The 57,671-nt window shown below is 44.8% G+C and carries 52 protein-coding genes (2 of these 52 running past the window's edge); 27 read left to right on the forward strand and 25 right to left on the reverse strand.

Annotated elements, in window-relative coordinates:
* Positions 1-108, forward strand: partial view of a MarR family transcriptional regulator gene (locus H6G17_RS11795; RefSeq protein ID WP_106546265.1) — the final stretch only. It extends 360 nt beyond the left edge of the window; only the last 108 of its 468 coding nucleotides appear in the window; its start codon lies off the left edge, out of view; its stop codon occupies positions 106-108.
* 169 nt (positions 109-277) lie between these two features.
* A complete protein-coding gene (locus H6G17_RS11800) occupies positions 278-1,549 on the forward strand; it encodes an MFS transporter (RefSeq protein ID WP_192157279.1) in 1,272 nt (423 codons plus the stop codon).
* Between the two features lie 43 nt (positions 1,550-1,592).
* Here H6G17_RS11800 and H6G17_RS11805 read toward each other — a convergent pair whose 3' ends face one another.
* On the reverse strand, positions 1,593-1,973 hold the full coding sequence (locus H6G17_RS11805) for a hypothetical protein (RefSeq protein WP_192157281.1): 381 nt from the start codon (positions 1,971-1,973) through the stop codon (positions 1,593-1,595).
* A gap of 241 nt (positions 1,974-2,214) precedes the next feature.
* On the opposite strand from H6G17_RS11805, the gene H6G17_RS11810 reads away from it, so the two are divergent.
* Positions 2,215-2,745, forward strand: coding sequence for an orange carotenoid protein N-terminal domain-containing protein (locus H6G17_RS11810; RefSeq protein ID WP_192157283.1), 531 nt, complete (start codon positions 2,215-2,217; stop codon positions 2,743-2,745).
* Positions 2,746-3,030: 285 nt separating this feature from the next.
* On the opposite strand, the gene H6G17_RS11815 is transcribed toward H6G17_RS11810, so the two are convergent.
* The 5 genes from H6G17_RS11815 to H6G17_RS11835 all read right to left on the reverse strand — a co-directional run bounded on the left by H6G17_RS11815 (position 3,031) and on the right by H6G17_RS11835 (position 9,952).
* Positions 3,031-3,768: an ABC transporter ATP-binding protein gene (locus H6G17_RS11815; RefSeq protein WP_199316663.1), complete on the reverse strand. Its 738-nt coding sequence runs from the start codon at positions 3,766-3,768 to the stop codon at positions 3,031-3,033.
* Positions 3,769-3,859: 91 nt separating this feature from the next.
* Positions 3,860-5,065: an ABC transporter permease gene (locus tag H6G17_RS11820; RefSeq protein ID WP_192157285.1), complete on the reverse strand. Its 1,206-nt coding sequence runs from the start codon at positions 5,063-5,065 to the stop codon at positions 3,860-3,862.
* 65 nt (positions 5,066-5,130) lie between these two features.
* Positions 5,131-6,501, reverse strand: a complete 1,371-nt coding sequence (locus H6G17_RS11825) for an efflux RND transporter periplasmic adaptor subunit (RefSeq protein ID WP_192157287.1) — start codon at positions 6,499-6,501, stop codon at positions 5,131-5,133.
* A gap of 805 nt (positions 6,502-7,306) precedes the next feature.
* Positions 7,307-8,524 (reverse strand): ABC transporter permease, encoded by a 1,218-nt coding sequence (locus H6G17_RS11830; protein WP_192157289.1) that lies wholly within the window; start codon positions 8,522-8,524, stop codon positions 7,307-7,309.
* A 105-nt stretch (positions 8,525-8,629) separates the two neighbouring features.
* Positions 8,630-9,952: an efflux RND transporter periplasmic adaptor subunit gene (locus H6G17_RS11835; protein WP_192157291.1), complete on the reverse strand. Its 1,323-nt coding sequence runs from the start codon at positions 9,950-9,952 to the stop codon at positions 8,630-8,632.
* A 142-nt stretch (positions 9,953-10,094) separates the two neighbouring features.
* On the opposite strand from H6G17_RS11835, the gene H6G17_RS34050 reads away from it, so the two are divergent.
* Positions 10,095-10,226 (forward strand): hypothetical protein, encoded by a 132-nt coding sequence (locus H6G17_RS34050; protein WP_277875985.1) that lies wholly within the window; start codon positions 10,095-10,097, stop codon positions 10,224-10,226.
* Between the two features lie 146 nt (positions 10,227-10,372).
* On the forward strand, positions 10,373-11,269 hold the full coding sequence (locus tag H6G17_RS11840) for a tetratricopeptide repeat protein (protein WP_192157293.1): 897 nt from the start codon (positions 10,373-10,375) through the stop codon (positions 11,267-11,269).
* Between the two features lie 47 nt (positions 11,270-11,316).
* Here H6G17_RS11840 and H6G17_RS11845 read toward each other — a convergent pair whose 3' ends face one another.
* From H6G17_RS11845 to H6G17_RS11860, 4 genes are all read right to left on the reverse strand, one after another.
* On the reverse strand, positions 11,317-11,985 hold the full coding sequence (locus tag H6G17_RS11845) for a glycine zipper domain-containing protein (protein ID WP_192157295.1): 669 nt from the start codon (positions 11,983-11,985) through the stop codon (positions 11,317-11,319).
* 216 nt (positions 11,986-12,201) lie between these two features.
* Positions 12,202-12,588 (reverse strand): hypothetical protein, encoded by a 387-nt coding sequence (locus H6G17_RS11850; protein WP_192157297.1) that lies wholly within the window; start codon positions 12,586-12,588, stop codon positions 12,202-12,204.
* On the reverse strand, positions 12,585-13,475 hold the full coding sequence (locus H6G17_RS11855; RefSeq protein WP_192157299.1) for a TIGR02587 family membrane protein: 891 nt from the start codon (positions 13,473-13,475) through the stop codon (positions 12,585-12,587). The genes H6G17_RS11850 and H6G17_RS11855 overlap by 4 nt, the downstream gene beginning before the upstream one ends.
* A 172-nt stretch (positions 13,476-13,647) precedes the next feature.
* Positions 13,648-15,933, reverse strand: coding sequence for a transglycosylase domain-containing protein (locus H6G17_RS11860; RefSeq protein WP_192157301.1), 2,286 nt, complete (start codon positions 15,931-15,933; stop codon positions 13,648-13,650).
* 107 nt (positions 15,934-16,040) lie between these two features.
* Here H6G17_RS11860 and H6G17_RS11865 point away from each other — a divergent pair, with 107 nt between their 5' ends.
* Both H6G17_RS11865 and H6G17_RS11870 read left to right on the forward strand, forming a co-directional pair.
* Positions 16,041-16,178, forward strand: coding sequence for a hypothetical protein (locus tag H6G17_RS11865; protein WP_192157303.1), 138 nt, complete (start codon positions 16,041-16,043; stop codon positions 16,176-16,178).
* A 213-nt stretch (positions 16,179-16,391) separates the two neighbouring features.
* A complete protein-coding gene (locus tag H6G17_RS11870) occupies positions 16,392-16,979 on the forward strand; it encodes a hypothetical protein (protein WP_192157305.1) in 588 nt (195 codons plus the stop codon).
* A gap of 95 nt (positions 16,980-17,074) precedes the next feature.
* Here the strand turns inward: H6G17_RS11870 and lspA are convergent, their stop codons facing one another.
* Together lspA and H6G17_RS11880 are read right to left on the reverse strand one after the other, a co-directional pair.
* Positions 17,075-17,542 (reverse strand): signal peptidase II, encoded by a 468-nt coding sequence (gene lspA / locus H6G17_RS11875; protein ID WP_106547790.1) that lies wholly within the window; start codon positions 17,540-17,542, stop codon positions 17,075-17,077.
* Positions 17,543-17,648: 106 nt separating this feature from the next.
* Positions 17,649-18,236: a biotin transporter BioY gene (locus H6G17_RS11880; RefSeq protein ID WP_192157307.1), complete on the reverse strand. Its 588-nt coding sequence runs from the start codon at positions 18,234-18,236 to the stop codon at positions 17,649-17,651.
* Between the two features lie 413 nt (positions 18,237-18,649).
* On the opposite strand from H6G17_RS11880, the gene H6G17_RS11885 reads away from it, so the two are divergent.
* The 7 genes from H6G17_RS11885 to tilS all read left to right on the forward strand — a co-directional run bounded on the left by H6G17_RS11885 (position 18,650) and on the right by tilS (position 27,002).
* Positions 18,650-19,732, forward strand: coding sequence for a PstS family phosphate ABC transporter substrate-binding protein (locus H6G17_RS11885; RefSeq protein ID WP_192157309.1), 1,083 nt, complete (start codon positions 18,650-18,652; stop codon positions 19,730-19,732).
* A gap of 143 nt (positions 19,733-19,875) precedes the next feature.
* Positions 19,876-20,808, forward strand: coding sequence for a phosphate ABC transporter permease subunit PstC (gene pstC / locus H6G17_RS11890; RefSeq protein WP_192157311.1), 933 nt, complete (start codon positions 19,876-19,878; stop codon positions 20,806-20,808).
* Positions 20,805-21,740 (forward strand): phosphate ABC transporter permease PstA, encoded by a 936-nt coding sequence (gene pstA / locus H6G17_RS11895; protein WP_192157313.1) that lies wholly within the window; start codon positions 20,805-20,807, stop codon positions 21,738-21,740. The genes pstC and pstA overlap by 4 nt, the downstream gene beginning before the upstream one ends.
* A gap of 63 nt (positions 21,741-21,803) precedes the next feature.
* Positions 21,804-22,607, forward strand: a complete 804-nt coding sequence (pstB, locus tag H6G17_RS11900) for a phosphate ABC transporter ATP-binding protein PstB (protein ID WP_192157315.1) — start codon at positions 21,804-21,806, stop codon at positions 22,605-22,607.
* A gap of 340 nt (positions 22,608-22,947) precedes the next feature.
* A complete protein-coding gene (locus tag H6G17_RS11905) occupies positions 22,948-24,630 on the forward strand; it encodes a DUF3352 domain-containing protein (RefSeq protein WP_192157317.1) in 1,683 nt (560 codons plus the stop codon).
* A gap of 134 nt (positions 24,631-24,764) precedes the next feature.
* A complete protein-coding gene (ccsB, locus tag H6G17_RS11910) occupies positions 24,765-25,883 on the forward strand; it encodes a c-type cytochrome biogenesis protein CcsB (RefSeq protein WP_192157319.1) in 1,119 nt (372 codons plus the stop codon).
* 24 nt (positions 25,884-25,907) lie between these two features.
* Positions 25,908-27,002, forward strand: a complete 1,095-nt coding sequence (gene tilS, locus H6G17_RS11915; RefSeq protein ID WP_192157321.1) for a tRNA lysidine(34) synthetase TilS — start codon at positions 25,908-25,910, stop codon at positions 27,000-27,002.
* 105 nt (positions 27,003-27,107) lie between these two features.
* Here tilS and hmpF read toward each other — a convergent pair whose 3' ends face one another.
* Positions 27,108-28,694 carry a pilus motility taxis protein HmpF gene (hmpF, locus tag H6G17_RS11920; RefSeq protein WP_192157323.1) on the reverse strand — a complete coding sequence of 529 codons (1,587 nt, stop codon included), beginning with the start codon at positions 28,692-28,694 and terminating at the stop codon, positions 27,108-27,110.
* 366 nt (positions 28,695-29,060) lie between these two features.
* Here hmpF and H6G17_RS11925 point away from each other — a divergent pair, with 366 nt between their 5' ends.
* From H6G17_RS11925 to H6G17_RS11945, 5 genes are all read left to right on the forward strand, one after another.
* Entirely contained in the window at positions 29,061-30,290 is a 1,230-nt protein-coding gene (locus tag H6G17_RS11925; protein ID WP_192157325.1) for a response regulator, read from the forward strand.
* A gap of 651 nt (positions 30,291-30,941) precedes the next feature.
* Positions 30,942-31,316: a response regulator gene (locus H6G17_RS11930; RefSeq protein ID WP_041462305.1), complete on the forward strand. Its 375-nt coding sequence runs from the start codon at positions 30,942-30,944 to the stop codon at positions 31,314-31,316.
* Between the two features lie 5 nt (positions 31,317-31,321).
* Positions 31,322-31,852, forward strand: coding sequence for a chemotaxis protein CheW (locus tag H6G17_RS11935; protein ID WP_015152229.1), 531 nt, complete (start codon positions 31,322-31,324; stop codon positions 31,850-31,852).
* Between the two features lie 24 nt (positions 31,853-31,876).
* Positions 31,877-34,213, forward strand: coding sequence for a HAMP domain-containing methyl-accepting chemotaxis protein (locus tag H6G17_RS11940; protein ID WP_192157328.1), 2,337 nt, complete (start codon positions 31,877-31,879; stop codon positions 34,211-34,213).
* A 360-nt stretch (positions 34,214-34,573) separates the two neighbouring features.
* Positions 34,574-40,372 (forward strand): hybrid sensor histidine kinase/response regulator, encoded by a 5,799-nt coding sequence (locus H6G17_RS11945; protein WP_192157330.1) that lies wholly within the window; start codon positions 34,574-34,576, stop codon positions 40,370-40,372.
* A 171-nt stretch (positions 40,373-40,543) separates the two neighbouring features.
* Here H6G17_RS11945 and H6G17_RS11950 read toward each other — a convergent pair whose 3' ends face one another.
* The 3 genes from H6G17_RS11950 to H6G17_RS11960 all read right to left on the reverse strand — a co-directional run bounded on the left by H6G17_RS11950 (position 40,544) and on the right by H6G17_RS11960 (position 42,372).
* On the reverse strand, positions 40,544-41,902 hold the full coding sequence (locus tag H6G17_RS11950) for an FAD-dependent oxidoreductase (protein ID WP_192157332.1): 1,359 nt from the start codon (positions 41,900-41,902) through the stop codon (positions 40,544-40,546).
* A 127-nt stretch (positions 41,903-42,029) separates the two neighbouring features.
* Positions 42,030-42,206: a hypothetical protein gene (locus H6G17_RS11955; protein WP_192157334.1), complete on the reverse strand. Its 177-nt coding sequence runs from the start codon at positions 42,204-42,206 to the stop codon at positions 42,030-42,032.
* A 1-nt stretch (position 42,207) separates the two neighbouring features.
* On the reverse strand, positions 42,208-42,372 hold the full coding sequence (locus tag H6G17_RS11960; RefSeq protein WP_192157336.1) for a hypothetical protein: 165 nt from the start codon (positions 42,370-42,372) through the stop codon (positions 42,208-42,210).
* Positions 42,373-42,549: 177 nt separating this feature from the next.
* Between H6G17_RS11960 and H6G17_RS11965 the strand changes: the two genes are divergently transcribed.
* From H6G17_RS11965 to H6G17_RS11980, 4 genes are all read left to right on the forward strand, one after another.
* Positions 42,550-44,280 (forward strand): ABC transporter ATP-binding protein, encoded by a 1,731-nt coding sequence (locus H6G17_RS11965; RefSeq protein WP_192157337.1) that lies wholly within the window; start codon positions 42,550-42,552, stop codon positions 44,278-44,280.
* Positions 44,281-44,340: 60 nt separating this feature from the next.
* Positions 44,341-44,883 carry a GNAT family N-acetyltransferase gene (locus H6G17_RS11970; protein ID WP_192157420.1) on the forward strand — a complete coding sequence of 181 codons (543 nt, stop codon included), beginning with the start codon at positions 44,341-44,343 and terminating at the stop codon, positions 44,881-44,883.
* Between the two features lie 164 nt (positions 44,884-45,047).
* The gene (locus H6G17_RS11975; protein WP_192157339.1) at positions 45,048-46,103 is read left to right on the forward strand and encodes a fatty acid desaturase; all 1,056 of its coding nucleotides are present in this window, start codon (positions 45,048-45,050) and stop codon (positions 46,101-46,103) included.
* Between the two features lie 236 nt (positions 46,104-46,339).
* Entirely contained in the window at positions 46,340-46,477 is a 138-nt protein-coding gene (locus H6G17_RS11980; RefSeq protein ID WP_039714828.1) for a photosystem II reaction center protein K, read from the forward strand.
* Between the two features lie 127 nt (positions 46,478-46,604).
* On the opposite strand, the gene H6G17_RS11985 is transcribed toward H6G17_RS11980, so the two are convergent.
* Both H6G17_RS11985 and H6G17_RS11990 read right to left on the reverse strand, forming a co-directional pair.
* The gene (locus tag H6G17_RS11985; RefSeq protein WP_192157342.1) at positions 46,605-47,168 is read right to left on the reverse strand and encodes a glutathione S-transferase family protein; all 564 of its coding nucleotides are present in this window, start codon (positions 47,166-47,168) and stop codon (positions 46,605-46,607) included.
* A gap of 37 nt (positions 47,169-47,205) precedes the next feature.
* Entirely contained in the window at positions 47,206-47,670 is a 465-nt protein-coding gene (locus H6G17_RS11990; protein WP_192157344.1) for a hypothetical protein, read from the reverse strand.
* A 42-nt stretch (positions 47,671-47,712) separates the two neighbouring features.
* Between H6G17_RS11990 and H6G17_RS33135 the strand changes: the two genes are divergently transcribed.
* Together H6G17_RS33135 and H6G17_RS11995 are read left to right on the forward strand one after the other, a co-directional pair.
* Complete coding sequence (locus tag H6G17_RS33135) at positions 47,713-47,868, forward strand: hypothetical protein (protein ID WP_206757156.1); 156 nt, start codon at positions 47,713-47,715, stop codon at positions 47,866-47,868.
* 239 nt (positions 47,869-48,107) lie between these two features.
* The gene (locus H6G17_RS11995; protein WP_192157346.1) at positions 48,108-48,833 is read left to right on the forward strand and encodes a tetratricopeptide repeat protein; all 726 of its coding nucleotides are present in this window, start codon (positions 48,108-48,110) and stop codon (positions 48,831-48,833) included.
* 35 nt (positions 48,834-48,868) lie between these two features.
* Here H6G17_RS11995 and H6G17_RS12000 read toward each other — a convergent pair whose 3' ends face one another.
* Both H6G17_RS12000 and psaM read right to left on the reverse strand, forming a co-directional pair.
* On the reverse strand, positions 48,869-49,255 hold the full coding sequence (locus H6G17_RS12000) for a hypothetical protein (protein ID WP_192157348.1): 387 nt from the start codon (positions 49,253-49,255) through the stop codon (positions 48,869-48,871).
* A 462-nt stretch (positions 49,256-49,717) separates the two neighbouring features.
* Positions 49,718-49,813 (reverse strand): photosystem I reaction center subunit XII, encoded by a 96-nt coding sequence (gene psaM, locus H6G17_RS12005; protein ID WP_192157350.1) that lies wholly within the window; start codon positions 49,811-49,813, stop codon positions 49,718-49,720.
* A 242-nt stretch (positions 49,814-50,055) separates the two neighbouring features.
* Here psaM and H6G17_RS12010 point away from each other — a divergent pair, with 242 nt between their 5' ends.
* A complete protein-coding gene (locus tag H6G17_RS12010; RefSeq protein WP_192157422.1) occupies positions 50,056-51,321 on the forward strand; it encodes an FGGY-family carbohydrate kinase in 1,266 nt (421 codons plus the stop codon).
* 57 nt (positions 51,322-51,378) lie between these two features.
* Positions 51,379-52,035, forward strand: a complete 657-nt coding sequence (locus tag H6G17_RS12015; RefSeq protein ID WP_192157352.1) for a DUF938 domain-containing protein — start codon at positions 51,379-51,381, stop codon at positions 52,033-52,035.
* Between the two features lie 70 nt (positions 52,036-52,105).
* On the opposite strand, the gene H6G17_RS12020 is transcribed toward H6G17_RS12015, so the two are convergent.
* The 5 genes in view from H6G17_RS12020 to H6G17_RS12045 are tightly spaced (at most 57 nt apart) and all read right to left on the reverse strand, a layout consistent with a single transcriptional unit that may run on beyond the window.
* Complete coding sequence (locus H6G17_RS12020) at positions 52,106-53,140, reverse strand: glycosyltransferase (protein WP_192157354.1); 1,035 nt, start codon at positions 53,138-53,140, stop codon at positions 52,106-52,108.
* Positions 53,141-53,159: 19 nt separating this feature from the next.
* Positions 53,160-54,452, reverse strand: coding sequence for a glycosyltransferase (locus tag H6G17_RS12025; protein WP_192157356.1), 1,293 nt, complete (start codon positions 54,450-54,452; stop codon positions 53,160-53,162).
* 35 nt (positions 54,453-54,487) lie between these two features.
* Positions 54,488-55,780, reverse strand: a complete 1,293-nt coding sequence (locus tag H6G17_RS12030; RefSeq protein ID WP_192157424.1) for a glycosyltransferase — start codon at positions 55,778-55,780, stop codon at positions 54,488-54,490.
* Positions 55,781-55,837: 57 nt separating this feature from the next.
* Positions 55,838-57,157, reverse strand: a complete 1,320-nt coding sequence (locus H6G17_RS32580) for a histidine phosphatase family protein (RefSeq protein ID WP_199316666.1) — start codon at positions 57,155-57,157, stop codon at positions 55,838-55,840.
* A protein-coding gene (locus H6G17_RS12045; protein WP_192157358.1) for an ABC transporter ATP-binding protein crosses the window boundary here: on the reverse strand, positions 57,141-57,671 show its final stretch. It continues 1,323 nt past the right edge of the window; the window shows 531 of its 1,854 coding nt (coding positions 1,324-1,854); the start codon falls outside the window, past its right edge — the gene reads right to left on this strand; its stop codon occupies positions 57,141-57,143. The genes H6G17_RS32580 and H6G17_RS12045 overlap by 17 nt, the downstream gene beginning before the upstream one ends.

The raw sequence follows: 57,671 nt of genomic DNA on the forward strand, positions 1-57,671 counted from the left end.
CCTCCAATCGCTTTAGATCTGAGGGAGCAAGCCATGCAAGGCTTTTCTCTGGAAGAACGCCAACTATTTTCCAGGTTAATTGACCAAGCGATCGCCAATCTTTCCTAAAAACTCACAACTCCACTGTTACTCGTACACAGCGATCGCCGGAAGCAGAGAAATTGTTAGTAGCAATATACTCTCATAATATGTTTCAACAATGGTTCTCTGGATGGTGTTCCGAAGCAACAAAGTATTTATTTAATAAAGTAAGTGCTTTCCTGAATCTAGATGAAAAATGAATAGACCTGCAAATATTGCGATCGTACCTGCTTTGAGATCGAGAAACTACCGTTTGTTTTTCTTTGGACAAGGGGTTTCATTAATTGGGACGTGGATGACGCAAACGGCAACAATTTGGCTTGTGTACAAACTCACAAATTCAGCGCTGATGTTAGGCATTGTGGGATTTTCAAGTCAAATTCCCAGCTTCTTTTTAGCCGTTTGGGGTGGAGTTTTAGTAGACCGATTCAATACACATAAAATTTTAGTTATTGCTCAAATATTAGCCATGATCCAGTCTCTAGCGCTAGCAGTATTAGCGCTATCAGGCACGATCCATATTTGGCATTTTATTATTTTGAGTTTATTTCAAGGCGTAATTAATGCTGTAGATGCTCCGGCTAGACAAGCATTTGTGCCAGAAATGATTGAGAAAAGAAACGATTTAGCTAGTGCGATCGCGTTGAATTCTTCTCTAGTTAATGGCGGACGGTTAGTTGGACCTGCGATCGCAGGAATTTTGATTGCGAGAATTGGCGCTGCTTACTGTTTTTTAATTGATGGTGTAAGCTATATTGCTGTCATTGCGGCTTTAATGGCAATGCGCTTAAAACCAAAGAAAATAGTTGTTACAACCGCCAACCCATTGCAAAGATTGAAAGAAGGATTTGTTTACGCCTACAACTTTTCTCCGATCCGCTCGACCTTGCTATTACTGGCTTTATTTAGTTTAATGGCAATGCCTTATATTACCTTAGTTCCCATATTTGCTACCAAAATTCTAGCTGGAGACGCACGCACTTTAGGCTTATTAATGGCAGCATCGGGAGTGGGAGCAATTGGCGGAGGAATTTATTTAAGCACGCGCAAAACAGTTGTCGGTTTGGGCAAAATCATTGCTTTAGCTCCGGCACTTTGCGGCACGGGAATTATCTTTTTTTCCCTATCAAGAATGCTATGGTTATCCACCCTTATGTCAGCCTTAATCGGACTAGGTTCTATTCTGACTATTTCCTCCAGCAACACTGTCATTCAAACTATTGTTGAAGACGATAAACGCGGACGAGTCATGAGTTTATTCACTATGTCCTTTTTAGGAATGGTTCCATTTGGTAACTTATTTGCCGGATTTTCAGCCGATCGCATTGGTGCTACCAATACTTTAATTATTGGTGGAAGTTTTTGTATTATCGGCTCGCTATTATTTGCCAAACAGTTACCTAAACTCAGACAAGCAGCCCGTCCAGTTTTGCAACAAAGAGGTATATTATCCCAGACAAACACGTAGAGACGCTCGCAGGAACGTCTCTATTTCACCTCTCTATTTCAACCTACGAATTCACATCCTTTGCCATATCCATGTAGTCAGATGGATTTCCGGTTGACTTCGATTCCTGGTTGATTTCCTTTGAAGGAGAATTTACATCCTTTGCCATATCCATGTAGTCAGATGGATCTCCTGTTGACTTGGCTACTGTTTGCTGTTCGTCTGACTCGGAAACTTGAAATTCAGGTTGAGTCACCTTTTCAGCTGCCATCGCACCTTCACCCTTACGGTCAATTTCGCTGACGCTGTATTGCTGGGCAGCGGCATAATCTGCCTCAACATCCACCGTCGGCGCTTTTTCTGCACCAGTGGCTATATTCTCAGCTGCTAGCTGAGCATCTTGTGTAGGAGTTTCATTCGGATTAGATTTAATTTCTTCTGGCATGGGACACTCCTATTAAAATTATTTAAGTCTTGAGGCAATCCTATCAATGCGATCGCCTACTCTCATAACCCCACTAAGATAGATTTTTCTCTTGTCTCTTCTCTTTCTACCGTCGCTTCTGTCTCTGCTACTAAAGATATAAATTCCCGCTAATTAAAACTATCTCTCTCGGAGGGCGAATTGCGTCCCCCAACTTTGATAACCCTAAGCTTGAGAGTTTAAATTAACTAGGATATCCGCAATGACATCAAGCTTCAATCCAGATCGGTCTCAAGCACTTTCTGCCGAGACTCAAAAAACCATAAAAGCTTTTGATGCCTTAGACACTGACGCTAAGTTGGCTTGGTTTTATTTGGTTTACAAAAAGATGGGAGATTCAATCACTCCAGCTGCACCAACTGCTGCCGAACCTGAACTAGCACCAAGATTGTTAGGAGACTTTTACCAATTGTCAAACGAAGAGCAGCTTGCAATTATGCGGCAAATTGTCAACAAAGAAAATACAGACTATTCTCACGCCTACGGTGCGTTGAAAGAAAATAATCAACTGATGGTTTGGTATGCCTGGGCGCAAGCTATGGGTGATACTGTTGTTGGAATGCCTTCAAATTATCAAGCGTCTGAAGCAATTAACGATCTGCTCTCCCAAACTGAAGGACTCCATTTTGAAGATCAGATTTCGATCTTCCGCACAATTTCAAGTAATATGGGTTACACCGATATTAAGCCTATAGAAACACAAGCTCAAACAGGCAAAACTTCTAGTCTTTAAGTTGTCATTTGTCATTTGTCATTCGTCATTTGTTGTCGGTAAGACGTTTCTTATTTACAACTATTCCTCCCTTTTTTAAGGGGGGCCAGGGGGATCTTTTGATGAGTGGCACAGTTTTTCGATCCCCCAACCCCCTTAAAAAGGGGGCTTAAAAAAAGCGCACATGGGGCTATTAACAAATTTGACGTAGCAAAAACAATTGGGGATTTGCATTTTTGTGCAATTGCGATCGCAACCCGCAGTAGCGGGTTTTTTCATGCCACAGAGTTCGAGAATTTCCGATCGCTAAGAAGCCGCAACTTGACCGATATCATCGGGAGTCAGGTGCGAGTGGATGACTTGACCGTCGCGAAACCAAACGATTCGGTGAGTTTGCTTTGCTACCTCTGGTTCGTGCGTCACCATAATAATTGTGATCCCACTAGCATTGAGTTCGCCAAATATCTGCAAGACTTCTTGAGTCGTGCGCGAGTCGAGAGCGCCGGTTGGTTCGTCTGCTAGGAGCAAAACTGGTTGATTTACGATCGCCCTAGCAATTGCTACCCTTTGTTGTTGTCCGCCAGAAAGTTGATTGGGCTTATTGTGCAGGCGATTTTCTAAACCAACGCGCTTGAGTGCTGCTGTAGCGCGATCGCGACGTTCGGCTGGTTTGATCCCAGCGTAAACCATCGGTAGCATCACATTTTCTAAAGCGCTAAGTTGGGGCAAAAGGTGAAACTGTTGGAAGACAAAGCCAATTTTGAGATTGCGAATATGTGCTAAGTCAGCATCATCTAACTGAGCAACATCTAAATTATCTAAATAGTAGTGTCCGCTGGTCGGGCGATCGAGACAGCCAATCATATTCATAGCTGTAGACTTACCAGAACCAGACGCGCCCATAATCGAACAATATTCGCCTTGTTCCACAATTAAATTGACATCTACTAGCGCCCGCACCTCTGTTTCTCCAAAACCATAAATCTTAGAGATATTTTCCAAGCGGACGATAACTGGTTTAGTAATAGTTTTTAGATTAGTCATGTGTCAGTTATCAGTTATCAGTTATCAGTGACATCTTTTCACGCACCACGCACCACTTTCTTACCAATTACCATACCAATTACCACTCATACTAACTATTTTTCAGGGCGATAATTGGGTCGAGTTGAGCGGCGCGACGGGCGGGAACTACGCCAAAGATTAATCCGACACCACCAGAAATTCCTACAGCTAGTGCGATCGCGACGATGGGAACGCTGGGTTGGAGTGGGGTTAATACACCAACGATCGCCACACCACCGATCCCAATCGCCGTACCAATTAAACCACCCGATACTGAAAGAATAATTGATTCGACTAAAAATTGTGCCAAAATTGCTTGGGGAGTTGCTCCAATTGCTTTGCGCAAGCCAATTTCTGGTGTGCGTTCGGTAACTGACACCAGCATAATATTCATGATGCCTACGCCGCCAACAAACAGCGATACACCTGCGATCGCTCCCAGCATCAGCGATAGCACTCCTGTCACCTGCGAGACTAATTCTTGAAAAGATTTGTTGGCGACGACCACAAAGTCTTTTCTACCATGCAATCGCGTTAGCAAATTAGTAATTTGAAAAGCTGCTACTCGCACGTTGTGTTTATCTTTTGCCGCAACTTGAATGTGGCTAATTGGTGTTCCAAACGCCGATCTTCTGCCATCAATTTGAGTTGCCATTGTCGTGATGGGAATGTAGGCAACATTATCTTCATTTTCTCCGGCAAAAGAACCCTTAGCTGTCATGACTGCAATCACCTGAAAGCTAGTACTCTTAATCTGGATATCTTTACCAATTGGGTTTTCGCGATCGAATAGTTTTTCTGCTAATTCTGCACCTAGAACGACCACGGGAGAACTTTGACGCATTAAAGAAGCATCAAAGAACCGACCGCGATCGACCATGAGATTTCTAATCTCCCGCAGTGCTGGTGTTGTTCCTTTGACTTGGGTATAAGTTTGATTGTTACGGTAAGAAATTAATAAGTTATTTTCAATGACTGGAGCAGCTGACTTAACCGCTGATGCTTGGTTTTTCACTGCTTCTGCATCCGATAGCACTAGCCCTCGTTGTTCGGAAATAAATCCTTCTGAATCGTCACGACTAGAAAACACCAACAATCGATTTGGTCCAAAAGAATCGAGTTTGTTAAGGGTGTAGTTCTGCGCTCCCTGCCCTATACCTACCATTGCAATCACAGAAGCATTACCGATGACAATTCCTAACATAGTTAAGCTACTCCGCAGCTTATCAGCCGTCAGAGTAGCAACTGCCATTTTGATACATTCAATGGGATTCATGAAGAATTGGTAATTGGTAATTGGTAATTGGTAGTAGGGTGGACAACGCCTACCACAGCTTACTCCTAGCTCCTAGACTCTTCATCTACGCCAGGAATGGCTTGACCGGGGGGAGGGGTAATCAGGACGCGATCGCCTCGATTCACGCCTTCAAGCACTTGAGCGTGAGTGCTGCTACTCGCGCCTAGAGCAACTTCGCGAAATTCGATCTGTCCTTCTCGATCTGGCATAAATACCCCTGTTTGACCGTTTTTCTTGGTGACAACTGCTGTCAGGGGTACGACAACTGCATCTTTAATTTTGTCGCTAAGGAAGGTGAGTTTGATATTCATGCCTGATTTGAGCTGGTTTTGCCCTGTTTGCAGGCTCACTTTGACGCGAAAGGAGGTGACGTTATCTTCCCTAATTGCTCTGGGTGCGATCGTGCGGACGCGACCTTTAAAGGTTTTATTGTAGGCATCGGAACGGATTTCTACTGGCTGATTGGGGGTAATCCGCGCAATGCTGGATTCTGGGATTTTAGCTTCTACTTCTAAACCGCTAGAGAGTTCGGCGATCGATGCGGAAGTAGCGCCATCCGAGGAAGAAGCAGATGTTGTGGGAGTTACGAAGTCGCCTTGTTGAGCGTAGCGGCGCGTGATCGTGCCTGCAAAAGGAGCGCGGACTAAAGTGTTTGATAGTTGAGTTTGGTAGTACTTCAGTTGGGCTTCGGCTTGAGCGACTTCGGCTTCAGCTTGGGTAATTTCTTCGCTACGATACCCCTTCTTTCGCAGTGTCAACTCGTGTTTGGCGACTGCTAAACTCGCGATCGCCCGGTCGAGGTTTTCCCTAGCTGTACGTTCTTCTGTCAAAGCTTGGTCTAAGTCGTCGCGAGAAATTGCCCCTTCTTTCGCTGGTTTGAGTTTGCGCTGCACGCTTTCCCGATGCAGCGTTAACTGCGATTTCGCTTCTCGGACTTGGGCTTCATTTTCTGCTAATTCAGCTCTAGCCTGGTCGATTTCTTCGGGACGATTGCCAGTCTGCTTTTTCGCTAGTTCTGCCTTAGCTTTTGCCAAGCCTGCTTGATATTGTTTAACTTGTGCCTGAAATTCTTCGTTGTCCATCCGGGCGATGAGCGTACCCTTTTTCACCTGAGAGCCTTCATCGACGTACAATTCCTCAATTCGCCCTGCATCTTTAGGACTGAGATTAATTTTTCTGACTGCCTGAACTAGACCATTGGCTTTTATTTGAACTTTTAAGTCTTGAGATTCGACCATTACTGTTTGGAGACTGGCAAGGTCGATTTCAGGGGTTTGGGTACGGGCGATCGCAAAAGTAACAGCAGCACTGCCCAGCAATCCCAATGTCATGAATCCTGCCAACCACGACTTACGGCGCTTAGCTTTTCCGAATGGCAAGGATACGGCTTTATTTGGCGCTTCAGGGTTAATCATAGATAAATAGTTTATGGTTTATGGTCTATAGAATTTAGTTTTTATATTCAGTAAATATTCAGTTTTCTAGTGTCCGCTTGCAGCACGTAACAGCATGACAAAGTAAAAGGCTACTGGCGAGCATGTCAGATTTGCGGAATTGGCACGACAACTTTTGCCAAGGGCAGGTACTTACTCCCAAACTTTAGCAGTTGGGCGATCGCAGCCATCAGTGATAGACACGCCTCTACCTTACCTCAAGGTTCTGGTTCGATCCAGGTTGAGTGTGCCGAATAATTCACTAAATTTTGCTAGAGTTTGAGTCGCGATCGCCTATTTGAAGATATTTTGACCTGAAGTTATTTGCTGTTGACAGCCACTCCCACCTCGCTATAGTCATCTCTACTATTGACTACAGCCATAATTCCAGGGATTTGTCACGGTCAGCATGATGCTGTCGTTTATTTTAGAAAATTTTAATTAACGCTCAAATTTTTTATTATCTTTTGCGATCGAGTATCAACAAAACTATAGCCAATCTCACAATTATTAACATGTCAACCCAATTTGAGTCGGAAAATCTCGTTGGGGTTGTCATTGGTCATTGGTCATTAATCATTTGTTATTGGTATGTACACTAACAACCGCTCGAGCGAGTTGCTGCGTCTTGGCTAATCTAGATCGCTAACCTATTAGACACAAACGACGGATCGAGCAGAAAAAGTGTTCCCATCGAAAACTACTCCCTTGTTCCCCCTTGTCCCCCTTGTCCCAATTTTGAATGCGTGAATTTTGAATTTTGTCCCCCTTGTTCTCTCCTCCCCAATCAAGCGCTTCTCAAAGCAACTATCGGATCGAGTTGGGCAGCACGACGGGCAGGAACGACACCAAAGACAACGCCAATCCCTCCAGAGATGCTGACAGCCAAAGCAATTGCTACAGGTGAAATTCCTGCTTGAAAGGGAGTAAACGCACCAATTAGTAGGATACCACCTGCACCCAAGGCAGTTCCCACGATGCCACCAGCTGCCGACAATATGACAGCTTCAATCAGAAATTGAATCAAAACGTCGTGCTGGGTAGCGCCCAAAGCTTTACGCAAGCCAATTTCTTGCGTGCGTTCGGTAACGGAAACGAGCATGATATTCATGACCCCGATGCCACCCACGAATAAAGAAATTCCGGCGATCGCTGCTAGCATGACCGTTAAAGCACTCGTTACAGTCCCCGCAATTTCTAGTACATCCTTTTGACTTTGGACGCTAAAATCGTCTTCTCTAGTCACTTTGTGTCGCAACCGTAGTAAGTTTTGAATTTGAAATTGAGCCGCCTCTACACTGGCATCGCTTTTTGCTGAAATTGAAATAAAAGTGAGACTCACTCCATAAGGAGAATTTTCACCGACGATGCGGCTTGCCATAGTTGTAATTGGTAGCAACGCGCTATCGTCATAGTTGGTTCCCAAGACAGATCCCTTTGATTCCATCACGCCAATCACTAAAAAGCGCACGTCTTTAATGCGGACGTATTTACCAATTGGATCTTGGTTGATAAATAACCGTTTTGCTAAATCCGAACCCAAAGCAACAACTTGATTATTTCGCTTCACATCAAGCTGAGTAAAAAATCGTCCTTTTTCTGGATTGAAGTTACGAACAGCAGTATATTCTGGAGTCGTACCGACAACTGAACTATAAGTATTTTTGTTGCGATACGTGACTAATTCTCTTGACTGAAGCTGAGGCGCGACTTTAGCCACTGTCGGTACTTGGGCAGCGATCGCTTTTGCATCTTCTAAAACTAAAGTTTTTGGCAAATCCACCGTCGTTCTTTGAGCATCCCGATTACCTGGAATGACAAATAAAACATTAGTTCCTAAAGATTCAAATTGTTCGGCAACAAATCTTTGCGCCCCTTGTCCAATTCCCACCATTGCAATTACCGAAGCATTGCCGATGACGATTCCTAACATAGTTAAGGCACTACGCAACTTATTAGATAGCAGCGTTTTCGTTGCCATCTTGCCACTTTCTAAAACATCCATTTTCAGTTATTAGTTAACAGGGAGCAGGGAACGCACGAGCAGGGAGTAGGGAGCGCACGAGCAGGGAAGATAACTTTTTTCACGCACCACGCACCACTTTCTTTACTACTCAGTTTCTTGTTCTGGTTGTTGGTTTTTTGGTAGGTCGAGGAAAACGCGATCGCCTTGTTTTAAACCTTGTAAGATTTGCGTCTGGTCTTGAATACTAGAGCCAATTGTGACCGGACGAAATTCAGGTTTGTTCTTTTCTCCTGGGACTAGAACCCCAGTTTTACCTTGTTGAGTGACAATCGATACTGTGGGTACGACTAAGGCATCGTTGAGATTTTGACCCAAGAATGTTAAGTCTACATTCATCCCAGATAGTAATTTATCCAGACCGGAATCGAGTGCAACTCGAACTTGAAAAGAAGTGACGTTCTGATCGACAACGGCTTCGGGAGCAACCAAACGGACGTGACCTTTGAAAACGCGATCGGGATAAGAATCAGCTACAATTTCAACTTGCTGTCCCGATTTAATTTGTCCAACATCAACTTCTGGAACTTCTGCCAAAACTTCCAAACCTTTGGCCAGCACGACAATCGAAGTTGAGTTGGCTAGCGATGAATTCGAGCTAGACGTGCCGCTAGATGCCGAAGTTGTGGGGGTGACAAAAGCTCCTTCTGAAGCATTCTTTTGCGTCACCAAACCCGTAAAGGGAGCGCGAATAATTGTATCGTTGAGCTTAACTTGAAGAGCTTGTAACTCACCTTGAGCTGCTTGCACGACTGCTTGGCGTTGGGTTATTTCTTCTGGACGACTACCGCTTTTTAGCAGCGATAGCTGGCGTTGTGCTTCCCGTAGGTTAGCTTGAGCGCTTTGGCTTTCACTCACATATTGATCTAACTCGTTTTGGGCGATCGCACCTTGTTGCGTTAATCTCCGATAACGTTCTAGTTTTTCCCGTGCGAAGTTTGCTCTAGCTTGGGCTGCATCTACCTGAGCTTGAGCGCGCTCGATTTCTTGTATGCGATTTCCCGCACGGGCTTGCGCTAATTCAGCTTGGGCTTGAGCGAGTTTGGCACGTACTTGGATCAGTTGCGCTTGCAAGTCAGCATCATCCATTTTGGCAATAATCTGTCCGGCTTGGACGCGATCGCCCTGTTCTACTAATAAATTCTTCAGCACTCCTGCTACTTTAGGGCTGACGTTGACACTTTGGATCGGTACGACTTTGCCGCTAGCATTAATTCGCAGTGTCAAGTCTCTAGCTTCAACAGGTACGGTTAACTTAGCTAGATCGATCTTGGGCGTTGAGCGATCCACAATGACATAAGTTGCAGAACCAGCCACTACGACACCAGCAGCCACTAGTCCAACAAGCCATCGTACTGGATGCTTGATTTTACCAATCAGGGGAAGTTCTATAGGCTGGGTAGCGGTCATATTAGGAGCGAGGGGTGAGGGATAAGGGAAGAAGCAAGCAAAATTTATTAGGTGCAAGTCATAAATCATTTATATGCCTGCGCATTTGCCGCACTATCTTGCTGATATTGTTCCCAGTAATAAAGAAGCATCAATAACTAAAATGTTTCGTACACTTATTATCGTAACGACTGTTACCGTGCGATTATCTCTAGCAAAAGGGCGATCGCTCCCTACGGAAATTAGGGTTATCCGCTCTTTTGTGGGAGACGAGGGAGCAGGGAGCAGGGAGTAGGGAGCAGAGGGAGAAAGAAATTTAAAATCTCCACATCCCACACCCTATTTACTAGTCACTAGTCAGCAGCCACTCACTACTCACTCGTCGCTAGTATGGTTTAAGCTAGCTGAAGGTTATGTTGCAAGATAATTGAGGCGTGTACCGTGCCAAGTCGTAAATCCTGGCTGTCTTTACTGGTGATTTTGGGTTTAGGGAGTGTAGCTCCCCCTGCACTGGGGCAGGCACTCGTTCCACATACGCTACAACTCGATTCAGCTCAGTTGGAGCGACAGGGATTGAGTTTGGCGCAGGAGGCTGCTCAGTTAGCGCAGTTTCAACAGTTTGAAATGGCTGTACCGAGGGCGCGACTGGCAACTCAGTTAGCTCCTAAAAACTATATGGCTTGGTTGCTCTTAGGGGGTTTGTACTTACAGACAAACAAATATAACGAGTCGATCGCGGCTCTGAATAAAGCGCAGGCGTTAGCTCCCCAAAACCCTTCCGTGTTGTTTGCGATGGGTTCGGCGCACTTTCAAAAAGGCAATTACAAAGCAGCAATAGATAGTCTGCAAGCTGGCTTGAAACTCAAACCAAACGATAAGGAAGCATTGTTCGATCTGGGAAATTCTTACTACAAAGTCGGGCAATTACCAGATGCGATCGCTCAATATGACAAAGCAATTGCTTTAGATAAAAAGTTTTGGCCTGCTATTAATAATATCGGCTTAATTCAATACGAACAGGGCAATATAGATGAGGCAATGGAGCAATGGCAAGCAGCTTTAGCTGTTGACAAGCAAGCCGCAGAACCCCAACTGGCAATGGCAGTTGCTTTATACAGCCAAGGTGAACAAGCAAGAGGATTGCAATTGGGAACGGCAGCCTTAAAAATTGATAGTCGCTATGGTGACTTGGAATTTCTCAGACAAAATTTGTGGGGCGATCGCTTGTTAGCTGATACAAAAAAACTGTTAGATAATCCTAAAATTCAAGCCACAATTGAGGAACGCCAAGAGCAACAGCAGCAAGAGACTTCTCCGATTCAACTTTCTCCACAATAATTGCTGTTGTAGAGAGGTTTCATAAAACGTCTCTACAATTCTTCTCTTTAATAGCGATCGACTGTCAAACTAGAATCCAAAATCAGATCTAAGTCGGTGTCAGGGTTAATGACAACTACATCAGCTTTTTTACGTCCTAGCACAGCGCCACCCGCAGCACCGACTCCCGTACCGATTAATACCTCTCCGGTAGAAATGCGACGATTGCCTGTTAGTCCGCCTAAAGCTGCACCAGCGGCAGCTCCCACAACTGCACCTTTGAGAATCGATCCCGTACTTACTCCCCTACGCAGCTGGGTAGTTTCAATCACATCAGAGGAAGCATCAATTGATTGCCGTCTGCCATCATCAATAATTAAATTTCTGGCAATAAATTGAGAACCACCATCAGCAGGAACGAGTTCGCCTTCAATTAAACTTCCATCTGGAATTAACACTGTACCGTTGCGGTTGGTAACGTTGGCAGCTACCGTAAGAGTTAAGCGCATCCTCTCTTTCGGACTAATAACGATTTTTTCGGCTTCGTCATAGCGCACGGGAATTCTTGCCCCAGCCCGAATAGTCGTGCGATCGCTAATCCTACTACTTCCTGGCGACGATGGAAACACCTGAGCCGTTGCTGGAGCTGTCATTACCATTGGTAGAGTAGCGCTAGTACCAATAGATAAAGCCATAAGAAAAGCTGTCCCTGTCTGCCAGGGCTTAAAAGTAAGCATATACTTATTCCTCTCCGCTATATATTGCTAAATCTGTTAAATAACAAGACTTGCGAAAGAATCATAAGGTTCCAAAGTCAGTTATCAGTTGTCAGTTATTAGTGACTTTTAACTTTTGACTTTTGACTTCTGTACGGGCGGGTTTTGACTCTTAATTTCCTGTCTCAGTTGTATATCTATCTGCTAAACCCGTCCCTACAACTTACGACTTGATATTTATGGTTTTTCAAATCCCAGTACCCGTGCTTCAATTTGTTCTACGGTTCGAGGATCGGTTTGAAATGTTACCCAGCCTCGACGAGTTGAATGGCGAGGAAGGAAAGCAATTTCAAATTCGGCAGTTTCTGCTTCTCTACCATCGCTGTTAAGCGTCACTTCGATTTGTACGGTTTCTGCTGTTTCGTCGCCGCGATTTGTAGCAGTGACGGGAACGATAAAGCGATCGCTTTGCGGTTGAGGTTGACCGAGTTGTAGTTCGATATTTGGTGGAGTTTCACCTAAAGTTGCACCGTCATAAACTATGTAACCCAGCGTAAATAATACGAGAATGAGACTAATAACAAAAACAATCCACTCTAACCAATTTTTTTCTAGTTTTTTCATTGCAACAATAGCCTCCCAGCAGAAGCCCCCAAAGTAGAAGCGACTCCTAAAACAACGATTTGAGCTAGACAAATGAAGAGAGTTGTATCGTCAAAGCGTCCGAAAAACCAGAGAATAGCCGCAGCTGCAAATAGAGCGATCGCGTAAGTGATAACCGCACCAAATAAAATATTTTTAATTCCCCTGATCTGGCTGAAGCGCTGGGAACCAGTAAAGTCACTATAAAACAGAATTAGCACGGCAAATAAGATTGAGAGTAAGGCAAGTCCTAGCAGTCGTGCTGTAGAAGCCTCAATTGCAATAACAATAATTTCTTCTGTAGGAGCGAGGTTAGCAGCAAATAATACCGAGCCACATAAGGCGATCGCAATTTGTCCGCCAAAATCGCCTTCGCCATCTGCCAAAAAGGGTACGGGACTAGAACTAGGTTGGGAATCTTCTCCTTTCATTCCCGTATCGCTTTCTTGCTTGCCTCCTCCTCCTAATTGGGCAGTACCGATAGATACACCAATAGCAACAGTCATAGCTTCTACAACGATTTTCCCACCGATCTCTGTCAGATTCATATCGGTGTTAATTTGTCCTAACAGCCACAGCATGACGGCAGCAACAACCAATCCTATACCCATTTCCTCCACGGAATCGATCGCGACTTCTAACGCACCAGCAGATCTGCGCAAGCCTGCATAGCGGTTGTATGCCAAGAGCAGCGTAAAAGTAGCCAGCACGTAAATTAACAAGCGTACGGGATGGACGATAAAGCCAGCCCACCAAACTTCCATCGTGTACAACAGGGGTAAACTAAACAACAGTCCCCCAGTAATGCCTCTGAGGTACTCTTGTAGCGACTTAGCAAGCGATCGCTCTAGTTTTAGCCGACGATTCATACTTATCGGGCTAATCAGCCTTTTTTGTGTTTTACATCACAATTCTCTCAGTTATTTAGCTACTTCATGAGAGCTGAAAGTTAGATTTTTGACCGATAATTATGTTTGTAGGGGCGAACGGCTGTGCGCCCCTATTGGTGTGCGCCCCAGATGTGCGCCCTCAAGAACGTTATTAGCGCACCACTTCTCGCATATAACTGCCCCACAAACGCGCCGCCTGCACGCCATAACCAGACACAGGCGCATTATTATCATTTCCCAACCATACCCCCGTCACGAGTTTTTCTCTGGTCAGAAACCCAATAAACCAAAGGTCAAAATTTTGATTTCTGGCTGCTAAACCACTCGTACCCGTTTTCCCAGCTTCCTCACCCAATCCGATATTTGCTGCCGTACCAGTACCGCGTTCTACCACTCCGCGTAGCATGGAAGTTACCGTCTGGGCTACTCCTGGGCTAAGTATCCGCCGATTTGTGGTTTGGGTGCGATTGTAAGCATAAATCTCGCGACAGGTTTTCAAGTCTTGGCGATCGCCACAGTCGCTACTATCTAATATCCTCATAATCAGATGAGGACGGTTCCACACGCCATCATTCGCGATCGCGCTGTATGCTCCGGTCATTTCAAGTAAATTGGTTTCGCTTTGTCCTAAGACTAAGCCTGGAACTGGTTGCAAGGGCGACTGAATTCCCAGTCTTTGCGCCATCCGCATAATACTATCTAGTCCGACATCTTGAGCAACTCGCAGGGCAATCGGGTTTTCCGATAGGGCTAACCCCGTCGCTACATCTAGCTCGTCACTGCCGCGAACGCAGCCGCGAAATCGCTGTCCTTGCCAAGATACAGGCGCACAAGAATAATATTTACTAGGGGAAATTCCTTTTTCGATCGCCGCCGCATAAGTAAAAAGTTTAAAAGCCGAACCGGGTTGGCGCTGAGCTTGAGTCACTCGGTTGAACTGACTAGTTTTGTAATCAGTGCCTCCCACCATCGCCAGCACTGCACCAGTACTAGCATCGAGGGTGATCGCTGCCCCTTGGGAATAGCCGATACTTGCTCCAGCTTGCCGTACCGAGTTGCGTAAAGCTTCTTCTGCTTTTGCTTGCATATTTGGATCGAGCTGGGTTTCAACGATATAATTGCCTTCCGCTGCTAGTTCTTTGCCTAAAATTGCTTGCAGTTCTTGAAAGACAGCGTTGTAAAAGTATGGCGCAATTGTATTGGCTTGGGCTTCACAGACGCGAGAACTCACTTCAATTTGCGATCGCCGCGCCCGATTTGCTTCTTCTGTTGTCACCATTCCTTGCGCCAACATCCGACTAATAACGCGGTTGCGGTATTCAATTGCTTTTTGGTTGCTGCGCACGTCACCGCAAAAATTAAATCCGTTGGGAGAGGGTAAAATTCCCACTAAAGTCGCAGCTTCCGAAAGATTGAGTTCCTTGGCTGATTTATCAAAATAGAATCGCGCTGCATCTTCAAAGCCGTATGTATCCGCTCCCAGAAAGACGCGGTTGAGATACATGAGTAGAATAAAATCTTTGCTATAAAACGTTTCCAGCTTCAGCGCCACCACTGCCTCGCGCAACTTCCGTCCTAACGAGTCCTCTGCGCCTACGTAAGTGCGAAATATACTCCGCGATACCTGTTGGGTGACAGTACTTGCCCCTTGCTCGAATTCTCGGCTACCGACGTTGACGACCGTGGCGCGTAAAATTCCGATGGGATCAACGCCAAAATGCCAGTAATAGCGGCTGTCTTCTGAAGCGATGATAGCTTTGGGCAGATAAGTCGAAAAGTCCCGCAAGCTTTTCAAATCTGTATGTGCCGTACTGCGAGGTTGACGCAGCATCGTTTCTCCATCGCGGGCAAAAACGATCGTTGGACCCCCAGTTGCAGCAGGTAAAGGAGTGACAGAAAACTTCGTCCACTCGTACCCTACAACGATCGCCAGCAATGCCGTCACACCACCAATCCCACCTGCCACCCATTGCAGCGTGCGGACATATTGAGGTGGAGGATTATGGAATTTTATCCGCACGGCAGCGGCAAGTTCTGGGGGTCCAAGAGTGAAAACGTCACCGTGATGAAGTTCGATCGCGGCAACGCGGCGCTTACCCCAGTAAATGCCATTCGTAGAATTTTCATCCCGCAGGACGAAGGGCGATCGCCTCTTGCTACTATCTCTAGCTAACGACAGATGAATTTGGCTGACAACAGGGTTGCGAACGACAATATCGCAAGATTTAGCACTGCGTCCGATCAAATAGCGATCGCCTAGTAGAGGGTAAGTCTCTGCTTTGTCTGTCCCCGCATCCTGTATCCACAATTCGGCAACTCTGGCGTTTGGCTTCAGGGCAAGCCCTGGAATCTGCACTTTAGCTTGAAGCGTTTTGACTACCTGAGTTGCTCGACTGAGCAATGTTTGCGGTTTTCGCGGTGGCTGGGGAGGGGTCATGTTCTACTCAGGCAGCAGGAATTAATTTTTTTAGCGTTGGCAGAAATTCTATCTATTATGCCAAATCTAGCGATTATCATCGATCGTCGAGCGTGAGCAAGTCTCTGGTGAATTGTAGCTGGCAGTTCAATTGCGATCGGCGATCGCTAGTCACTGCTCGCTACTTGCTGTCTTCGATCTTTCTCAATAACACAACGACTGCTACGGATTACGATCGCGATCGCTTCTGCTACCATTCTACTTAGCAGGTAAAACATCTCTGACTTTCTACGCAGACTTACTTTAACGCATTTATAGTGCTTCTAAATATGTATATCTGCTTGGCAAACAAGTTTTGATTGAGTCGGTTTCCTTTGAAAATTTATTATATATCTTGACTTTTCATAGGGAATATGGTAGCATTTAACGAAATTTGTTGTTGACTTAATCAGAAATATTTAATCTGAGGTGTGAGTGGGATGAAGATCAAGTTTTTATCACTATTAGGTGCCGCATTTGCACTAACTCTATCGAGCCACGCCGCATTTGCTCAAGAAGCCGCTAAAGAACCCCCAGAGATTAAGCTTTCGGAAGAAGGAAAGAAAATCCTCTGCGAAAAGTTTCCGTTGAATTCTCGTTGTCCTGGTGGTCAGCCTTTAACTGGTGGTGCGCCTACTGGTACTGAAGCAGCTCCCGATGCCACTACTCCCGAGGCTGCACCAGCTCCCGACGCTACTACTCCCGAGACTGCCCCGGCTCCCGATGGTACTATGCCCACCACTCCCGAGACTGCCCCGGCTCCCGATGGTACTATGCCTAGCGATCCTGGTACTGCCCCGGCTCCAGACGGTACTATGCCTAGCGATCCTGGTACTGCCCCAGCTCCCGATGGCACTATGCCCACCACCCCCGAGACTGCCCCGGCTCCAGACGGTACTATGCCTAGCGATCCTGGTACTGCCCCAGCTCCCGATGGCACTATGCCCACCGATCCTGGTACTGCCCCAGCTCCCGATGGTTCTTCACCTACTACACCTGGAACTGAGCCAGCTCCTACAACTCCCTAATTTGAGTTGGTAAAAGCAGGCATTTGTTAGCAATCTTAATGCTGTGATATTTAGTATGTAGAGACGTTACATATAATGTCTCTACATTTTTTTGTTTATCGCAATCTTTTAAGAGTAGAAACTTTTGGCAAACTTGCAATTAGGATGCAGACAATACCCAAATTGATCGACACATCTGCCAGGTTAAAAACAGGAAATCCAATTAGCCGAAAATCTAAGAAATCTACCACGTAACCCGCAAAAAAGCGATCGATCCCGTTGCCTAACGCTCCTCCCAAAATGAAACCATAACCCCATTGTTCCAGAGGTTTCATTGGCGGACCAAAATAAGCCCACGCAATTAACAGCAAACTCACTATCAGAGATAGCCAGCGTAACCAACCCACTTCGCCAGCAAACAAACTGAAGGCAGCACCAGTGTTTGTCACATAGGTGAAATGAAACACATTAGACCAAATTGGGTAAGTTTCACCTAAGTCAAAACTTTGTACCACCCAGAATTTAGTTAACTGGTCTAAGATAAAACTGGCGATCGCTGCCATCCAGAAACGGCGATTTTTCATAATTTAGTCATTGGTAAATGATAAGCGACTAGTGGCTAGAGGTTGGTGGTTAGATTCTTCTTCCAGTCTATCCACTAGTCACCAGTCACTAGTCACTGACAAATGACTAATAAAACATTATCAGTCTCCAGCCATAAGCAATAATAGAGACAGCACAAACTACAGCTAGTTGTCCTGGGAGAGGATACCAAGAATACTGAAGTATAGGTTGAATTATAGATTGAGCTTGCGTGCTTGCCCAGTGGAAAATTTGGCTAAGCAACAAATATGCTAAACCGCAGAGGTGAATTATCAGCAAGCCACCTAGACAGCTACCAGCAAGACTCTCTAGTTTCATTGCATCTTGCCGAAACGCCAGTAAGCCACAGACCCAAGCCCCAGGAATAAAACCCAATACGTATCCAAAATTCAGTTCTCGCCAGTAGCCAAAACCGCCACCTTGAGCAAATATTGGCAACCAAATCAAGCCGAGCAATAAATAAGCAATTTGGGATAATGCTGCCGCACTTTTGCCACCCAAACAACCTACGAGTAGGACAGCACCAATTTGACAGGTGACACCTAGAGATATTGTCTGTATCCCGCGCTCGTGCCAACTTATCGGCGCACTAGTTATATATGCTTCTACAAAAGTGCCACCAATAGTAAGAAGCAAACCAATCAAGGACCAAAGAAATTGGTTAGGAACAGCCACTAGCGATAAAAGCCAATAATAGAGATTTAGTTGACGCTTTTGTCTGAATGCAGCGCGATCGCAATTTCTGGCGTTGCACTGGCTATATTATCACGTCCATCTAGGCGATTGGTGGAACTCAAAGTTGTATTAAGCTGTCATCTAAATTATCTTTTCCCTTGTGTTGCAGCGCTCCGCAGTTCCAAGGTGCGATCGATGCTATGATAATGGCAATATTTGATACAAATCTGGAAGTGGCAAACTCGGATACAAACCTGGCATTTCAGCACTAGCAAAAGGTGATAATCTACCTAAAGGAATATTTATAGTTACCATTAACCTTCACTTAACTGCCAAGTAATAACATATCTATAGTAAAAGCTCTATACTCCTCTAGGAGTATCCGTGCAAAGATTCCAGAAATAACAAATAGTATGCTTTCTCGCAATATTCGTATAGCATCCCTTACTTCGGCTGTGGTTTTAGTCTTGGGAGTAACTGCTTGTGGCAGTGGTAACCAGACTGCAAGTAACGCACCTGCCTCTCCTCAAGGAGAAGGTGCAAGTCCAGCAGCAAATACTACTACTGGCTCTAATTTATCTGGGACAGTCAAGGTAGACGGCTCCAGCACCGTGTTTCCCATTTCCGAAGCAATGGCAGAGGAATTTCAAAAAGCAAATCCTGGCGTTCAAGTCACGGTAGCTCAGTCTGGTACTGGTGGCGGATTCAAGAAATTCTGCAACAACGAAACAGATATTTCCAATGCTTCCCGTCCGATTAAGGCAGAAGAAGTAGAACTGTGTAAAAAAGGTAACGTTGAATATATCGAGTTACCAGTAGCCTACGATGGTATATCGGTCGTAGTAAACCCGCAAAACAAGTTTGCCCAATGCTTGACGATCGCTGAGTTAAAAAAAATGTGGGAACCAGCAGCTCAAGGTAAAGTCACAACTTGGAATCAAATTCGCCCTGAGTTCCCCAACCAAAAACTAGGGCTTTATGGTCCTGGAACTGATTCTGGTACTTACGATTTCTTCACTAACGCTGTTGTGGGCAAAGAAGGTGAGAGCCGAGGAGACTATACTGCATCTGAGGATGACAATACCTTAGTACAAGGTGTGAGTGCCGATCCTGGTGGGCTTGGCTTCTTTGGTTACGCTTACTACGAGAATAATAAAGATAAGTTGGCATTGGCGAGCATTGACAATGGCAAAGGTTGTATTCAGCCAAGCGCAGAAACAATAGGTAACGGCACTTATCAGCCTCTATCTCGCCCAGAATTCATTTACGTGAAAAAATCTGCGGCAACCCGTCCTGAAGTCCAAGCATTTGTTGATTTCCACTTCGCACCAGAAAATCAAGAACTGGTGTCAGAAGTCGGATACGTACCGCTACCAAACGATTTAGTCAGTCAAGTACAAGCACGCTTTAAAGAAGGTAAGGTAGGCTCTATTTTTGAGGGCAAAGGGTCGCAGACTGGTGTTACCCTTGCAGACCTACTCAAACAAGAGAAATAATAGCCGCGCTTCATAAACAAGGGAGATAAGGAGAAGTCAGAAGTTAGGAGACAGAAGTTGTTTTTCTCCCCCAGCTTTGCAAAACTCTCTTCTCTGCTCCCCGTTTCCCGTTCCCCGTTCCCTGATAATGAGGTATTTCCTGTATGTCTGCCACGTCAACGCCTGAAGGGTCGAGCCTATGGCGACCAAAGCGGGCAGCAAGTAAACGAGTAGAAGCATTAGTGAAAGGCATATTTGCCACGTTTGCTTTTGTCTCAGTCGCCACTACAATCGGCATTGTTTTAACGCTAATTTTTGAGACTGTATCGTTTTTCAGCGAAGTACCAATTTGGCGATTTCTCACCGATCGCGCTTGGACACCATTGTTTGCCAACAAGCAATTTGGCATTATGGTACTGATTAGCGCTACTTTACTCACTTCGGCGATCGCGATCGCCGTCGCCTTACCGATAGGCTTATTAGCTGCTATCTGTTTGAGCGAATATGCTCCCGCGAGAATGCGCCGCTGGCTCAAACCAGCACTGGAAATTTTGGCGGGGGTTCCTACTGTCGTATTCGGTTACTTTGCCCTGCTGACAGTCACGCCTTTTCTACAAAAACTCATTCCTGGCTTACAGGGATTCAACGCCTTAAGTGCTGGATTGATACTTGGTGTTTCAATTATCCCCCTAGTGGCTTCTTTAAGTGAAGATGCAATCTATGCCGTGCCTCGAAGTTTACGCGATGGCGCTTATGCTTTGGGAGCCACCAAACGGGAAACCATTGTTTCTGTAGTTCTCCCAGCTGCCCTTTCTGGAATTGTCGCTTCTTTCATCTTGGCAATTTCTCGCGCGATCGGCGAAACCATGATTGTTACCATCGCCGCCGGACAAAACCCCAGCCTTGGTATTAACCCCCTAGTACCAATCCAAACGATGACAGCCTACATCGTTCAAGTGAGTAAAGGCGATACCCCAGCAGGATCTCTAGCATATAAAACTATTTTTGCTGTGGGCATGACTCTGTTTCTCATCACCCTTGCTTTAAACATTTTTAGTTACTGGTTCGTTCGCCGCTTTCGGGAGAAATACGAATGACTACACCTGCACCCCAACCCATCGACAAAAGCGGCTTTGGCACGACGGGCAAATTCAATGTTTCGTTGTCCAAACGCTATAACTTTGACAAAATCTTTTCTACAGCCGCTTGGGTTGCTACCCTATTTGGCTTGGTCGTTCTTGCCGTTTTACTTGTAGACATCCTGATTGACGGACTCGGACGGATCGATTGGGCTTTTCTCACGAGTTTCTCCTCGCGTCGCGCTGCTGCTGCGGGAATATTAGCTCCCTTAGTCGGTAGTATTTGGCTATTAATTGTCACAGCTTTGGTTGCCTTTCCTTTGGGAGTGGGAGCAGGAATTTACCTGGAGGAATACGCTAAAGATAATTGGTTCACGCGGTTAATTGAGATCAATATCGCTAACCTAGCCGCAGTTCCATCCATTATTTATGGCTTATTGGGATTGCAAATCTTTGTCCGCTGGCTGCAACCGATTACCAACGGACGGAGCGTTCTTGCGGGTGGCTTGACTCTCAGTTTGTTGATCTTACCCATCATCATCATTACCACGCGAGAAGCACTACGGGCAGTTCCAGATAGCTTGCGTCAAGCAGGTTTTGCTTTAGGTGCAACGAGATGGCAAGTGATCCGCGAACACATTTTTCCGATCGCCTTACCAGGTATCCTAACCGGAACAATCTTGGCACTATCTCGCGCTATTGGCGAAACAGCACCTCTGATCGTCATTGGAGCTGTCAGTTATATTGCCTTCTTGCCAGAGTTGTCTCCCAAAGGATTGCAAAGTTCTTTTACAGCACTACCAATTCAAATTTTTGACTGGGTTTCTCGCCCTCAAACGCAATTTCACACTAATGCTGCTGCTGGCATCATCATATTGATGGTCGTGCTGTTAATTATGAATGCTTCAGCAATTTATTTACGCAACAAATTCCAACAAAATCGGCGCTAAGTCTCAAGCTAAAATTGCTTTAGATGCTGCGATTCGCCATATCAACTGTCACGTTCTACCTATATGCTATTTAACACCACAACTACGGCAACCGATACAGTGTTACGAACTGATAATCTATCTGTTTTTTACGGTAATTTCAAAGCAGTGCGAGATGTCAATCTGAACATTTATAAAAATAAAATCACCGCTTTTATCGGACCTTCTGGGTGTGGTAAAAGTACTGTATTGAGGTGCTTCAACCGCTTGAACGATCTGATTCCAGGGGCGCATATTGAAGGTAGAATCACATTTCAAGAAACAGATATTTACGATCGCCGCGTTGACCCAGTAGAACTGCGTCGTCGCATTGGTATGGTATTCCAGAGACCGAACCCCTTTCCCAAATCGATTTATGAAAACATTGCCTTTGGAGCTAGAATTAACGGCTATCAAGGCGATATGGATGAATTAGTCGAACGAGCGATCCGTCAAGCTGCTTTGTGGGATGAAGTCAAAGATAAGCTCAAACAAAGCGGTCTTTCTCTCTCCGGCGGACAGCAGCAAAGGTTGTGTATTGCCCGTGCTTTAGCGATTGAACCAGAAGTTATCTTAATGGACGAACCCTGTTCTGCTCTCGATCCAATTTCGACATTACGGGTAGAAGAATTGCTGATGGAACTGAAAGAGAAATACACGATTATTATCGTTACCCACAACATGCAACAAGCATCGCGGGTATCAGACATGACTGCCTTTTACAACGCTCAAGCTACAGAAAAAGGTGGCAAGATGGGTTATTTGGTAGAATACAATCCCACTGAAGTCATTTTCCAATCTCCCGAACAACAAGCTACGCAAGAATACGTTAGCGGTAGATTTGGTTAAATAATGGTAACGGGTAATGGGTAATGGGTAGTTGGTAGTTGGTGATTGTCTTGTCACTCTAACTTCTAACTTTCCCATCACTACGAGTAAATTTCCTCGCTCTACTGCTCGATTGAGTATCCTTGACAAAATTGCTTACAATTGCTATTGGTTTGAAGATTTTTATATTTAATTTGGACTTAAATTAAAGCATATTGTTTTCTTTAGGTATTGGCGATTGCGTAGGGGCAATGTAGGTACAGAAAAAAATAAACTAGAATAGTGCTTCTCTAGGCTATTTTGAGGGCAAAATCGTTACAGATCTTCGCTCGCCAAGACATCCTCTGTCTTCATTAATCCCATGCCTGAAAAACGTAAACCTTCCCTTCTATTGACTTTGGGAGCTGCTGGCTTATTAATTGGTGGGGGAGCAACTGCTTACTGGGTATTCCTCCAAAGCCAAGGGCAATTAGAAAACCTGCCTGTGGGTTCTAATATCATCCCCCAAGATGCTTTGGTGGCTCTATCTATTTCTACAAATACCCAGCAGTGGCAGCAACTCCAACAGTTCGGTACGCCCCAAATTCAAGCCCAGCTCAAGACAAATTTAGCCCAGTTGGGCGATCGCCTCCTCACAGCAAACGGCTACAACTACCAGCGAGACATCCAGCCTTGGGTTGGTAAAGAAGTTAGCATTGCCTTTCTGCCACCCTCCATACCAGCGACATCAAACTCATCTTTGCCACCGAATAGCGATCGCCAGCAGTCTCTAGTTATGGTGTTGCCCATTGCCGACCAAATTGCAGCAAAGCGGATTTTAGAGCAACCCAGACCGTCCGCACAAGGCAAAACTCGCCAGCGAAACTACAAAGGCGTTGAGATTAGAGAAACTCAAGGAGCTAAAGCGCAATATTATTCAGCCGCCGTCCTAGATGGGCGTTATTTAATCGTCACAGATCGTCCGCAAGCGACGGATAGAGCGATCGACACTTATAAAGGTGCGGCTGCTTCCCTAAAGCAAACAGCAGGTTACACCACTGCTTTTGAGCAGATTGCTACCAAACAGCGTTTTGCTCAACTGTACGTCAACGTACCCGTAGCTGCGAGAATTGCTGCTGCAAATCCCAGCCGCTCGTTTTCACCCCAAGGTTTAGCTCAGTTGCAAAACAACCAAGGTGTAGCTGCTACTATTAATCTGGAATCAGAAGGAATTCGCCTCAAAAGTATTTCCTGGCGCAAGCCCGACAGCCAACAAGTATTCGCTGTAGAAAACAATGCGGGCAAAATGCAAAGCCGCCTACCGGCAGAAACATTAATGATGCTCTCAAGCGGCAATTTACAGCGGTTATGGCAAGAATACGCCCGAGAAGTACAATCCAATCCCCAAGCACCTATCCGTCCCCAAGAACTGCGTAAAGGTGTAACTTCAGTTACAGGGCTGGATTTAGACCAAGATTTACTCAGTTGGATGGATGGTGAGTTTGCCGTATCTATGGTTCCTGCGGCTCCCAAAGCAGGTGCGCCAGATAATTTTGCCCTTTCTTTAGTATTTTTAGTCCAAACCAAAAACCGCAATAAAGCCGAACAAGCTCTATTTCAGCTCGAACGGGTGATGCGGAGTAAATATCAATTTCAAGTACAAGAAACCAAAATCAAAGATCGTACTGTGACAAATTGGATTGCACCTTACGGTACAGTGGCGACTCGCGGTTGGCTGGATGGAGATGTTGCTTTCTTCGCTCTCGGCGCACCTGTAGCAGAACGGCTGATTCCTCAGCCTCAAAGCAGTTTAGCGAGTGCCGCACAATTTCAACAGACAGTTCCTTCAGCGCTGAATGCCACGAACGGTCAGTTTTTTCTCGATGTGGAACCAACAGTCAAAGCCTTGCCCCTGCCGCAGCTGTTTTCCGGTCAACAAATATTCTTCGACGCTACCCGTTCCATCGGTGTTACCTCTGCTATTAGTAGCGATCGCAGTATCCGCTACGATGTCTTTGTTGCCCTGAAGAAGATCGGGAATAGGGAGTCGGGAAAAGAGAGCTGAGGGAGACAAGGGAGACAAGGGAGAGCAATTCTGGTTCCACTAGCCACTAGCCACTCTCCACTGATAACTATTCCCCAGTAGGATCGAAATAAGACTCTCGATGCTTGACAAAAAAATATAGGAGAATGCTGATTATGAATTTGGTTTTACTCCAGAATTGGCTGGACAATGCCTCGTTTGCCGTCCTATTTCTGACAATGTTAGTCTATTGGGTTGGAGCGGCTTTTCCAGGGCTGCGCTTTCTCCCAACTGTGGGTACGGCGGGAATAGCGATCGCCAATTTATGTATTGCTACTCTGTTAGGAGCAAGATGGCTAGAAGCTGGGTACTTTCCGATTAGCAATCTGTATGAATCTTTATTTTTCCTTGCTTGGGGAGTCACTACGGTTCATCTGATCGCGGAAAGTAGCAGCCGTAGCCGTCTGGTCGGAGTTTTCACCGCTCCTGTTGCTATGGGTATCGCTGCTTTTGCAGCTTTGACTTTACCATCAGATATGCAGACCTCTGCTCCCCTCGTACCTGCCCTCAAGTCTAATTGGTTAATGATGCACGTTAGCGTCATGATGCTGAGTTATGCTGCTTTGCTGGTGGGTTCTCTTCTGGCGATCGCCTTTTTAGTTGTCTCTGGTGGCAAGGAAATTGAATTACATGGTAGCTCCGTTGGTACTGGAGGTTATCGACAAAACGGCTATCGCCTCCAGCGCAATACCGATTTAACTCAACTCTCTCCAGCAGTTGCTGCCGATGCTTCTAATCCTTTAATGCTAGAAACTAATGGAAACGGTAAAACTGCTGTTCTCAATGTTGTGACATCCTCTACTCCTGACTCCAGTACAGGCGGGTTTAACAAAATTTTTGGCTCGTCGTCTCAAGGTAGCTCCGACAAACCCGCCCCTACGACTGCCGACTCCCTCACACTCTCTCCCCAACGTCTCAGCCTTGCCGAAACCTTAGACAACATCAGCTATCGCACCATTGGACTCGGCTTTCCCTTACTAACAATCGGTATCATTGCTGGTGCAGTTTGGGCTAACGAAGCTTGGGGTTCTTACTGGAGCTGGGATCCGAAAGAGACATGGGCGTTGATTGCTTGGTTAGTATTTGCTGCCTATCTTCACGCCCGTATTACCCGTGGTTGGCAAGGTCGTCGCCCAGCCATTCTAGCTGCAACTGGCTTCGTTATCGTTTGGGTTTGCTATCTGGGTGTAAATCTTTTAGGTAAAGGTTTGCATTCTTACGGTTGGTTTTTTTAAGTGACAGACAACAAACCAACTAAGATGAGTCGCGCTAACTGGACTCCGCTTCACGCCCGCCTACATCGTACCTTGCGATCGCGTCATCTCCTAGAGAAGCATCAGCGATTGCTCGTAGCTGTATCTGGCGGGCAAGATTCCTTATGCCTCGTTCAGTTACTTTTAGATTTGCAACCCAAGTGGGAATGGCAATTAGGCATCGCTCACTGCGATCACCGATGGCGCTCTGACTCTCAGGCTAACGCTGACTTTGTGGCGCGACTAGCTCAACGTTGGAAAATCCCATTTTATTGTCATACAGCCGAGCAGCCTCTACTCAATGAAGCAGCCGCACGACAATGGCGCTATCAAGCTCTAGCGGCGATCGCCCAAACGCATAATTACCCGTATATCGCTACGGGACACACAGCCAGCGATCGCGCCGAAACCTTACTATACAATTTAATTCGCGGCAGTGGTGCAGATGGCTTGCAAGCTCTAACTTGGCAACGCCCTCTTCATGTACGGACACAAAGCTATGCGCCCCTACTGGTGCGTCCCCTGTTAGAAGTTGCGCGAACTGAAACCGCTCAATTTTGCCAAGAGCGGCAAATTCAGGTATGGGAAGATACAACTAACCTGGATCTTAAATATGCCCGTAACCGCATCCGACAAGAATTGTTGCCCTACATCCAAACCCACTTCAACTCTCAAGTAGAGCTAACCCTAGCTCAAACTGCGGAGCTTTTACAAGCAGAAGTCGAATATCTCGAACGAGCAGCCGATGAGTTGCGACAGCAAGCCGTTCAAGCATCGGGAGTCGGGAGTCGGGAGTCGGGAGTCGGAGAAGAGAGCAGGGGAGCAGAGGAGCAGAGGAGCAGAGGAGCAACTAGCAACTACCAACTACCAACTACCAACCACCCAATCAAAATCAACCGCCGCATTTTACAAACAGCTCACATCGCTCTACAACGGCGCGTGATGCGGCAGATTCTGCAGCAAACTTTACGTTGCTCCCCTAACTTCGAGCAGATTGAAAAACTCATAGCTTTGATTGCAGCTCCAAATGGAACGCAAACAGATCCTTTTCCTGGCGGTGCGATCGCCACAGTAGACAAAGATTGGATTTGGTTAAAGTAAATTAAACATAGTGCAGCATGGCAGAAATCAGCCACCAGTAAGCCACCATACAAAATGCTTATGGCGTTAAGTTTTTGACTTTTGACTTCTGACTTTTGACTTTTTTTATGAGTTTCTCGTAATTTTGGCGCGAATTTGAGCGATCGCTGCTTGTGGTGGTTCGCTAGCTTCTACACTCAGTATGCCCGCCACTCCTTGTAATTTCTGTCGCAGTCCATCCAAACTATCTTGTACTGGTCTGAGGATTTCTTCATAAAGATTTATCCTACCGCTACAATCGGCAGCAAGCGATCGCAAAGATAGCAACTCTTGCTGCCAAGTCTGGAATTCCTGCCACTGTCTTTCCTGTTCCTGCACCTGCTGGTCGAGCATTCCCTGCTCTAAGTCAAATCCAGAGCGCATCTGCTCGATTTCCTTTTCTAGCTGCTGCAGTATCAGGGATTGCTGTTGTTTTTGCGACTGAATTTGACTTAATAGTGGATCTAAATCTAATTTATAATCTTCTTCTCGATTGCCAACTGGAATTCCCTGCCGTCTCCACAAAACAGTTTGGTGTTGCCGTAAAGTTTCTTTGCGATCTTGTAAATTTTGGCGTTGACCCATCAAGGTTTGCAGCAGAAATTCATAACTGTCTTGTTCGTCTTTTAGTTCTGCTTCTATATTCGCCCGTTCTCCGTCGCTGGCAGCTCGGCTCAAGCGCCCCTTAATTTCGTCAATTGCCTGTTGATTAGCTCTTAGTTCCTCTTCTTGCTCGTGAACGAATCGACAAGCATTCTCCCAATCTCGCCGCAAATCTTGTAGCACTTGTTGCAGTTGATCTAAAGGCATTTGTTCCAATGCGGCAGAATCAACTTGCTGGCTAAAGAGAAAATCATCTACGGGTTGGATCAAACGATTCAGTTGCTGATGTAAATCTTCTTGATGCCGTTGATGTGCGTTGAGGGTTTGAGCATATTCTTGCTTGGCTTGCAGCACCATCGCTTGCGCTTGTAGTTTGACTCTTCGCTGTTCTAGAGATTTTTGTGTTTCCCACCACTGCTGTTGACCTTGCTGTAACCTCTGAGTTTGGCTATCTACTTCTAACTGCTGCTGGTCGATCCCTTGCTTTTGCTGTTCTAGTTTCTGCCAATGTGGACTCAAGGTCGCTTGCTGGGTCTCTACCAATTCTAGAACCAAGGTTAGTTCTTGCCTTACTGCTGTAGTCGGTGGTAAGCCTTGAGATAAGCGTTCGAGCAATTCTTCAACTTGGCTAACAGTTGTTTCGTCCAATCCTGCCGACTGGCTACTCTGTAATTGCCTATATTCCTCCTCAATGTGTTCCAACTCTTCCAAGCGTATTTCCATTTCTTCGTGGCGGCGGGACATCTCATCTCTTTGAAAGGTAAGAGATTCCTTCCACTGCTCGATTTCTTCTTCCTGAAGCTTCGCCTTTTCGATTTGTCGGGAGAACCCACTTAAGATGCTAACTAAAGGTCGCCCTGCTTCTTGAATGCGTTGTACTTGTCGATTGGCATTTAAGTCAGCTAGTATCAGCGCTCCAGCATTGAGATTGTTTGCTTCCTCAGCTGCAACAATCTCTTCTCCCTGTACAGAAGACCAACTCTGGTCAGCTCTTTGAAATGCCAGCAGCTTGATTTCTGTCTTCAGACCCATAAAAGCTTTTTGCTTTTGTACTTCTGCTAAATACAGCACGCCAGTCGTCCTCTTGTTTTACCAATGCCTCAGCTGCGAACCGATCTTGCTTGTAATGTTTGACCCACTTTGGTTAAATCTCCATTGTGGTCAAAACCCCATTTTGGTTAAAGCTAATATCAGCAGGCGCAGAAATATCCGACTCTATTTTGGACTGAGTACAGTCAATGTCACTTCCGAGTTATTGCTTAACTTCTTCACTTCTCCTTTGTTAAATTATGTTACAAAATTGGTGACTAGCGATTAGTCGTCATTTGTCATCTGTCATTGGTCAGAGTCAATGTTAGCCAACTGATGACCGATGACTATAAAAGGGAAGAATTAATCAAGGGGTATACGCGATTACATAGGAGCTTCATCAGCTAAATGCAGGGCAACTTAAGTGAAATTGATATTCGCAGTATTTTACAACTCATTGAATTAGGACAGCGAACGGGGGAATTGTTTGTTGAAGCCTACCGTCCTTCTAGTAATGTGAATCACGCAGAGCCGAACTTTGCTTTACGTCAAAGGAGTTCGTACCCGCGATCGCAGTGTTGGTTTATCTTTTTTCTCAACGGTCAAATCGTCTATGCCACAGATGGCGATCGCAGTTTATCTCGTCTACGCGATTATCTACGACACTATCGAATCGAGATCGACCTAGAGCAAATTACAACTTCCACGTTCGCAGCTAATACCACCCTAGAGTATGCCTATCTTTGGACATTGCTAGAAGATCGCGTTCTCACCCCGGCTCAAGCTCGTAACATCATCCACGGCATTGTGCATGAAACCCTGTTCGATCTACTAAGTTTGCATCAAGGTTTGTTTATTTTCAAGCGAGGAGCTGCCCTATCACCGCACTTGACAATTTTAGCCAGTACTTCTTTAGCAACCAAGATCGTACAGCAGGTACAGGCATGGAAGCAGTTATATCCTCAGATTCAATCTCCCGATCGCTGTTTGACAATCGCCAATCTCAAAGGATTACGTCAAGGCTTGCCAGCAGCAACCGCCAATCGACTAGAAACTTGGATAGATGGTAAAACTTCTCTCCGCCAACTAGCACGCTATCTCAATCGAGATATTTTAACGGTAGGCAAGGCGGTTTATCCTTGCGTGAAACACGGTTGGATACAAATTCACACGCCAAAAATAACTGGGATAACAACTGATAATCCTCATTTGTCTTCTGGTATCAAAACGCTAACAATCACATGCATCGACGATGCGATCGCTATTTGCCAAACTGTAGAAACTATCCTACAGCAGCAAGGATTTACAGTCATGAGCTGTAGCGATCCGCTTCAGGCATTTAGTCTGCTGTTTCACCAGCCACCAGATTTAATTCTGTGCGATATTATCATGCCCACACTAGATGGCTACGAGCTATGTGCCATGCTGCGCTGCTCCAATGCCTTTCGGCAAACGCCGATTGTCATGCTAACAGGTAAGGATGGATTTATCGATCGCGTCAGAGCTAGAACGGTAGGCGCAACCGACTATCTCACTAAACCTTTCACCGATAGCGAGTTATTGATGCTAGTAGAAAAATCCCTGCCTAAGAAAGGTGTGAAGACAACTCACAACTCACAAGTCATAAACCAGAATTAACTACTCATCAATTGCTAGTCCGGTCACTGGTCATTGGTCATTGGTCATTGGTCATTGGTCATTGGTTGTTAGTTATTACCACTCTGCTCCCTATTTCCTATTTCCTGTTCCCTATTTCCTATTCCCTGTTCCCTGATAACTGTTCACCTCTGTAGATTCACCGATTGCGGTAAGTTTTTACCTTAAATAGGATTAAGTTCTCAGTGGATTTGCGCTTGGATAAACGATTGAGGTAGAGCTAAGTTGATGCTGTAGTTTAGTAATCTAAGATTCTCTTAAAACACTAACTATCCAAATTATTTGTATTGCACCTGAAAGAATGACTTTTATCGCGTGTGTTGACACCATAAACACTGTGAAGTATCGCATAAAGAACTTATTCGATTTCGAGATAAGCTCATGCGAGAGTTCGAGCTAGAAATCAGTTATCTTTGAGTTTGCCTACAATTGTTTGAGCCATTAACTTAAATTTTGCGAGTTCATGCAAGACACGATTGAAGTTGATTTTACACATATTTATACTAAATTTTGGCATGTTCGTAGCTTGATTAGTAAAGAACTTAGCTTACTGAATTGATGCATAATTTTTAGTTAACCACGGTGGTCGTGCCCACAGGCGGGACGTTGAAGCCAGGAGGCAAATTAACAGTTATGAGTACAGTGCTGGTCGTGGAAGATAGTCCTACTCAAAGAGAGATTATTATCGATCTTCTTCAGGGGAGTGGATTGACGGTGATGATAGCCACTGATGGTATGGAGGCTTTACAGCATATGCAAGAAGCTTCTTGTCCCGATTTAGTGGTGTTAGATATTGTCATGCCTAGAATGAATGGTTACGAGGTTTGTCGCAAGCTGAAAACCGATCCAAAAACTCAAAATGTTCCAGTGGTAATGTGTTCCTCCAAAGGCGAGGAATTCGATCGCTACTGGGGAATGAAACAGGGTGCAGATGCTTATATTGTCAAACCATTTCAACCAAAAGAATTACTGGCAACAGTTAAACAATTACTGCGAGGGCAAGGGTGAGTGGCATGGTAGATCTGGACTTGTCAATGGGTGCTGACCAAGTTCAAGTTGCGTCAGAATTTCAGCAGTTAGAGATTCGGGAAGGAGAACTACACCTACGCTTTTTTGTCACACCCACTCAAGAACTGGCATTGCCAGCAATTATTGTTCGGGAGGTCATCTCAGCTCCTCTCGATCGCATTACACCAATTCCCAATATATCCAGCTTACTCTTGGGCACGATCAACTTACGCGGACGAGTGATCTGGGTAGCTGACCTCAGCCAAATTTTGGGAGAATCAACAGCCTTAAACACAGAGCGACCAGAAATTCCGGTAATTGCCGTAGAAGAGCAAGAAATACTCTTAGGGTTGGCAGTCGATCGCATTGTCGGGATGGAATGGCTGAGTGCGGAAAAAGTACAGCAGCCTACTCAAGTTGCAAACAGTATGGCTCCCTTTGTCCGTGGTGAGTGGATTTTAGATGAAGATACCCATCAGCGTCTTCGACTGCTAGATCACAAGGCAATTATATCGAGCGAACTTTGGGCAGCATGAAATCAAGGCAAGCAGAGGCAGCAAATGACATCAAGTACTAATCACGAGCAGCAATATCAACAAGCTCAAACAGCCTATATTCAAGGTAACTATGAGGATGCGGCTACTTTTGTCGATCGATTGATCGAAGACTTTCCTGCCGATCCTAATAGTCGCCTCCTACGAGGTCACATTTACTGCGTTCTTCGGCAATATGAAATTGCTAGAGAACAATATCAAACTGTATTACAACTGACACAAGATCCAGAACTGATTGATTGTGCGAAAAACGGATTGGAGTCAGTTAAACAGTACGAAAGTTCGGAGCAGTATAGTAATGGCAGGATGCCAGCGTCAGAAATTGAAAATACTTTCTTATTGGGAGCTGACGCTGCTGAACCACCGGACTACTATGCTACAGAGCAGTCGTCATATTCAGATTCTCCGAAGTCTTTTTCGCATCAATTTGATAGTCCGTTTGCCCAATCGCATCTTGACAGTACAAATGTTACCAGCAGTAGCAATTCTTCTATGCCTTTTGGCAATCCTTTTGTCTGGAATCAGCCAGAAAGTAATCTATCAGAAGATAGCAATTTAGAGTTGAGCCTACCAGATTTGAGCCAGCACGAGCTTTCTCATCCTCACAATTCAGACTTGTCCCACTTTCAAATCGAGCGCGAGTTTTCCGATCGCTACGATCTTGACACCAAAGACAACAATGTTAGTCGCTCCGAGCGCAATTCAATCGAAGAGTTTGAACTTCCAGAGTCGGCTTCTGAATTACTAGATTCTGGATTGTTGTCTTCTCCTCTATCAGGAAGTGCCTCATCCTTACCATCTGCGGACAGTCACGGCGAATTGAGCGATCGCGCCAACAACAAGGCAGAAGTAGCTCAATCGGCATCGTCCATGCCCAATTTGCAAGCGGATGATACAGGCGATCGTCAATTATCTGCCAACGGTGGCGGCTTGGTAGGACAGTTCGAGCAAGCTCCTCTGGCGAAAAAGCAATGGCTTACGGCAAGCACTGTCGGTATTACCTCTGCTCTAGTCGTCACTGCTGCTGGCTTTGGCGGCTCGATGCTACTCAAGGGTGAAAACCAGCGTGCAGTCCAAGGTACGGGTATAGCTATGGCTCTGGTTGCTGGAGCTACAAGTTTTGCTAGCTCGCGCTTCATGGGACGACTGACGCTCAAACAAATTCAACAAACCACAATGGATCTGCGCGGACAATTTAATACCGTGCGGACGGGCAATCTCGATGCTAGAGCTACAGTTTATTCTCAAGATGAGTTTGGACTGTTAGCTTCTGAGTTTAACGATATGCTACAAGGCATTGCTCAAATTACTACAGACACGCAGCGCAAAGCACAAGAACAAGAACAGGCTAAAGAAGAATTACAACGGCAGGTGATCCGGCTACTAGACGACGTAGAAGGTGCGGCAAGGGGAGACTTAACTGTACAGGCTGAAGTCACTGCTGACGTTTTAGGAGCGGTTGCCGACTCGTTTAACTTAACAATTCAAAATCTGCGAGAGATCGTCGGACAAGTAAAACTAGCAGCTCGACAGGTCAGTCAAGGATCTGCCGACAACGAAACATTTGCCCGGGCGCTGTCCCAAGACGCTTTGCGTCAAGCTGAAGAGCTAGCAGTTACGCTTAATTCTGTACAAGTGCTAACAGACGCAATTCAACGGGTAGCAGAATCGGCGAGAGAGGCTGAATCTGTAGCGCGTTCTGCTTCCGACACCGCTCAAAAAGGCGGTGAGGCAGTAGAAAGAACGGTAGCAGGTATTTTAGAAATTCGGCAGACGGTAGCGGAAACCACTCGCAAGGTAAAGCGGCTGGCAGAATCCTCGCAAGAAATTTCTAAGATTGTGGCACTGATCTCTCAAATCGCTTCGCGGACGAATATGTTGGCACTTAACGCCAGTATTGAAGCAGCAAGAGCTGGAGAAGCAGGTCGAGGCTTTGCCATTGTTGCGGATGAGGTACGTCAGCTAGCAGATAGAGTTGCCAAAGCGTTGAAAGAAATCGAACAGATCGTGAGGCAAATTCAAAGCGAGACGGGTTCGGTAATGACAGCGATGGAAGAGGGAACTCAACAGGTTATTCAAGGAACGAAACTAGCCGAGCAAGCTAAGCGATCGCTGGAAGACATCGTGCAAGTATCCAATCGTATTGACGCTTTGGTTGGTTCGATCACTGCTGACACCGTACAACAAACAGAAACCTCTCGCGCCGTGGCAGCTGTGGTACAGTCAGTAGAGTTAACAGCACAAGAAACCTCTCAGGAAGCTCAGCGAGTTTCTGGCTCTCTGCAAAACCTTGTGCAGGTAGCAGGAGAACTACAGACTTCAGTGGAACGCTTCCGAGTGTAGCTATGGTGTTTTGAATGGTAGCAAAGGGCGATTCCATTTTGAATTTGGAATTTTGGAATGTAATAACCTAAATTCATTAAAGTAATTCCAAAATCAAAAACTTTCAATTAAATAGTACGAATAATGTTCTTAACTGAGCGTTTATAATTCTATTTTCGCCCAATTCTACTGAGTTTTGAGTGTAACACGAGTAGGGATGAAATTGTCTATTACTATTTTTTCACTTATTGTCAAGTATTGATTTATGGCTGCAACCTCAACTCAATACTATCCTCCGATCTCAAAACTCAAAATAATTTCTTAACTCAAAACTAATTCTCTTACCTGAAAACTTAGAACTCAAAACTCAAAAGAATTATTATGCTGCCGGAACAACAACAGCGGATTTTGGGCTATTTTCTCGAAGAAGCCAGCGACCACCTAAATACGATCGAGCAAGGCTTGTTAAATTTGCAAAGTACGCTTGCAGATTCGGAAATGGTAAATGAAATCTTTCGAGCTGCTCACTCAATTAAAGGAGGAGCAGCAATGCTGGGTCTGAATAGCATCCAGCGTACAGCTCACCGCTTGGAAGACTTTTTCAAAATTTTGAAAGAGTGTCCGTCGATTCAGATCGAGCAAACTCTAGAATCATTATTTTTGCAAGTTTTCGATAATTTAAAGGCACTTTTGGAGCAACTCCAAAATGGCTCTAACTTAAGCGATGGTGAAGCCAGTCGGTTAATGGCAGAAGTCGAACCGGTGTTTGCTGCTCTGGAACATCAACTGTCTGTACTGGTGGGACAAGCTGGTGGTAGTATGCATCCAGATGAATTATCCATGCCTGCGGTTACTGCGGATGCACAAGCAGCGATCGCTGCTTGTGCATCCGCTTTTGAGTACAGCGTCCCAGAAACACTCAGAGAGTTGTTACAACTATTTAAGCAGCCGGAGACATCTCAAACGCGCCAAGAACTTCAGGCGTGCTGTACCCGACTCGCTGAGATGGGAGTGGAATATGGCTTATTTGGCTGGTTGACGTTGTGCGAAACAGCAGCAGGAGCGATCGCCAATACTGACAACTCCTATCGTACTCTTGCTCCAGTCATTATTCGCGAACTCAAACAAGCACAGGAACTCATTCTCTCTCACCGTGCAGATGAAATTACCATCTGCGAACAATTGCAATCGTTGTCGATTAATACTTTCTTGCTGGATTGGGAAGAAAACAATAGCAATAGTTTTGAGTTAAACGAGAATCAGTTTACTGAAAATTCTCTCGTTTTAGGAGCGGATATCTTCACACCTCCTGCAATTGTTGATAATGAAGTCAAAACAGCATTCTCTACAGAAGAACAACTGGACAACTTGTCAGATGATGACGCTCTTAGCAGCTTATTTACTCCCAAGTCAGACAGCAATAATCAACTTTGGCAAGAAACAACCGATCTCCTAGATGTCATCAACGATCGCTCGGATGATATCTCGCTTCAAGATATTGAATCGCAAGCTTCTATTTCTTCTGAAGAGACTTTAGCACTCAATAATTTATTTACTGAAGCCCAAGATATTTCTCTAAGTTCAATTGACGAAGAGCCTGCTTTTTTGAGTTTGTTTAGCGCTCCGACAGCAGGTTTAGATGACGTTACATCTCTGGAAGCAACGAACCCTACAGACAATTCAGAAAACGTCAATCTAAATCAGTTGTGGATAGAGGAAACTCAGAGCTTACCGCAGCTCGAAACATCATGCTCCGAAGCTGTTGTCGATAGTTTGGTAGAAGCGATCGTCGATACAGAAATACAGCTTGAATTAGGTAATGAATTCGCTATATCAGATGACTTGATTGCTTTTGTGCCACAAGTAGAATCAGAGTTGACTGAATCAGAGTTTGATTTATCTGCGATCGCATATCCCGCAAGTGTAACACCAATATTTACAACCGATGCTGATAATGATGTTACAGAATCATTGACCGAATGGAACAGTGAGATTGAACCAGTAGAATTAAATTGCGATTTAATTTCTGAAATAGATGAGAATTTAGGCTTAGAAACTGACAACATTGCTCCAGAAATCGATGAAGGATGGGATGATAGTAATGTAGGACAGTTAGAACTTGGCTTTTCTCCTATGGAGTTGAGCGGTAAGTTTAGTTTTGAGACTGAATCCAGCTTAGAACCACTAATATCAATAACCGATGATAGCAATCCAGACTTCATGGCAGGATGGGATACTAGCAGCGAAGCCCCAGAAATGGGTTTTGACTCTACACTAATGGAATTAAGTGAAGATCTTGAATTGACAACCAATTCTAGTCTGGAATTAGGCAAGAGCCTTGGTTTAGAAGTCGATTCCAGTCTGGAACTAGTTAGTGATTTTGATTTAGCAACCAATTCTAGTTTGGAATTAGGTGAGAGTCTTGATTTAGCAACCAATTCTAGTTTGGAATTAGATGAAAGCTTTGGTTTAGCAATCAATTCTAGTTTGGAATTAGATGAAAGCTTTGGTTTAGAAGCTGAGTCTAGTCTGGAATTAGGTGAGAGTCTTGGTTTGGAAACAGAAGCTGATTCCCAGTGGAGTGAGAGTAGCGCCACATCCATATTGGAATGGGATACTGACACCGAAGCATCTGAGTTAGGCTTTGATAGTACTGCTGATTTGTTTACTTCTCCTACTTCAGAAAAGATAACAGTAACAAACATTGATTCTTCTTTCATGCTGGAAGAATCAACAGATGAGATGCCTACAGAAGATACAGCATCGATCGCACAATGGGAAGCTAGTAGCGAAACTCCAGAACTAGGCTTCGACTCTGCCACAATAGAGTTAGACAACACTCTCAACTTAGAATTAGAGTCCGATGGCGATCTACTCACCAACGAATCACTAACAACAGACGATTTCAGTAGTGCCGAGCTGATGACAGGGTGGGATACTAGCAGTGAAGCCCTAGAACTGGGGGTTGATTCCACTATTATCGAGTTGAGCGACAGTATCAGTTTTGGCGCATCTAACTCAGAGCTATTCGCACAATCAGCATCAATGCCTGTTGATGACGAAAGTACCACTCCTGGTATGACATTCGATGTCGGGGAAGATGAAGAAAATATCACTCCTAGTACAACATGGAATGTTGGGGAAGATGAACTAGGTATAGATTTTGATACCCATCAAATTGAAAGCGAAGCTCTTCCCAGCTTTGAACTCGAACCAAGTTTGGAGTTAGGCGATAACTTCAGCTTAGTAACCGAAGCTTCCACAGAAGATGCAGAATCGCTCGTGCAATCGGATACTGACAGCGAAACCCTAGAGATGGGCTTTGACTCTGCCACGGTAGAATTAAATGATTCCTTCAATCTAGAATTAGAACCTAGCAGCGATTTACTCACCGACGCATCACTCAATCTAGAATTAGAACCTAACAGCGATTTACTCACCGACGCATCACTGGCAGCGACAGACGATTTCAGCAGTCCCGAACTGATGGTAGGTTGGGATGCTGGCAGCGAAATAGAAACATCTTGCGATGATGAGAGTTCTATTACGAGTGCAGCCTGGGGTGCTGGGGAAGCAGAACTAAGTTTGGCTGGGGATCCCACCCAAACTGAGAACGAAGATCTTTCAAGCTTTGAACTCGAACCGAGTTTGGAGTTAGGCGATAACTTCGATTTCATGGCTGAATTGGCTGAAAATGATGCCGAGCTATTTTCTACCTCCACTGCGGCTATCATTGATGAGAATATTACAGAGTTAATGTCTGTGGTGGAATCAATCTACCAAGATACAACTGGCAATGAGGACTTGCTAGGAGAAGCCCAAGCAGATTTCCTAGCGGACTCGCAGTTGGAAACAGATGACGATTTTCCCGAACTAAATGCCTTATTGCATGAGGAAGAATCAGTCACAAATGCGATCGCCACGGCAGAAGCTTTATTAGATTTAAGCTCATCTCCAATCGTACCTGCGATCGAGACACCTACTACAACACCAAGCAGTGATGATGACTTTGGCGATTTGGACTTACTTTTGCAGGAAACTCCCAAAGTCGCGGCAGCTACTATCACAACTCCAAGCGATGGTGACTTTGGCGATTTGGAACAGCTATTACAGAAGACTTCAGCGAAAACTACCAATGTAGTTACACCTCAACCAGCCCCAGCAGCACCTCAACCAGCAGCTGCGTCCCCTAGCTCTCGCCGTCCCGCCTTCGAGCAGATGATGCGCGTACCAGTCAAGCAACTAGACAGTATTGGTAATATGGTTGGGGAGCTAGTTGTATACCGGAATAGCTTAGAGCAAGATCAAGAAAGGCTACGACAGTTCCTCGACAACTTGCTACACCAAGTCCAGCAGTTGGGTGATGTGGGTACGAGGATGCAGGAACTATACGAGCGATCGCTCTTAGAAGCATCCTTACTCAATAGTCGTCAGGGAGGAAAACTAATTTCAGTTCCAGATGGCAATTCTTCCTCAGTAGAGGAGCAGCACGCCACTGGAGTCAACTTTGACGCACTAGAAATGGATCGCTTTACAGGCTTCCATACCTTAGCGCAGGAAATGATCGAGTTGATCGTCAGGGTACGCGAGGCTTCTTCAGATATTGAATTTGTCACGGGTGAAACCGAGCAAGTAGCGCGCAACTTCCGCCAAGTGACAACCCACTTGCAAGAAGGGATCACGCGATCGCGAATGGTTCCCTTCAGTCAAATTGCCGAACGGTTGCCTAGAGCCGTGCGTGATATTGCTCTCAAATACGGAAAGCAGGCAGAACTACAAGTAGAAGGCAACGAGACTTTGATTGACAAGGGGCTTTTAGAGCAACTCTACGACCCCATGACCCACTTAGTCAACAATGCGATTACTCACGGGATTGAAACCCCAGATGAGCGAACTGCTAAAGGCAAAGCTGCGGCTGGCAAAATTACAATTCGCGCTTTTCACCAAGGCAATCAGACCGTAATTACCGTCAGCGATAATGGAGCTGGGATCGATCCAGAAAAAGTGAAGGCAAAAGCGATCGCAAATGGGCTAATTACTCCAGCAGAAGCAGACAGCATGGATCGTTTGGATGTCTTTAACCTGATCTTCCAACCAGGTTTTAGTACCAAGGAGCAAGTAGACCAATTTGCCGGACGCGGTATTGGGATGGATGTAGTGTTGACTAGCCTCAAACAAATGCGAGGTACAATTCATACTGATTCCACTCTGGGCAAGGGAACAACCTTTACAATTCGTCTACCTCTAACACTGAGTATTTGTAAAGCACTTTGTTGCGTGAGCGATAAGGCTCGAATTGCATTCCCAATGGACGGTGTGGAACAGATGATAGACATTCCCGTGAATGATATCGTCGCTAACGCAGAAGGACAGACCTGCATTCCTTGGCGCGATTCCTTATTGCCATTCCGACCCTTAAAAGAATTGCTTGGTTTCACTCGCCAATTAGGGAGAGGTAGCATTTATGGTAGCAGTCGCGACGACAACGCAGTTTCGATTGTGATTCTCCGTTCTGCCGATACATTCTTTGCGCTCCAAGTTGACCAGGTGTTAGGCGAACAAGAAATTGTAATTAAACAATTTGAAGCACCTGCACCTAAGCCAGTAGGAATTGCTGGTGCTACAATTTTGGGGGATGGTCGGATTGTACCGATCGCAGATGTATTGGAGTTAATCGATCTATCTGTAGGACGGATTCAGAAAGATGGTAGAGGTACTGTTTGGTCGCCCAGACATATTCCTGCACCGCCAATACCAGCAGCGCCAGTTAAAACAGAACCATTAGTACTAATTATTGATGATTCGATTACCGTCCGCGAGCTGTTGTCGATGACATTTACCAATGCTGGCTATCGTGTGGAACAAGCGCGTGACGGTCAGGAAGCTTGGGACAAGCTCCGCGATGGTTTACCTTGCGATTTAGTTTTCTGCGACATTGAGATGCCAAGAATGGATGGCTTAGAGTTACTATCACGGATGCAAAAAGAGGAAAGATTGAGTCAACTACCAATAGCCATGTTGACATCGCGGGGTTCCGACCGTCACCGCCAAATGGCACTCCAGTTAGGAGCTAGCGGCTACTTCACTAAACCATATTTAGAAGAAGCATTGCTTGATGGCGCTCAGAGAATGCTCAAAGGTGAGGTATTAATTGCTGTTAGTAGTGCTAGTAGTATGTAGGCAATTGAGTTAGTTTCAGTTTGCTAGAAGAGATGTGCCGTAGCACATCTCTTTATTTATGTGTAGCAAAAAGTAGAGATAACGAATTATATTCTCTCCTTCAGCTTCCTCCGCTTCCATTTTCCGAGAAAGGCTTTCCCCTACTCGTGCGCTCCCTACTTTCTGGTATCCTTACTCATCTCCTAAATCTTTCCAGAATTGTTGTTTATTAAATGTATATTGCGCTCCTAAAAAAGCAACAATTTTTTCAGTATCGTATTCGGCATTTTGCAAGCAAGTAGAAGCACCAGGAGAGGGAGTTATATTAAACAAAATATTTTCTCCAACAATTTTGGCTTCTCCCATTTCAAGATGCTTAGTTTTTGTATTAACAATTTGGGGTCTGATTCCTCCATAACCTTCAGCAAATTGTAATTCGCTCAATTGTAAAGAAGGAACGATCTTACGTGCTTCTCTTAAAAATAGTCTTTTACCGACTAACGGTAGATCGTAAATTAGATTCCTCAAAATATATTTGGAAATGGTTGTATCTGATAGTATATTTAAAAAGCTTATAATAGCATTGATACTGAATCCTGCTGTTTTAAGATAGTCTAAAACAGTAGCATATTTGCGATTCTCTAATAGTAAAGTGACTTTGGCGGTGGGACCAAACCTAGTCAGGCTTTGGTCGTGAACTTCCGGATCTCCATGAATAGCAGCAAAGGGAATTTTTTTCATTTGTACGGTGTAAACTTTGCCATTTAAAACACCTGGTGAAAAATAAAAATTTCCAGCTACGTTCAAAAGGGCATAATCTTTTCCATAACCTAGAGTTTTGGCAAATAAAAGACTATACGCTCCCGTGGCAAAAGCCACAGTTTTCGCCGAAAATGTTCCTCGATCGGTTTGTATATAGTATAAATCTTGCACTTTTTTGAGAAACTTAACTTTTGTTGACATCATAATGTCAATTGTTTTTTTAGTTTCAATTGAGTTTTGCAAAAACGAGCGAGACAATGCCTGAAAATCTATTGTATAACCAGCTTCAGAATATAAAGCTATAATTTCTTCCTCGGGCTTTCTATCTTTAATAACATTCGGTTCAATTGCCTCTATTTCTGGCTTTTGAATTAATTTTAATTGCGGAAATAACGATTGAAATTCTCTGTATCTATCTCGCAGTTCTTGAACTTGCTCTGCTCCAATACCTAAGACTAATTTATGGTACTTGCTAAAGCTTTTTTGGCTGGTGTCGTTTCTTAAAAGATAGTTTTTGACTAAGGTTGCGGCTCGATTCACTTTTTGAGCTTTTTCTAGAGTATAGTTAGTTTCTATATCGCCAAAATGAAGCGTTTGGCTATTCATTGTTTTATGAGAATTGCATAAGCCAACTTCTGATTCTTTTTCTACTAAGAGAATTCGCTCTACATTAGTATACTTACTTAAGCTATGCAGCAAAGCAGTGCCAGAAATACCAGCTCCAATGACAGCTACTTCATAAGGAATATTTCCAGATTGCATTGTCTGTTTGTCTCGATCTAATAACATTTCTCAGCCGTTGCGATCGCTCGTCATAATAGTTATTCTTTCATGTTAATTCATGGAGATATATTTGACACTCTACTAAAATGCTGCTATTTGTCATTGGTCATTGGTCATTTGTTAAATAACTTGATTAAGGATTAACAGCGGTTCCTGTCGTCCAGATATTCGTAGTTGCTGATAATTCTAGGGTGCGATCGCCGTGTTTGTATTCTACCCGTTGCGGATGCACGTCACTAATTTCAGCTTCTAACAACAATTCCACAGGTACGACATGCTGTTGTAAGGCTCGATTGGCAGAGGAGCGCAACTTAATCCCGATCGCCTTTTAAAATCTCTTTACCGCGTTGAAGAATGACTACCCGGATTTCTTGTTTGTTACCACCAATTTGAGCATACCAATCGGGTAATAAGTCTGCTAAGGTAGCAGCTAGCTCTACTCCAGAACGACCATCACCCAAAACAGCAAACGTCAATAGGATGCGGCGTTGTTCTATATCTTCTGTTTGAGTTGCTCTTTAGAGACAATCGCGTAGATGTCTCCCTAACGCGAGCGCATCTTCTTAATTCTCACCTACGACTTACCCATTACCCATGACCAATTCAAAATCCACAATCTAAAATTGATTCACCAATAACTGATAACCGATCATATGAGCCAAGCTCTACTAGATATCGATAATCTCAAAGTTGCCTATCCACAGCAAAAAGATAGGGAGTCCCTGCAATGGGCTGTTAACGGCGTATCTTTGACGCTGCAACGGGGCGAACGCCTGGGGCTGGTGGGGGAGTCAGGTTGTGGTAAATCGACTTTAGGGCGGGCTGTAATGCGCCTGTTGCCAGATGCTAGTCGAGTGAATGGCAAGGTGATGTTTGAGGATAGATCGGTATTAGATTTCACGCCTACCCAGATGCGACAATTTCGTGGAGAAGCAGTAGCACTGGTATTTCAAGATCCAATGACGCGCCTCGATCCGCTGATGACGATTGGCAAGCACTGCGTGGAAACTTTAAGGGCGCACCAACCCCAACTCTCAGAACGAGAACTAAGGGATAAAGCGATCGCTACTCTCGCCGCCGTGAATATTCCCGAAAATCGCGCTCATCAATACCCGCATGAATTTAGCGGTGGAATGCGCCAACGGGTGGCAATCGCCCTAGCTTTGATGCTCGATCCCAAACTAATTATTGCCGACGAACCAACAACTAGTTTAGATGTAACTGTAGCGGCGCAAATCTTAAAAGAACTGATGCGCCTATGTCGCGAGCGGGACATGGCTTTGTTATTGATTTCTCACGATCTGGCGCTGGTGGGAGAATACTGCGATCGCATTGGCGTAATGCACGATGGAGAATTAGTCGAAACTGGTTCCTCCCAAACAGTATTTCGGCAACCCCAACACGAATACACGCGATCGCTCTTGCAGGCGGCTTTGCATATTCATGGGGAGCAGGGAGCGTTTCGGTGCAGGGAGCAGGGAGCAGGGGGACAAGGGGGACAAGGGGGACAAGGAAGCAATTCCAGCCACTCAGCAACTACCAACTACCAACTGCCAACTACCAACGACCCATTACCGATTCTCAAAATCACCGATCTCAAACAGCATTACAGCTTAGAACGCAATTTTATCGAGCGGTTGTTTAAAGCTGAAGACCAGACAATTAAGGCTGTAGATGGAATAAATTTGGAACTTTTCCCTGGGGAAATCTTGGGATTAGTTGGGGAATCGGGTTGTGGTAAGAGTACTTTATCTAGGACAATATTACAGCTAGTTCGCCCTACATCGGGAAAAGTAGAGTGGCAAGGCACGGATTTAACTACTTTGTCGCGACAAGATCTGCGCCTTTCTCGACGACAAATGCAAATGATCTTCCAAGATCCCCATGCTTGTCTTAATCCAACAATGACAGTGGGACAGAACATTGCCGAACCTTTGTTCATTCATCACATAGCTAATCCTGCAAAAGCGAAAGAGCAGGTGATGGCAATGCTGAAGCGAGTCGGACTAGTTCCATTGGAGAATTACTACAGCCGCTATCCTAGCGAACTATCTGGCGGACAACAGCAGCGAGTCGCGATCGCCCGTGCGTTGATTACTCGTCCGCGACTGATAATTTGTGACGAACCTGTCAGTATGCTTGATGCTAGCATTCAAGCTCAGGTACTCGATTTAATGCTGGAGTTAAAGCAAGAGTTCGATTTAACTTATTTATTTATTACCCATGACTTGTGGGTAGCTCGATTTTTATGCGATCGCATTGCTGTGATGAATAGCGGTCAGATTGTCGAAATCGATACTACTCAAGCTATCTTTAACAATCCTCAGCATCCTTATACCCAAACGCTATTGGCAGCTGCACCTTTATTAGGGAGTGGGGAGTAGAAAATGGGAAGTGGGAAACGCAAGCGTTGTGCGCCCAAATAGATGAGGGGTGAAGAGGTGATGAGAACGATTCGCGATGCAGTGGTTGCCGATTTGTCAGAAATTGTCGCGATTTACAATGCTGCAATTCCCGACCGATTAGCAACAGCCGATCTAGAACCCGTATCTGTAGAAAGCCGCACGGATTGGTTTTTTGCCCATTCTCCAGTGGAGCGTCCGATTTGGGTGTTAGAAATTGATGCAGCTATAGCTGGCTGGCTGAGTTTTCAATCTTTTTATGGACGACCAGCTTATAAAGCAACTGCGGAGGTAAGTATATATGTTGCTCCTAGCTATCGTCGCTGTGGCGTGGGACGACAATTGCTATCTTACGCGATCGAGCAAAGCCCCAGCTTGGAGTTAAAGACTCTATTAGGTTTCATTTTTGCCCATAACCAGCCCAGCAGAGAACTATTTGATGCGTTTGGCTTTCAGCGTTGGGGATATTTACCCCAGGTTGCCAATCTTGACGGTGTAGAGCGCGATTTGGTCATAATGGGAAAGCAAATTCAGTTATCAGTGAAGCAAGGGAGCAGGGACGAGCTGGGAGCTGGGAGCAGTTAATTTCGACTTCTGACTTGCGAATGCGCGACTTCATCTATATAAATGCCCCTTTTTCTAGGGTACTTAAGGTTGATATAATTCCGAAGCAGTTCGATCGCAAAACTATCAGCACGCTATCAACTTAGTGGTGTGTTAGCAATTGGTATCGTTTCTTACAGGTGTTCATGACTACACTGATTCCACAACCTCAACAATCAACTTATGGTTCCTTCAATCCTGAAATACGTCTCAAAGATATTCTCAAAACCATACCAAAGGAGTGCTTTCAACGAGATCGCCTGCAAGCATGGTCGCAGGTATTCATTAATATTTTTATGGTTGTGGTGGGTTATGTAGGTTTAGCGATCGCGCCTTGGTATTTGTTACCCTTTGTTTGGATTTTTACCGGTACAGCGTTGACCGGTTTTTTTGTGATTGCCCACGATTGCGGACATCGTTCGTTTGCTAAACGTCGTTGGGTTAACGATTTAGTAGGGCATACGCTACTATTACCGTTAATTTACCCTTTTCATAGCTGGCGCATCTTACACAATCACCACCACCTACACACTAATAAAATCGGTGAAGACAACGCATGGCAACCTTTTCAACCAGAATTTTATGCTAGTTTAGGTTCTCTCGGACAATTGGGTTATCGACTGATGCGGGGTGAATTCTGGTGGATGGCTTCTACCTTACACTGGGGAGCATTACACTTTAACTGGACTCGATTTGAAGGGAAACAGCGCGAACAGGTCAGATTCTCAGCTTTGTTAGTCATTGTTTTTGCCGCGATCGCATTTCCACTACTTTTCGCTACCACTGGTTTCTGGGGAGTCATCAAATTTTGGTTTATCCCTTGGTTGGTTTATCATTTTTGGATGAGTACTTTTACTCTGGTACACCATACAGCTGTAGATATTCCTTTCTATCATCCTCATGAATGGAACGCGGCGCGATCGCAGTTGTCAGGTACAGTTCATTGTAATTATCCCCAATGGGTAGAATTTCTCTGCCACGATATCAGCGTTCATATCCCCCACCACATTTCAACTGCAATTCCTTCCTACAAACTGTGGCAAGCTTATCGCAGCCTACAGCAAAACTGGGGTGCTTATTTACACCCAGAATCCAACTTTTCTTGGTCTCTCATGCAGGAGATTACGTCTCATTGTCATATTTACGATCCTGATAATTGCTACCAGTCTTGTCAGGAATTTCGTTTAGGGAACAGGAAATAAGGACAAGTCAAAAGTCAGAAGTCAGAAGTCAAAACTGAGGAGAACTGAGGAGATAAGAGACAGGTGATGGTTGTTAGTTGTTAGTAAACGCTGCGACTCCGTGAAGACGGTTGATGATTAACTGCTCCCTGCTCCTGCTCCCTGCTCCCTGCTCCCTATTCACTGACAACTGATAACTGATTCATGTTAAGATGCATGTCAATTCTGAAAGCTGTGTTGAGAAGGAAAATTTAAGTATGGAAGCCGCATTATTGTTAGCAAAACTACCGGAAGCATATTCCATCCTAGATCCTCTAGTTGACGTTCTGCCCTTGATTCCTCTATTTTTCTTGCTGCTAGCTTTTGTTTGGCAAGCGGCTGTTGGCTTTAGATAAGCTAGGGCTAAACGCAGAGCTAACTCTTAATACGTGGAAGCAGGATAGGCATCGTCTACCCTGCTATTTTTTTCAGATGAATTGTTCAACCAATTTTAATGAGACAGACTGTGAAGGCTACTTTTCTTCACCCACCACGGCGAGAGCCAATTGACTTTTGAAATGCCGGACGTTCGGCGAGTCTTTTGGCATAGCTAACAACTGCTGGGTATTCGCTCAGATCTAGCTTTAACATGATGGGAATGTAACTTAAGATAGAGCCGACCGCGACATCAGCTGCACTAAACTGTTGACCGAGCAAATAAGATTGCTGCTCTAGAATTCGATTAAGAGTAGTCATCAGACGTGGCATTTCGCGATCGCGGTTTGCTTCCACAAAAATTCCTGGTCCCAGTGTGGCATTAGCAAATAAAATCCATTGGCTCAGCCGAGCGCGTTCTGCTAAGGACAGCTCGGCTTTTTCGTACTTGTCGGCAAGATACGCCAGAATTGCCCCAGATTCCCACAGTCGGACATCTCCGTCTACAATTGCTGGAACTTTACCAAAAGGATTGATGGCAAGATATTCTGGCTGGAGATGCTCTCCTGCTTTCATATCCAGCATGACAAATTCGTAGGGAACTTCTAGTTCTTCCAAATACCATTGAACGATCGCGGCACGGCTAAAAGCACCACCATAAAGTTTGAGCATATTTTAAAGATTCAAATGCTGTTATAAAACTCAACAATCACAGAACTTGATGGGTGTAGGCGTGCTGCTTCACATTATCGTCTTTACTAACAACTCGTTTCGTGTTTAGCACGCGCTTGCGTTCTGTGGAATAATTAAAATCTTCGCGAGTTGTGCCGAGAGGAATGAGAGCCTTAGCAACAGTACGGCTCTTGTAAGTACGAGCAGCAGCGATCGCCCGTTGTCCGAAGTCGTCGCTAAATTGGGCTGAGGTGGGAAAACCAGCAGGTATCTGTAATTTGTCCCCAGCTAAAACCGTTCCCAGGGTTGTAGCGCTAACCAGTTTGTAGGATGTGGGAATACCTTTAGCGATCGCTTCTAAAGCAGCAGAGGGTATCGGCTCGATAATTTCTAGTTCGCGCACTTCTCCCTCTTCCTTCACAAAGCAAGTTGCTAGCCCGATCGCAACGTAGTCTTCTGGGGATAGTTCGGGCGCGTTGGCATACACAGTAGCAGTAGTCATAACAAAATTCTCTCAAAAATCCAAACACAGCAGTCACCGTGCTTGCATTTTATCAACTTGTCGAACGTATTGAAGAAAAGGGAGCAGGGAGTAGGGAGTAGAGAGCAGGGGAACAAGGGGGACAAGGGGGACAAGGGAGACAAGGGGGACAAGGGAGCAACTACCAACTACCACTCTTCACTGATAACTGATAACTGATAACTGATACCTGATACCTAATTCCTAAATCTTCTGGAATTTATCTGCGGAAAGATGAATGATCCAGTATGAAGTGAGAATCATAGAGTGTGAGCATCGACTTAGGGGCTACTAATGCTTGACATAAAAAAGTCTAGGCGAAGACACCTAAGTAAGTGCCACAAAGATACAGCAGATAGAGTCTAGATAATTATAAGTTTATTTTATAGAGCTTGTGGCTCAACAGCCCAGCAACCATCATGAGAAGCCAATCGTTAGAAGCAGATAAAAAGAATCGGAAATGCCGTCATCAACGTAATACTAGTGGCATGGCTAATCAGTCGCCAATAGCCTCCAAAACTGGTAAACGGCAACCAGAACTAGCCTTATCCGATACATACTTACGTGCATGTGCTGCGGAGAAATCGCAGCAGGGAAACTATGCCGACGCGATCGCGTTGTTGAGCCAACTGCTTTATCGCTGCCCTGGAAATGCGATTGACTACAACAATCGGGGATTAGTATACTTCCAGGCTGGTCAACTCCAACAGGCGATCGCTGACTACGATCGCGCTCTAGAACTGAATCCCAATTTAGCAAAAGCTTATAACAATCGGGCTAACTATCACGCCGCCTGTGGAAACTTTCTCGCTGCATTGGCTGACTACGATCGCGCTCTAGATCTTAATCCTAGCTACGTGCGGGCGTTACTCAACCGAGGCATTACTCTGCGCGATCTGGAACGCTATGAAGAGGCAATTGAAAGTTTCGATCTGGCACTGTTACTAGGACAGCTAGAAGGACATATTTATGCCGAACGCGGTCGGACTTATCATTTATGGGGCGATTGGAACTGCTGCATATCTGACTATCGCCGTGCTTTAGATCTGTTACCACAGCACAACAGCTCCAATGCCGATCCTGCTATGCGTTTACGCACTCAGGTGGAAACTTGGTTAAACCAATTATTAACGATTGACAATTAGTGGTAGTTCTGGCGGCTAATTGCTATCGTCAATTGCTATCTAGATTTGTCGAGGAAGTAGACTTGGCGCTGTCCTGGCTCGATTAAGTTATTTTGCTCTTTCATCAAAGAATGGCTTTGACGGGGATCGAAGTAGCGGTTGAGGTCTTGACGCAAATGACCGACGCGCTGTTCTATCTGCTTGACTTCGGTATTAATTGCATTCGATTTTTGCTGCTGCGACCAAAGATAAGGCGCTAACTGTATCAAACCATACAGCGTTATAGCAGAAATGGCACAGTTAGCAAATAGTTTTGCCGTATTTTCTAAAACTAACGTGCGATTGGGATGGCGCTGCTGGCGCTGTATGGGCTTTCTGCGGCGATCTTGGCGACGAGTCTTTTGTGGCTGTAGAGGTGGTCTAGACGGTTGAATGGCGTTCATAATTGCTCAAAAGGGGCGATGAAACAACTAGGCTTATACAGTTTGTAGATTGTGCTTTTTGTTCACTTTGATACAAAGAATCCCCAAAACCTTACTCTCACTCTGCGCTGGCTCTCAACCGTAGTTTTACGCAAACGTAGCCAAAACTGTTTACCATCGCACAATTAATACTAGTGAATATACGGTAAATCAGTAGGGAGGACGTTTGGAGGTTAACAGCCGACGTATAGAGTAACTAGCTGGCGATCGCGAAACGGAGTTTTGCTAGTTGGTAGATGTTATGCAATCGAAGCTCGATTCAAACTAATTTAAATGATTTGAGATGGGGTTTTGAGTCGAGGAGCGATCCCCTGACTCAAAACTCAGCTTTAAAGCAGTTTAACTATGAGTGTTTGTTCAGTTAACAAACAAACCAGTAGTCTCTGCCTCACGATGTCATAGTTAACAAATGTACCTAAATTTCTACTTATACAGTTCGGTAGCTAGCCGAAAAGCTAGTAGACCAGGTAGTAACGCTACTATGAGAGCAACGTAAACTTGAGTATCTGATATATTCATTAAAAAGCCTCCTAGTCACAAAGTATTCTTACCAGATAGTTTCATAATTTCAAATGAATTCCCTCATCAGGGGAATAGCTTGTTACAACTCTTAGTAAATAGGGTGTGGGGTGACAGTGACCAGTGACTAGTGACTAGTGACTCCTGACTAATAATTTCTCCTCTGCGCCTCTGCTCCTCTGCGCCTCTGCTCCCCTGCTTCCTCAGCTCATGAGCAGCTCTCTTCCCCTAACCCCTAACAACTGATGATTTCTCTGGGAATCGATTTTGGGACTTCTGGCGCTAGAGCCGTGGCAATTGATGCCGCAGGCAAGACTCTGGCAGAAGCCAAGCATGTTTTTACAGAGGCAAAATTAGCAACTGCACCCACCCAATGGGAGACGGGATTGTTTTGCTTACTAGAGCAACTGCCCTTAGAACTACGACAGAAGATCGGGGCGATCGCGATTGATGGGACTTCTTCCACCGTCCTACTGTGTGACGCGACGGGCAATCCAATTGTTGCCCCAATACTCTATAACGACGATCGCGGCATTGCTGTCATGGACAAACTACGCGCGATCGCTCCTCCCCATCACGTAGCGATCGGCGCTACGTCCAGTTTGGCAAAGTTGTTGTGGTGGCAAAAAGCTTGTAGAAGTGCACATCTGTGCGCCCCTACAGAAATATATTTTTTACACCAAGCTGACTGGCTGGGTTTTTTATTGCACGGACAGCTAGGAGTGAGTGACTATCATAACGCTCTGAAGTTGGGATATGACGTGGAACGGTTATGTTATCCTGATTGGTTATTGAAATTGCCTGCACTGCCAAATTTGCCCCAGGTACTTACTCCTGGCACACCTGTAGGAGAGGTGACGGCAGAGGTGCGATCGCGGTTGGAGTTGCCGCAAGGCTGCGTGGTACGTGCTGGGACGACAGATAGTATTGCTGCGTTTCTGGCTAGTGGAGCAAATTCCCCTGGAGAAGCTGTCACATCGTTGGGTTCGACCTTGGTACTCAAATTACTCAGTCAGACGCGGGTGGAAGATGCTCGTTCTGGAATTTACAGTCATCGACTGAGCGATTTGTGGTTGACTGGTGGGGCTTCTAACACTGGTGGAGCTGTGTTACGGCACTTTTTTACAGATGCAGAGTTAGAAACACTAAGCAGTGAGATCGATCCTAATTACGAAAGTCCCCTAGATTACTATCCTTTGCTCAAAGCAGGCGATCGCTTCCCAATTAACGATCCTCATTTGCCACCGCGACTAGAACCTCGTCCAGAAAATCCGGTTGAGTTTCTACACGGATTATTGGAGAGTATGGCACGGATCGAAGCACGGGGATATCAATTATTGCAGCAGCTCGGGGCAACCCCTTTGAGATGCGTCTACACAGCTGGAGGCGGGGCGAAAAATGCTGTTTGGAGTCAAATTCGCGCTAGACATTTAGGCGTGCCTGTGGCGCAGTCAGCGCACGCGGAAGCGGCTTATGGTACGGCATTGTTAGCACAGATGTCATGTTGAAAGTCATGCTGAAATAATTAATGTTAGCGATCGCCCCATAACCTACACGAACAATTTATGAACGATTCAAGTAGCCGACGACAATACGCTCCTGCTACCCAACGCAACCGCAAGCCGATTCTGGAAGTACTGCTGCAAGTTTTGCCTTCTACAGGTACGGTGTTAGAGGTTTCCAGCGGTACGGGAGAACATGCAGTTTATTTTGCCCCTCACCTTCACCCGCGGAATTGGATTCCGTCCGATCCAAATCCTTTAGCACGAGAGAGCATTGCAGCATGGCGAGAATCTTGTCCGACAGATAATTTGTATCCACCACTGGCGTTAGATGCTAGCGATCCGGTTTGGGTGGTAGAAAGGGACGAACTGCCAGAATCTTTACATAATATAGATTTTCAACGCGATCCGATTGTGGCGATCGCCAACATTAACATGATTCACATTGCCCCTTGGTCGGCTTGTCTGGGATTGATGGCAGGAGCAAGGCGAATTTTGCCACCAGGGGGTATTTTGTACTTGTATGGACCCTTCAAGCAGGCGGGTCAGCATACTGCACCCAGCAATGCTGCTTTTGATGAAAGTTTACAGGCACAAAATCCAGAATGGGGCGTGCGCGATTTGGATGATGTTATCGCAGTTGCACGCAGCGAAAATCTTTCCCTAGTTAAGACTTATGCCATGCCAGCTAATAATCTTTCGGTAATTTTTCAGGCATGAATTAGTGTTGGGGAGCAGAGAGCAGGGAGCAGGGGAGAACCGACTACCAATTACCCATTACCAATTTTATTCACGCTTTAGCCAACTCTGGCGTTGTTACTTTCTGAATTGGTGGTAGCTCCAGTTTACGTTGTGGCAACATTTTGGCATAGCGATCGCTCAGATAGCGATTGAATTTCCGGTCAAGTTTTTTCATGGTTCGCTTCAACGGCTTATTCTCAAATCCAAAACTTACCTGACGCACGAAGGGTTTAATAATTGTGGCAATGCGTCTGACTCCCAATTTTTTATACTTGGTTTGGAAATAACCGTCTTCCGATAAATTCCACTTTTCGCGTAGGCGTTGTAAGCTGCCTAAAGTCCAAGCGTCACTCCAACGCAGCATATAAAAATGCAAATCCGTCCATTCTAGAGGTGGACCCGGTACGTATGTCACTAAGCTATCTGGCTCAAAATAGACCGTACCTCCCACTTGTGCCACAGTCATGCAAAAGTCAAGGTGTTCTTTGGTGTTGAGCATAGCTTCGTCAAGATAGCCAATGCGATCGAAGATTTCTCTGCGAACTAAAGTGCAATGAAATTCTGCCAATTCAGTTTGAGTCCGCTTTAATTGAGAACGCAATTCCAACGCGTTATGACCTTGTTTGTACATTTTCTCGCGTAGATGTCGTCTGCCTTTCACATCAGTAACAACGCGGCTTTCTCCACCTGCAAAGTGAACCCTTTTGTGAATCGGTTGCTTTTCACACATTAAAGGACCAACTACAGTTGCCTCTGTTTCCTCAGCGCAATCAACTAAAGCTGTTAACCAGCCTGGAGAAACTATGACATCGTTATCAACAAAAACCAAATATTTAGTATCGACACGACTCAAACCAATGTTACGTGCATGATTGGGAGAAAGGTAGTAATTCGTGCGAATAATTTCAAAACATTTTTCTTGGGCTTGAGCTTCCAGATATTTTCGTACTTTTGCTGGAGAATTTCCATCAACATAAATTAACTTGAAGGGGAAATCTGTGTGTGCGTAAATGCTTTCTAAAGATGCCTGAGTACAGCTAAAACGCTCCCGAGGTACGACAACGATTGTCACTATAGGTTTCATTACAAGCGATTCCTCCGTATTAATGATTTGCTGTTAATAATAAACTTCGATCTGTCAAAGAGTGTTGGGGAATTTTTGAATCTAATACTTGTTGATAAATTTCAATTAATTCATCGTTTAGCTTATCCATATCATATTTTGCTTCTACCTGCGCTCGACCAGATAAACCCATTTGCTGCCAAATTTCTGAATGTTGAATGAGGTAGCTTAATTTTTGCGCGATCGCCTCAACATCTCGTTCTGAAACTAAAAACCCAGATACGCCATCTTCTACTAATTCTGGAATGCCGCCATGTAAAGTACTAATAACAGGTAAACCCATTGCCATTGCTTCTTTTAATGTATTGACTGGTGCATCTTGATTACCATCAGCTCCGGTCACACTAGGAGCCAGAAAAATATGACAAGTATCGAGAATTTCTACAATTTCTTTTTGTTGCTTCCAGCCTAATAATTTGATAGTACGCTCGGCATTCAATCCAGTAATTAATTGCTCTAAGTCTGCTTTTAGTTCTCCATCACCAATGATGTAGTATTCAATATTTGGATAAGTTTGAGCGACTTTAGCAACTGCGGCGATCGCATACTCAATTCCTTTCTTTTCTACCAAACGTCCAGTCGTCACAATTTTCACTTTGCCATCAGCAGGAAAAAATCGAGGTTGGTAAGCAAACTTACTACAATCAATTCCCGAACCGTGGACGTGAATTTTGTCTGAATTGCATCCTAAAGTAACTGCCTTATTTTTAAAAAACTCACAGTTAGCCAAGAAAAAATCTGTTTCTTGAAAGACTTCTTGATAAACGCGATCGCCCCACTTGGGTAAGAATTTACTAATATCTGCACCTCGAAACGTGGAGATTAATTTTCCTTCAATTAATCCGAGTTGACGAAACCACACGCCAAACACTCCCAAAGTACTAAATTGACAGTGAATGACATCGTACGATTTCTTATTAAGAAATGGTATCGCTCGATAAAGTAGCTTCAGCGATTTCGCTTGACTCAAATATCGAGAAGTATTCAACAATTGCAAGCATACCAAAGGATTTTTGTAGAAATTAACTGCTAGTAAACTCAACCCTTTCAGCCAACGCCATAGCTCGTTATCGGGTCGATTTGGTGCGTAAAAAGTTCGTTCTAATAGTTGATATTGTTCGACTAAAGGATGCACTTTAGATAGATCTTTGGGAGCGCCATCTAGGGAATAAATATCAACTTCATGACCGCGCTCGATCGCGCCAACAATTTGATTGAGAATAAATGGCTCTGATAGAACAGGAAACCGAGCGACAAAAAACGCGATTTTCATATTTAGTAAAATTTTTCTTTTGTAAAAATATCGCTCTAAACATGCATGAGTTTTTGAAGGTTCTGGACTGAAGTTTTTCGATTTAATTTTTCATCTAACATTTGCTCGTAAATTGCTACTAACTCATCGTTCAATTTGTTCATATCGTATTTCGCTTCTACTCGGTCTCGACCAGCTTTCCCCAGACTTTGCCAAACTTCAGGATGTTCGATTAAAAATTCGAGTTTTGTGGCGATCGCGTCAGCATCGCGCTCTGGAACCAAGAATCCAGATATGCCATTTTGAACTAATTCGGGAATGCCACCATGTCTAGTACTAATAACAGGCAAACCCATTGCCATTGCTTCTTTTAATGTATTGACTGGTGCATCCTGATTGCCGTCAGATGCCGTGACACTAGGAGCCATAAAAATATGGCAATCATTGAGAATTTCGATAATTTCTTTTTGCTGCTTCCAACCTAGTAATTTAACGACGTGACTAACATTTAATTCGCTAATTAATTGCTCAAAGTAGGCTTTTAAGTCACCGTCACCAATAATATTGTATTCAAGATTCGAGCAAGTTTTGACTAACTTAGCAATGGCACGAATACCATATTCTATTCCTTTCTTTTCAACCAAGCGTCCTGTTGTGACAATTTTAATTTTTCCATTAGTGGGAAAATGACGCGGCTTAAAAGTAAATTTACTACAATCCAATCCCGAACCATGAACGATAATTCTTGTTGGATCGCAGCCTAAACCGATCGCGCGATCGCGAAAAAATTCGCAATTTGCTAAGAAAAACTCACCTTCTCTAAAGAGTCGATCGTAGACATCAACACCGTTTTCTTGAACGTATTTACTAATATCAATGCCGCGAAATGTAGTAATTAACTTACCTTGAATAATATTAGCGTCGCGATAAGCGAGAGCAATTGGCGCTAGCGTACCGAATTGACAATGAATGATGTCATACGATCCATCTTGAAGTAACGCGACAGTTCTGTAAAAAGATTTTAACGTTGCGACTTCTGCATCATATTTACCGGGCTGAAAAAATTGTAATGTTTTCCAAGAACCTCGATTTAGATTCTTCAGAAATAAACCTAACCCTTTAATCAAACGAGGAAAAAACTTTTCTGGTACTGTTGGCGGAAAATAAGTACGCTTCATTAACTGGTATTCTTCAACTACAGGATGTATCTTACCCGTGTAGTTTTTAGGTAATCCATTAACTGGATGAATGCGGACATCGTGACCGCGATCGATTAAACCAGTAATTTGATTCAGAATAAAGGCTTCTGATAAAATTGGAAAGCGCCAAACAATGAATGCAATTTTCATAGTTGTGTCATTGGTCATTAGTCATTGGTCATTTGCGAATCAGACATTTTAACTTAATTAAATAAATATCTGTGTAGGCATTGCCCACCCTACATCTGATTTATGAATCAAGTCACTTTGAGTCGTTAAAATATTCATTGCCTGTAAAATTGGCGGATGGCGATCGCCCGGATATTGCAGACAACTCATCGTTCCTTTTTTGACTAATATTCGTTCCGTACTCTCTGAATTCATGCCGAAAACATGACCGATTAAACGAGCAATCGCATCTTCGCTTGCTATGACTAAACCAGTCGTCAACTGTTTGGAGCTAGCTTTACTTCTTTTACCAATGACTACTTGCCAAGCTTCGGGAATATCTTCTCGCAATACCTCAAACTGTACTGTTTCTGGATGGTGTTGCAGAATTTGTTGCACCGTAATGTGGTAGGAGTCAAGTATGCTATTGAGGCTAAAGTCAATTCGCACTTGTTTGAGAAACCTAGCTATGTTTTGAGTTTGTGCTGCATTTGTCCCAGAAGGTACGAGCAACAGCCGTAAGCCTTTACCCCCTTCTTGAGGCTTGGGTAAGTGTTCTCCTACATGAGTATTTAAATTCATTGCTTCCAATTGCCCTGACTCCAGAGAACCGTCAGGAAAATTTAGAACGCTGATGCCGCAGTTAGACTGTTGAATGCAATGATAGCGATCGGGTGTAATTCCTAAAGCTGTACTTATCAAAGCGCGGTTGGTTCCGCCATGAGTCACGAGTAAAACGGTTTGTCCCCTATGGCGCGGTAATATTTCTTGCCAAAACTCTCGCACCCTTTGATATAAATCCAGGGCAGGAAAGAATTTTAGTGGTTGTTGGTTGTTGGTTGTTGGTTGTTGGTTGACAGTCAACGCTGACACTACACTGCGTGAAGACAGTTGACGGTTGACAGTCAATGCTGGCGCTACACTGCTCCCTTGTCCCCCTTGTCTCCCTTGTCTCTCCACACTTCCAGAGAATTCCATCCAAAACTCATGGGGGTGTTGCTTCCAAAGGCGATATTCCTTGGCGAAGTTTTCGCGCACGTATTGAAATGACAACCCTTGCCATGCCGGAAGATCGGTTTCGCGTAACTTGTTTGTTATGCTTAATTGGATATGGGGGGAGATGACTTTTATAATTTCTCGGGCGGTTTCTTGCGCTCGTTTCAATGAACTGGAGTAGATAGCATCAAATACCACTCCTTTAAGAAAATTGCCAGTTGAACGCGCGTCTGTGCGCCCTACTTCAGTTAATACTGACTCATCGCTGCTACCTTGATAAAGACCGAGAGCATTGTAAGTACTCTGCCCGTGGCGTACTAAGATAACGCGGGTTGCTCGATATTCCTCATGCTTCGATCGCATAAGTGTCTCCTGTTTGCTCGCTATCGATAATGCTTTGCATCTGGTACAAGGTGGCATAATGTCTGCCCAGACGCATGAGTTCGCTATGCGTCCCCTGTTCTAAAATGCTGCCTCCCTCAACGTAGAGGATGATATCTGCGTGTTGCACTGCTCTGAGATTGTGGGAGATTGTAAATGTCGTCCGCCCCTCAGTGAGTTTTTCTAAGGCTGCGTTGACAATTTGTTCGCTAGCACTGTCCAAACCTGTAGTCGGTTCATCCAGAATCACAATCGGCGCTTGACGGATCGCCGCGCGGGCGATCGCAATTCTTTGTCGTTGTCCGCCCGATAGGGTTCCACCCCGTTCGCCCAAAACTGTATCGTAGCCTTGGGGCAGTTGCATGATGAATTCATGAGCATTAGCAAGACGGGCGGCTTGTTCTACTTCTTTGCGAGAAGATCCTAGTTTCCCGTAGGCAATATTTTCTTGTACGCTAACTGCAAACAAAACGCTATCTTGCAAAACTACGCTAAT

It is taken from the genome of Chroococcidiopsis sp. [FACHB-1243] (assembly GCF_014696895.1).
Classification (GTDB): domain Bacteria; phylum Cyanobacteriota; class Cyanobacteriia; order Cyanobacteriales; family Chroococcidiopsidaceae; genus Chroococcidiopsis.

Coding starts and splice junctions, on each gene's coding strand:
- H6G17_RS11800 (WP_192157279.1), top strand. CDS start 278: ATGAATAGACCTGCAAATATTGCGATCGTACCTGCTTTGAGATCGAGA.
- H6G17_RS11805 (WP_192157281.1), bottom strand. CDS start 1,973: ATGCCAGAAGAAATTAAATCTAATCCGAATGAAACTCCTACACAAGAT.
- H6G17_RS11810 (WP_192157283.1), top strand. CDS start 2,215: ATGACATCAAGCTTCAATCCAGATCGGTCTCAAGCACTTTCTGCCGAG.
- H6G17_RS11815 (WP_199316663.1), bottom strand. CDS start 3,768: ATGACTAATCTAAAAACTATTACTAAACCAGTTATCGTCCGCTTGGAA.
- H6G17_RS11820 (WP_192157285.1), bottom strand. CDS start 5,065: ATGAATCCCATTGAATGTATCAAAATGGCAGTTGCTACTCTGACGGCT.
- H6G17_RS11825 (WP_192157287.1), bottom strand. CDS start 6,501: ATGATTAACCCTGAAGCGCCAAATAAAGCCGTATCCTTGCCATTCGGA.
- H6G17_RS11830 (WP_192157289.1), bottom strand. CDS start 8,524: ATGGATGTTTTAGAAAGTGGCAAGATGGCAACGAAAACGCTGCTATCT.
- H6G17_RS11835 (WP_192157291.1), bottom strand. CDS start 9,952: ATGACCGCTACCCAGCCTATAGAACTTCCCCTGATTGGTAAAATCAAG.
- H6G17_RS34050 (WP_277875985.1), top strand. CDS start 10,095: ATGTTTCGTACACTTATTATCGTAACGACTGTTACCGTGCGATTATCT.
- H6G17_RS11845 (WP_192157295.1), bottom strand. CDS start 11,985: ATGCTTACTTTTAAGCCCTGGCAGACAGGGACAGCTTTTCTTATGGCT.
- H6G17_RS11850 (WP_192157297.1), bottom strand. CDS start 12,588: ATGAAAAAACTAGAAAAAAATTGGTTAGAGTGGATTGTTTTTGTTATT.
- H6G17_RS11855 (WP_192157299.1), bottom strand. CDS start 13,475: ATGAATCGTCGGCTAAAACTAGAGCGATCGCTTGCTAAGTCGCTACAA.
- H6G17_RS11860 (WP_192157301.1), bottom strand. CDS start 15,933: ATGACCCCTCCCCAGCCACCGCGAAAACCGCAAACATTGCTCAGTCGA.
- H6G17_RS11870 (WP_192157305.1), top strand. CDS start 16,392: ATGAAGATCAAGTTTTTATCACTATTAGGTGCCGCATTTGCACTAACT.
- lspA (WP_106547790.1), bottom strand. CDS start 17,542: ATGAAAAATCGCCGTTTCTGGATGGCAGCGATCGCCAGTTTTATCTTA.
- H6G17_RS11885 (WP_192157309.1), top strand. CDS start 18,650: ATGCTTTCTCGCAATATTCGTATAGCATCCCTTACTTCGGCTGTGGTT.
- pstC (WP_192157311.1), top strand. CDS start 19,876: ATGTCTGCCACGTCAACGCCTGAAGGGTCGAGCCTATGGCGACCAAAG.
- pstA (WP_192157313.1), top strand. CDS start 20,805: ATGACTACACCTGCACCCCAACCCATCGACAAAAGCGGCTTTGGCACG.
- pstB (WP_192157315.1), top strand. CDS start 21,804: ATGCTATTTAACACCACAACTACGGCAACCGATACAGTGTTACGAACT.
- H6G17_RS11905 (WP_192157317.1), top strand. CDS start 22,948: ATGCCTGAAAAACGTAAACCTTCCCTTCTATTGACTTTGGGAGCTGCT.
- ccsB (WP_192157319.1), top strand. CDS start 24,765: ATGAATTTGGTTTTACTCCAGAATTGGCTGGACAATGCCTCGTTTGCC.
- tilS (WP_192157321.1), top strand. CDS start 25,908: ATGAGTCGCGCTAACTGGACTCCGCTTCACGCCCGCCTACATCGTACC.
- H6G17_RS11925 (WP_192157325.1), top strand. CDS start 29,061: ATGCAGGGCAACTTAAGTGAAATTGATATTCGCAGTATTTTACAACTC.
- H6G17_RS11930 (WP_041462305.1), top strand. CDS start 30,942: ATGAGTACAGTGCTGGTCGTGGAAGATAGTCCTACTCAAAGAGAGATT.
- H6G17_RS11935 (WP_015152229.1), top strand. CDS start 31,322: ATGGTAGATCTGGACTTGTCAATGGGTGCTGACCAAGTTCAAGTTGCG.
- H6G17_RS11940 (WP_192157328.1), top strand. CDS start 31,877: ATGACATCAAGTACTAATCACGAGCAGCAATATCAACAAGCTCAAACA.
- H6G17_RS11945 (WP_192157330.1), top strand. CDS start 34,574: ATGCTGCCGGAACAACAACAGCGGATTTTGGGCTATTTTCTCGAAGAA.
- H6G17_RS11950 (WP_192157332.1), bottom strand. CDS start 41,902: ATGTTATTAGATCGAGACAAACAGACAATGCAATCTGGAAATATTCCT.
- H6G17_RS11965 (WP_192157337.1), top strand. CDS start 42,550: ATGAGCCAAGCTCTACTAGATATCGATAATCTCAAAGTTGCCTATCCA.
- H6G17_RS11970 (WP_192157420.1), top strand. CDS start 44,341: ATGAGAACGATTCGCGATGCAGTGGTTGCCGATTTGTCAGAAATTGTC.
- H6G17_RS11975 (WP_192157339.1), top strand. CDS start 45,048: ATGACTACACTGATTCCACAACCTCAACAATCAACTTATGGTTCCTTC.
- H6G17_RS11980 (WP_039714828.1), top strand. CDS start 46,340: ATGGAAGCCGCATTATTGTTAGCAAAACTACCGGAAGCATATTCCATC.
- H6G17_RS11985 (WP_192157342.1), bottom strand. CDS start 47,168: ATGCTCAAACTTTATGGTGGTGCTTTTAGCCGTGCCGCGATCGTTCAA.
- H6G17_RS11990 (WP_192157344.1), bottom strand. CDS start 47,670: ATGACTACTGCTACTGTGTATGCCAACGCGCCCGAACTATCCCCAGAA.
- H6G17_RS11995 (WP_192157346.1), top strand. CDS start 48,108: ATGAGAAGCCAATCGTTAGAAGCAGATAAAAAGAATCGGAAATGCCGT.
- H6G17_RS12000 (WP_192157348.1), bottom strand. CDS start 49,255: ATGAACGCCATTCAACCGTCTAGACCACCTCTACAGCCACAAAAGACT.
- psaM (WP_192157350.1), bottom strand. CDS start 49,813: ATGAATATATCAGATACTCAAGTTTACGTTGCTCTCATAGTAGCGTTA.
- H6G17_RS12015 (WP_192157352.1), top strand. CDS start 51,379: ATGAACGATTCAAGTAGCCGACGACAATACGCTCCTGCTACCCAACGC.
- H6G17_RS12020 (WP_192157354.1), bottom strand. CDS start 53,140: ATGAAACCTATAGTGACAATCGTTGTCGTACCTCGGGAGCGTTTTAGC.
- H6G17_RS12025 (WP_192157356.1), bottom strand. CDS start 54,452: ATGAAAATCGCGTTTTTTGTCGCTCGGTTTCCTGTTCTATCAGAGCCA.
- H6G17_RS12030 (WP_192157424.1), bottom strand. CDS start 55,780: ATGAAAATTGCATTCATTGTTTGGCGCTTTCCAATTTTATCAGAAGCC.
- H6G17_RS32580 (WP_199316666.1), bottom strand. CDS start 57,157: ATGCGATCGAAGCATGAGGAATATCGAGCAACCCGCGTTATCTTAGTA.